The following is a 54,480-nucleotide window of genomic DNA, read 5'->3' as shown; positions in this document are numbered from 1 at the left end:
GACTCCGGCGAGCACCCGGTGAAGCTGCGCGAGGCCGTCACCTCGCCGGCCGGCACCACCATCGCCGCCATCCGCGAGCTGGAGAACCACGGTGTACGGGCGGCCCTGCTGGGCGCCCTGGAGGCGGCCAGGGACCGTTCCCGGGAGCTGGCCTCCGGCGGCAAGTAGGCCCGGACGCAAGGCCCGGCGGGCCCGGAGGCGGGGCCCAGTAGGCTCGACGGCATGTCCTACGACTTGGTGATTTTCGACAACGACGGTGTCCTGGTGGACAGCGAGCCGCTCTCCAACCGGCTGCTGGCCGAGTACCTGACCGAACTCGGCTACCCGACCACCGTCGAGGAGTCGTACCGGGACTTCATGGGCACCGCCGCCCACCGGGTCCACGACGTGATCGCCGAGCGGTTCGACGGGGCGAAGCTGCCGGACGGCTTCGACGACCTGTTCCACGCCCGGGTGTTCGCCGCGTTCGGCGCCGAACTCGCCGCCGTCCGGGGCGCGGAGCGTCTGCTGAAGGAGTTGCAGCAGCGTTCCGTGCCCTACTGCCTGGCCTCCTCGGCGCACCACGAGTGGATCCGGACCGCGCTCGACGTCACCGGCCTGCGCGGGAACTTCGTCGAGGAGCGGATCTTCAGCGCCCAGGACGTCGGCGTCGGCAAGCCCGCGCCCGACCTCTTCCTGCACGCCGCCCGCACCCTCGGCGTCGAGCCGGGCCGCTGCCTGGTCCTGGAGGACAGCGTCAACGGCGTGCTGGCCGCCCGGGCCGCCGGTATGGACGTGTACGGGTACACCGCGCTCACCGACCCGGCGAAGCTGACCGCCGCCGGTGCCACCGGGCTGATCGCCGATCTGGCGGAGGTCCCGGCGCTGCTCTGAGCCCGCCCGGCCGGGGAGGGCCGCCGCGGAACAGCCGCACGGAACGGCTGTTCGCAGAACTGCTGCGCGACCCCTCCCGCGATCGCGCGCCACCGCCTACGCTCTCGCCAACATCGTTGTACCGGCCAGTAGCGAGGTTGGCATGAGTACCGTGATCCCTCCTCGGCTGCGCGCGGGCAGAGCCGCGCTCGCCGCGAGTTTCCTGCTCCAGGGCGTCACCTTCGCCCTGCTGGTCACCTGTATCCCCGAGATCCAGGACCGGTACGGGCTGAGCGACGCCCTGCTGCCGGTCTTCCTGGCGGCCGTGCCGATCCTGGCCGGGGTGGGCTCGATCGGCTCCGAATGGCTGGTGCGGCGTACCGGGGCCCGGGCTGTGCTGCGGGTCGTCCAGCCCGCCGTCTGCCTCAGCCTGGCGGGCGCCGGGCTCGGCGGCACGCTCTGGCAACTCGCCCTGGCCCTCGGCGCGTTCGGGCTTCTGGTCGGTGCGCTGGACGCCAGTATGAACATGCTCGGGGTGGGCCTCCAGCGCCGTTACGGGCGCTCGGTCATGCTCGGCTTCCACGCCGCGTTCAGCCTCGGCGGCATCCTCGGCGCCGCCGTCGCGGGCCTCGGCTCACGCTACGACCTCGGCCTGCCGGTGCTGTTCGGCTCGGCCGCCGCGGTGATCGCCCCGCTCGCCGTCCTCGCCGGCACCCGCTTCGCCGGGCCCGCCGAACTGGGCGACGCCGTCCGGGAGGCCGCCGAGGCCGCCGCCCGGTCCGTACCGTGGCGGCCACTGCTGCCGCTCTGCCTGGCGATGGCCTTCGCGTACATCGCGGACGCCTCGGTCTCCAACTACAGCGTCAAGTACCTCACCGACGGCCTCGGCAGCCCGAAGGACGTCGCCAAGCTCTCCTACCTCGGCTACATGGTGGCGATGCTGCTCGGCCGGGCCCTGGGTGACCGCGCGGTGCAGCGCTGGGGCGCCGTCCCCGTGGTCCGCGGCGGCGCCGCGCTGGCCGCGCTCGGCTTCGCGGTGGCCGCCGCGGCGCCCGGTGCCGGGGCGGGCATCGCCGGCTTCACCGTGCTCGGCTTCGGAATCTGCGCGATCATCCCCCAGGTCTTCGCGGCCGGCGGACGGCTCTTCCCGGCCGACTCGGACGCCGCCGTGGCCCGGCTCAACCTCTTCAACTACGTGGGTTTCCTGGTCGGTTCACCACTGGTCGGGGCGATCGCGGGCGCGAGCTCCTACCGCTGGGCACTGCTCGCCCCGATGCTGCTGGTGCTCGCCGTCCTCCCGCTCGCCGGCCGCTTCGCCCCCGCCCCGGTCGCCCGGCCCGCGGTGGCCTGAGCGCGAACCGCCCGAGCGAACCGCCCGAGCGGACGGCCGGCACCCACGGCCGGGGCGGACGGCCGGAGCGGCCCGGAACCGGCGCGCCCTGGCGGCCGCCGGAGCGGAGCCACCCGCTACGGTGGAGGCCATGCCCGAAGCCGAGCGTGACACCCCCTGCGGCCTGCACCTCTTCTGGGACGAGGCCGTCACCGCCTACGACTTCGGCCCCGGCCACCCGATGGACCCGACCCGGCTGGCGCTCACCATGCGCCTCGTGGAGTCCCTCGGGCTGAGCAGCGGCCCCGGGGTGACGGTCCGGGCCGCGCCGCCGGCCGGCGAGTCCACCCTGCGCCTGGTGCACACCCGCGAGTACGTCGCGGCGGTCAAGCACGCCGCCGCCCACCCCGAGGAGCAGGACGCCCGGCACGGGCTCGGCACCGACGACAACTGGGCCTTCCCCGCCGTGCACTCCGCCTCCGCGCTGATCGCCGGCCAGTCCGTGGCCGCCGCCGAGGCCGTCTGGCGCGGCGAGACCCCGCACGCCGTCAACTTCGCCGGCGGGCTGCACCACGCCATGCCCGGCCGGGCCTCCGGTTTCTGCATCTACAACGACCCGGCGCTCGCCATCGCCCGGCTGCTCGAACTCGGCGCCGAGCGGGTCGCCTACGTCGACGTGGACGTCCACCACGGTGACGGCGTCCAGCAGGCGTTCTGGAACGACCCGCGGGTGCTCACCGTCTCGCTGCACGAGCACCCCGCCACGCTCTTCCCGCAGACCGGCTGGGCCACCGAGACCGGAGGCCCCGACGCCCCCGGCTCCGCCGCGAACCTGCCGCTGCCGGCCGGCACCGGCGACACCGGCTGGCTGCGCGCCTTCCACGCCCTGGTGCCCGAACTGCTGGCCGCGTTCCGCCCGCAGGTCCTGGTCACCCAGCACGGCGCGGACACCCACCTGGAGGACCCGCTCGCCCACTTCGCCGTCACCGTGGACGCCCAGCGGCTGATCGCCGAGGAACTGCACGACCTGGCCCACCGGCACGCCGGCGGCCGCTGGATCGCCACCGGCGGAGGCGGCTACGCCGTGGTGGACGTCGTCCCGCGGACCTGGACCCACCTGGTCGCCACCGCCGCCGGACGGCCCGTCGACCCGGCCACCGAGACCCCGGAGGCCTGGCGCGCCGAGGTCTACCGGCGCACCCGCCGCCCGGCCCCGCTGCGGATGACCGACGGGGCCAGGCCCGTCTGGCGGGACTTCGACACCGGCTACGATCCGGCCGACCGGCTGGACCAGGCGATCCTCGCCACCCGCCGGGCCGTCCTGCCCTACCACGGCCTGCTGCCCTGAGCCCGGAGGCCCCGGACCGGCAGCCCCGTGTCCGGGGGCGTGCGCATGCCCACTGCTACAGACCGCTGAGCGACTACGTACTGCAACAGGCCTATCTCTCACCGTACGAGGACTGGGCTTCCCCCTCTTCCCACTGGTACCACCCATAACTACTCTGGGGATACACGTGTGCCGGTGGAGTCACCGGAGGGGAAGCCGGTGCCTTGCACACGGGTAAGGGTCGGGTGATGGTCATGAGTTCCGGCGAACGCCCCCTGCAGGAAGTTGTCTTCCTGACCGTGGCGGAGGTGGCCGCGGTCATGCGGGTGTCCAAGATGACGGTGTACCGGTTGGTGCACAGCGGAGAACTGCCGGCCATCCGGGTCGGACGGTCCTTCCGGGTGCCCCAGCAGGCGGTGCACGAGTACCTCAAGGAGTCCTACGTGCGGCTCGAGAGCGCGTAGGGCCGGGCGGCGGGGCGGGGTCCGCAGCCTGCGGACCCCGGGCCCGTTCGCCGGGGATTCTCCGGGTGTTTCCCGGTTCCGGGGAGCACGATTACGACCCAGGGCGCGCGGAAGGTAGGCTAGGCCGTCCGTCAGTCGTATGGACTCCGTCTCTCACGGGCGCGAGTCTCAGTGAGCGAGGGTTGTTCCGTGGGCTCTGTCATCAAGAAGCGTCGCAAGCGTATGGCCAAGAAGAAGCACCGCAAGCTTCTGAAGCGGACCCGCGTGCAGCGTCGCAACAAGAAGTAAGCGCCCCCGGCCGCGCCCTGCGCGCCCGGCGCTTCCACCGCCCGTCCAGACCCTTGTGGCCTGGGCGGGCGGTGTCATTTCACGGCCCGACACGGCGGCGCGGTACGGTGCACGCAAGTCGCTCAGGGCGAGGAATGGGGTGCAGCACCGTGGGCATGGTCGTGCTCGTCACCGGCGTGGCACGCCATCTCGGCGCCCGCTTCGCCGCCGAGATCCGCCGCCGGCCCGGGGTGGACCTGGTGGTCGGCGTGGACGTGCAGCCGCCCCGGCACGCCGTCGCGGAACCGGACGGGCCCGCCGCCCCGTACCGCTTCCACCAGCTCGACCTGCGCCGGCCGGCGGTGGCCCGGGTGATCGCCGAGCACCGGGTCGACACCGTCGTCCACCTCAGCGTCAGCGCCACCGGTCTGGGCTCGACCAACCGCTCCTCGGTCAAGGAGTCCAACGTCATCGGCACCATGCAGCTGCTCGGTGCCTGCCAGAAGGCGTCCGGCGTGCGCCGCCTGGTGGTGAAGTCCACCACCGGCGTGTACGGCTCCACCCCGCGCGACCCGGCGGTGTTCACCGAGCGGACGCAGCCCAAGAACCTGCCCGGCGGCGGCTTCGCCAAGGACGCGGCGGAGGTCGAGGGCTACGTCCGCGGCTTCGCCCGGCGCCGCCCGGACGTCGCGGTGACCGTGCTGCGGTTCGCCAACATCGTCGGCCCCGGCGCGGACACCCCGCTCAGCGAGTACTTCGCCCTGCCGGTGCTGCCCATCGTCCTCGGCTACGACCCCCGGCTGCAGTTCGTCCACGAGGACGACGCGGTCGAGGTGCTCTGCCGGGCGGCCGTCGCCGCCGAGCCCGGCACCGTCAACACCGGGACCTTCAACGTGGCGGGGGAGGGCGTGCTGCTGCTCTCCCAGTGCGCCCGCAGGCTCGGCCGGCCGACCCTGCCGCTGCTGCTGCCCGCGATCAGCTGGGTGGCGGCGGTGGCCCGGCAGACCAGGATGGTCGACTTCTCGCCCGAGCAGCTGCGGCTGCTGACCCACGGCCGGGTGGTGGACACCACCCGGTTGCGCGAGACCTTCGGCTACCGGCCCGGCTTCACCACCCCGGAGGCCTTCGCCGACTTCGCCGCCGCGCAGTCCGCCGGCCTGCTGCCACCCGAACGGCTCACCGCCGTCACCGACCGGCTGGCCGCCCTGCTCGGGTCGGAGCGCCGCCCGGCCGTTCCTCCCCACCGACCCAGGAGCTGAACCCGCGATGAGTGCCGCAGCCGAGAACGCGAGGGACGGGGCCAAGGTCATCCCGATCGAGTCCGCGCCCAGCTGGAGCGACCCCGGCCACCCGGGCCTGGCCGACCAGCTCGCCGACGCCGTCGGCGGGGCGCTGGCCGGGCGGCTCGGCCCGGCCGCCACCCGCCTGTTCGGCAAGGGCTGGGAGGGCCGGGCCGCCGACCGCCTGGCGTTCCTGCGCCGCCGGATCACCGGCGACTACGAGGTGGACGAGTTCGGCTTCGACCGGGAGCTCACCGAGGAGGTGCTGCTCTCGCTGCTGCGCCCGCTCGCCGAGAAGTACTTCCGGGTCGAGGTGCGCGGGATCGAGAACATCCCGGCCGAGGGCGGCGCGCTGATCGTCGCCAACCACTCCGGGACGATCCCGCTGGACGCGCTGATGACCCAGGTGGCCATCCACGACCACCACCCGCACCACCGGCACCTGCGGATGCTCGCCGCCGACCTGGTCTTCGTCCTGCCCGGCGTCAACGAGCTGGCCCGCAAGGCCGGTCACACGCTGGCCTGCAACGAGGACGCCCAGGCGCTGCTGGAGCGCGGCGAGGTGGTCGGAGTCTGGCCGGAGGGCTTCAAGGGCATCGGCAAGCCGTTCTCCGAGCGGTACAAGCTGCAGCGGTTCGGGCGCGGCGGGTTCGTCGCCTCGGCGCTGCGGGCGGGGGTGCCGATCGTGCCGTGCGCGATCGTCGGGGCGGAGGAGACCTACCCGATGATCGGCAACCTCAAGACGCTGGCCCGGCTGCTGGGCCTGCCGTACGTGCCGGTCACGCCGACCTTCCCGTGGCTGGGGCCGCTCGGCGCGGTGCCGCTGCCGACCAAGTGGACGATCGAGTTCGGTGAGCCGATCGCCACCGACGGGCACCCGGCGGAGGCGGCGGACGACCCGATGCTGGTCTTCGACCTGGCCGACGAGGTACGGGAGACCATCCAGCACACGCTCTACAAGCTGCTGGTGCAGCGGCGGTCGGTCTTCTTCTGAGCCACGGCCGGCCACGGCTTCCGAACCACGGCTTCCGAACCACAGGGCGCCCCGCCGGCCTTCCGGAACGGTGCCCGGGTGAGGGCCCGGCGAACCCGCTGGGCCCTCACCCGGGTCCGTACGGCCGGGTCAGCCGCCGAGGATCCGCAGCCCGGGCAGCAGGCCGGGGACCAGCGGCGGCACCTCGACGCCCTGCGGCGTGGCACCGGCACCGGCGCTGGGCGGGCCGGACGGCCGCGGGGCCTGGTCGGGCACCGGGTCGGCGCTCGGCGAGGGCTTGACGCCGGTGAGCCCGCTGGTGAGGTTGTCGACCAGCCCGCCGACGGCGTCCGCGGCGCTGCTCGGCACGCCGCTCGGCACCGCGCCGCCGTTGCCGATGCCGGGCAGGCCCGACCCGGTGGACGGGGCCCGCTCGGTACTGCCGGGCCTGCCGCCACCGTTGGCGGCGGCCGCGCCGCCCTGGGCCGGCCCGGCACCGGGTGCGGCGTTGCCGCCGCCCGCCGGGGTGTCGGCGGAGGTGGTGCCGGAGGCCGCGCCGCTCGCGCCGCCCGCCCCGGTGCCCGCCGGGCCGCTGCCGCTCTTGGCGGGCGGCTGGGTCAGACGCAGGGGCGCGACGTCCTCGCTTATGTCGTCGAAGAGCTGGTCCACCAGGTGTGCCTGCGGGGTCAGCTGCACCGGCAGCCTGCTCTGCAGCTCCGCCCAGCGGCCGTCCTCGCCCTGGGCGAACCCGGCCAGGGCGCGCATCGGGTCCAGCGAGCCGTTGCTGCGGTAGACCGAACGCAGCAGCTCGCGGCCCTTGAGGGCGTCGGCGTGCATGTCGTCCAGCGCGCGCCGGACCTGCTCGACCGTGCCCGGGCTGAGCGCGCCCGCCGGGTCGGTGTGGCCGACCAGGCTCTTGGCCTCGCCGAGCCGGGTGGCGGCGTGGTCGAGCAGCAGCTCGCCGCGCTCGCTGTCGGAGCCCGCGAAGTTCAGCCGGAGCCCTTCGAGGCCGCGCTTCATGCCGTACAGCGTGTCGCCGGGGAGGGCGTTGGTACTGGCGGTGGCGGCGCCCGCGAGGCTGCCGACGGCGAGCCCGGCGACCAGTCCGCCGATCGCGAACCGGCGGCTCCAGCGGCCGCGCGGAGCGGTCCGGAGCGACCGGTGCCTGCGCTGCCGGGGCACGGTGGCGCCCGGGCCGCCCGCGAAGGCCTGCTCGAACGCGGCCATCAGCTGGGCGCGTTGGACCGTCCTGACCTGCCGGTCCAGCTCCGGTCCGGGTAGCGCGCCGAGTGCGTCGGTCATGCCGACCAGCTCGGCCATCGCGGCCGTCGTGGCCGTCATGGCCGAACCGGCACCGGTGGAAGCGGTGTTGGCCGATTCGGTACCGGCGGCGCCGCGTTGCTCTGCCCGGTGGGCCTCCAGCGCCTCGGCGAAGGCCTTCGCCCGCCGGTGCTCCAGCACGTTTGCCGTCACGAGCCACACCTCCCTTCGTCGTTGTCGACACTCCGGCCTGCCGGGCGGTTGTCCCGGCGGGCCAAAGCCACTCCATCGGGTGAGAGGTCGCAATTCGACTTGACCGTACGCCTGGTGGAGGCTTGCACGCTGGCCAACGAGCGGTGCGGGCGGTCGGTTACGCGCCGCCGATCACCGGCCGGGGCGTTCACCCGCACGTGTCGGAGCGGCGTCGGCGGTGACGGTGGCGGTCCGGCGGGTATCTCCCCGGTCACCGGCCCGCTCACCGCGCGTCGGGCGGCAGCAGGCGGGCGAGCGTCCGCACCGCGCGGTACTGGAGGGTCTTGATGGCGCCCTCGTTCTTGCCCATGATCCGGGCCGTCTCCGCCACCGAGAGCCCTTGCAGGAACCGGAGCGTGACGCACTCCTGCTGCTGCGGGTTGAGCCGGTGCACCGCGTCCAGCAGGGCCGCGTTGGAGAGCGACTCCAGTACCGAGTCCTCCGGGCTGCGTTCGCACTCGTTGGAGTCGAGCATCTCCCCGGTGGTGACCTCCAGCCGGAACCGGCTGGACTTGAAGTGGTCGGCCACCAGGTTGCGGGCGATGGTCACCAGCCAGGCGCCGAAGTCCCGGCCCTGCCAGGTGAAGGTGCCGATCCGGCGCAGCGCGCGCAGGAAGGTCTCGCTGGTGAGGTCCTCGGCGGTGGCCCGGCTGCCGACCCGGTAGTAGATGTAGCGGTAGACGGTGTCCGCGTAGTGGTCGTAGAGGCGGCCGAAGGCATCGCTCTCGCCGGCCTGGGCCCGTTCGACCAGCTCCATGATCGGGTTGTGCTCGGTCTCGTAGCCGGGGCTCGGGGCGGTCCTGGCCCGGCTGCGGCCGCCGGTGCCGGTGGCGCCGGTCCGTCCGCGTGAGCCGGCGCCGGCGGAACCGGCGGCGGTGGTGCGCAGCGCGAGGCCGCCGGGGTGCGGCCGGCCGGGGCCGAACGAGGCTCCGGCGGTCACGAGTTGGGCCGGGGCGGGGAGCCGGCTGCGGAGCAGGCTGCGCAGCAGCTCCAGGCCGGTGGAGATCTGCCGGGCGGAGGCCGGGCGGCCGCGGAGGCCGGTGCGGGAGCGCAGGGGCGCGGGCGACGGGCGGGAGGGTGCAGGCGCGTCGTTCCGGACGGGTGGGTACACGGGACTCCCAGAGGCAGAACTGTGGACGGATCACCTCCGCCTGCGCGGAGAGCACGCCCGCGCCGCCCGGCAAAAGGGGCGCGTGGGTGACGTGCATCCAGGAGAGAATAACGCTTTGTGCAATGACAGCTACACCGTGTGGTCGAAGTGGTCGTTTGAGATCCGCGCAGTGTGCATATCTGACTGACATCGACCGAACGTGTCATCGTTCATCCGGCTCAACGTGACCGAACGGATGCGCTGGGTGACAAGTTTGGGGGCCGGGAAGGCGGTTTCCCTGCCTCGGGCCTCGGCAACCCTCGACTTTCCCCGTCTGGTGAACGATCGAAAGTGATCGGTGGCGATCAGATGTGCGCAGGAGATCCGGGCGGAGCGGTGGCACGGGGGAGTTCGCCCGTACGAGGGGCCTGGTCAGGGGGCTGGTTGACGTCCGGTCACCCGCCCGGGGACGCCTCGTCCCGGCCGCGCTGCCGGAAGGCTCGGCAGCGGCGCCGGAAGGTCCGGCCGCGGCGCCGGCGGTTCAGACGCGGTGCCGGCGGTGCAGTGCGACCCCGGCGGCGGCCGCGCCCGCGATCACGCCGAGCGCGGCCGCCGCCGGCAGGCTGATCCGGGCGGCCTTGCGCCCGGTCCGGAAGTCCCGCACCCGCCAGCCCTGCGCCCGGGCGTGCCGGCGCAGCGCGCCGTCCGGGTTCACCACGTACGGGTGGCCGACCAGCGAGAGCATCGGGATGTCGTTGGCGGAGTCGCTGTACGCGGCGCAGCGGCCGAGGTCGAGCCGCTCCCGGCGGGCCAGCGCGCGGACGGCGGCCGCCTTGGCGGGCCCGTGCAGCAGATCCCCGACCAGACGTCCGGTGTAGAGGCCGTCCCTGGCCTCGGCGACGGTGCCGAGCGCGCCCGTCATGCCGAGCCGGCGGGCGATGACCCGGGCCACCTCCAGCGGGGCGGCGGTGACCAGCCAGACCCGCTGGCCGGCGTCCAGGTGCATCTGGACCAGGGCGCGGGTGCCCGGCCAGATCTTGTCGGCGATGACCTCCTCGAAGACCTCCTCGCAGATGGCTTCGAGGTCGGCCGTCCGCTTTCCGGCCACCAGGCCGAGTGCGGTGTGCTGGGCGTCGGCCATGTGGTCCGGGTCCTCGGTGCCGTGCAGCCGGAACCAGGCCTGCTGCCAGGCGAACCGGGCGATGTCGCGCCGGGTGAGGAAGCCGCGCCGGTAGAGGCCGACGCCGAGGTAGAAGATCGCCGCGCCGCGCAGGATGGTGTTGTCGCAGTCGAAGAAGGCGGCGGCGCGCGGGTCGTCCCGCTCGGGGGTGTGGTTCTCGGCGGGCGCCTTGGGGGCCCTGGCCGGCCTGTCGGCCGCGGGCGCGGTCCCGGCGGCCCCGGCGGACTCGGTGGTCCCGATGTCCTTGACGGCCCCGATGGGCTCGGCGGTCCCGGTGTCACCGGCGGACTCGGCGGCCGGGGCTCCGGAGGTCGGCCCCGGGCCCGGTTCGGCGCGCAGCGCGGCCTCCGCCGCCTCGGCCGCGGCCTCGCCCGCCAGGGCGGTCCGCGCGCTGGTGGGACGCCTTGTCTGGAGGAGCCTTCGGAGCACGGCCATGGCATCGAGCATAGCCAGCCGGGTCGGGAGCGGCCGTGACGGCGGCGTGCCCGCGCGGTGAACGGCGGGCGGCCCCGGCCCGGCCGGACGTCCGGCCCGGCCGGGTGTAAGGCGGGCGCACAATGGCCTGGTGAGCCCACTGCTGCGACGTGACAAGACCCCGAGCCCGAAGCCGGCCGACCGTACCGTGACCCTGGTCGGCAAGCCGGGCTGCCATCTCTGCGACGACGCCCGGGAGGTGATCGTCCGGGTGACGGGCGAGCTGGGCGCGACGTTCGAGGAGAAGGACATCACGCAGGACGAGGAGCTGTACCGCCGCTACTGGGAGCAGATCCCGGTGACCCTGATCGACGGCCGCCAGCACGACTTCTGGCGGGTCGACGAGCGCCGGCTGCGCGCCGCGCTGGGCGCCTGAGCCCCGGGGGTCCCGCCCCGCGCCGCCCCCGCCGACCGGCGGGGGCGGTTCGCCGAATCGTTGTGAAGAAACCCGCGACCGGCCGGGGAACGGCCCCGTTCGTCGGCTTACGATCGAACGCGTCCGCGGCCATGGGGGGCTGAGCACACCAGGAGTGCCGTCATGCTTCCCGGCCCGACCCCAGGGATGCCCGTCCGCCCGGAGGCGGCCGGGGCGGCCGGCGGGTTCGCGGTGGTGGACGTGGAGGCGACCGGCCGCAGCCCGTGGCGGCACCGGGTGGTCGAGGTCGCGGTGGTGCTGCTGGACGCGGCGCTGCGCCCGGAGACCGAGTTCTGCACCCTGCTCGATCCGCTCGGCCCGGTCGGCCCGACCCATGTGCACCGGATAGCCCAGGCCGACGTCGAGGGCGCCCCCCGGTTCCGGGAGATCGCGCCGAGGCTGCTGGAGCTGCTGGCCGGCCGGGTGCTGGTCGGCCATCACGTCACCTGCGACCACGCCTTCCTGGGTCGCGAGTTCGCCCGGATCGGGGTGCCGCTGCCGCCCGTCCCGCTGCTCTGCACCATGCGGCTGGCCCGCGCCCACCTGCCCCAGGCCCGCGGTTTCGGCCTGGCCGCCTGCGCCGAGGCGGCGGGCCTCGGCGGGTTCGCGGCGCACACCGCGCTGGGCGACGCCCGGGCCACCGCCGAACTGCTGCGGCACTGCGCGGGCGTTCCGTCCTGCCCGCCCGAGGAGTGGGCCGCGCCGCTGGGCGAGGCGGCCCGGGTGCCGTGGCCGAGGCTGGGCCGGGCGCGTTCGCGGCAGTCCGGGGCCCCCGTCCCGCTGGTCCGCAGGGAGGCTCCGTACGGCCTGCGGACACCGGGCGCACGGCCCCCGGCGGTGGTGCCGACAGAGAGCGGTGCTATGGGGTCGACGGCGTGATGCGCATCACTGTGCGGGGACAAAACGGACACCATCTTTGTGCACACGTTCACAAACGCATAGCCTGGCTGCCAAAGCCCAGCTTCACCCACAGGAGCACCGTGGCAATCGGCCGATCACCACAGAGCAGTTCGCAGACGCCCGACCAGGGCGCCGCGCGCCGACCCTCGCGTGCCCGGGGCATCCCGGAGGCGACCGTCGCGCGCCTGCCCCTCTATCTGCGGGCGCTCACCGCGCTCTCCGAGCGCTCCGTGCCGACCGTCTCCTCCGAGGAGCTGGCGGCCGCCGCGGGCGTCAACTCCGCGAAGCTGCGCAAGGACTTCTCCTACCTCGGCTCGTACGGGACCCGTGGGGTCGGCTACGACGTCGAGTACCTCGTCTACCAGATCTCCCGCGAGCTGGGCCTGACGCAGGACTGGCCGGTCGTCATCGTCGGCATCGGGAACCTCGGCCACGCGCTCGCCAACTACGGCGGCTTCGCCTCCCGCGGCTTCCGGGTGGCGGCCCTGCTGGACGCCGACCCGGCCGTGGTCGGCAGCAGCGCGGCCGGTCTGCCGGTGCGCCACATGGACGAGCTGGAGGAGATCGTGGAGAGCCAGCACGTCTCCATCGGTGTCATCACCACCCCGCCCGGCGCCGCCCAGCAGGTCTGCGACCGCCTGGTCGAGGCCGGCGTCACCAGCATCCTGAACTTCGCCCCGACCGTGCTGACCGTGCCGGACGGCGTGGACGTGCGCAAGGTGGACCTCTCCATCGAGCTGCAGATCCTGGCCTTCCACGAGCAGCGCAAGGCCGGCGAGGAGCCGGACCGCGCCGAGTCCGTGCTCGACCGCGCCCCCGGACCGGTCCGGGCGGCCGCCGCCAAGCTGCGCCGCGCCGCGGGCGGCAGCGGCAAGGGCCGGGTGGCCGTCGAGCCGGCCAAGGACGGGACCGAGCCGGCCAAGGGCAAGCCCGGCGAGGGCGATCTCTCCGCGGTGATGCCGGCGTGAGCACCGAGAACCATGGCACCAGGGGGCGGGCATGAGTCTTCTTGTCGTAGGACTGAGCCATCGCACCGCCCCGGTCGGCGTGCTGGAGCGCGCCGCCCTGACCGGTGACGTCCCGACCCGGCTGCTGCACGACGCGGCGGCCACCGCGACCGTCGCCGAGGCCGCGCTGCTGAACACCTGCAACCGGATCGAGCTCTACGCCGACGTGGACAAGTTCCACGCCGGTGTCGCCGAGCTGTCGCTGCTGCTCGCCCACCACAGCGGGGTGGACCTGGAGGAGCTGACCTCCCACCTCTACGTCCACTACGAGGACCGCGCCGTCCACCACCTCTTCGCGGTGGCCTGCGGCCTGGACTCGATGGTGGTCGGCGAGGGCCAGATCCTCGGCCAGCTGCGCGACGCCCTGGCCAAGGCCCAGGACGAGCACACCGCCGGGCGCGGCCTGAACGAGCTGTTCCAGCAGGCCCTGCGGGTCGGCAAGCGGGCGCACAGCGAGACCGGCATCGACAAGGCCGGCCAGTCGCTGGTGACCTTCGGCCTGGAGCAGGTCGCGGCCGGCGCGGGCGAGATCGCGGGCAAGCGGGCCCTGGTGGTCGGCGCCGGCTCGATGAGCTCGCTGGCCGCCGCCACCCTGGTCCGCTCCGGCGTCACCGATCTGCTGATCGCCAACCGGACGCCCGAGCGCGCCGAGCGGCTGGTCGAGATCCTCGGCGCCGACGTGGCCCGCACCATCGAGCTGGCCAAGGTGCCCGAGGCGCTGGCCGACGTCGACCTGGTGATCTCCTGCACCGGCGCGGCCGGCGTGGTGATCAGTGCCGAGGACGTCGCCACCGCCGTCGCCGCCCGGGGCGGCGACGCCCCGCTGGCCTTCCTCGACCTCGCCATGCCCCGCGACGTCCACCACGGCGTGCACGAGCTGCCCGGCGCCCTGCTGGTCGACCTGGAGAGCCTCTCGCACGCCCACGCCGCCACCCCCGGCGCCGGGGACGTGGACGCCGTCTCCGGCATCGTGGCCGACGAGGTCACCGCCTTCGGCGCGGCTCAGCGGGCCGCCCGGATCGCGCCGACCGTGGTCGCGCTGCGGGCGATGGCCTCCGAGGTGGTCGCCGCCGAGCTGGGCCGCCTGGACTCCCGGCTGCCCGGTCTCGACGAGCGCTCCCGCGCCGAGATCACCCAGACCGTTCGCCGCGTCGTCGACAAGCTGCTGCACGCCCCGACCGTTCGGGTGAAGCAGCTTGCCGCCGAGCCCGGCGGCGCCTCCTACGCGGACGCGCTGCGCGAGCTGTTCGACCTCGACCCGGCGGCCGTGCACGCCGTGTCGGGCACGCCCGTCGGCGGTCTGCCCCAGCCTTCCGGCGGGGGCACCAGATGAACCGTCAGCCATCCCACGAGTACCACCGGGACGATCACCTCATGAATGGTCAACCGCTCACCGACCAGGCCCGGCCCGCGACCGCAGCGCTGCGGCTCGGCACCCGGCGCAGCGCGCTCGCCATGGCCCAGTCGGGCATGGTCGCCCGCGAGGTGACCCGGGTCACCGGGCGCCCCGTCGAGCTGGTGGAGATCACCACCTACGGCGACACCTCCCGGGAGGCGCTGGCGCAGATCGGCGGCACCGGCGTGTTCGTCTCCGCGCTGCGCGACGCGCTGCTGGAGGGCCGGATCGACTTCGCCGTGCACTCGCTGAAGGACCTGCCCACCGCCGAGCCCACGGGCCTGGTGCTGGCCGCCGTCCCCGAGCGCGAGGACGTCCGTGACGCCCTGGTGTCGCACGAGGGCCTGGCCCTGGACGAACTGGTGGAGAAGCTGGCCGGCGCCGGGCGCACCGCCCGGATCGGCACCGGCTCGCCGCGCCGGATGGCGCAGCTGAACGCCTGGGCGCGAGCCCGTGGCGCCGCGCTGGAGACGGTCGCGATCCGCGGCAACGTCGACACCCGGATCGGCTTCGTCACCTCCGGCGAGCTGGACGCCGTGGTGCTGGCCACGGCCGGCCTCAACCGGCTCGGCCGCAGCGCCGAGATCAGCGGTCACCTCGACCCCGAACTGATGATCCCGGCCCCCGGCCAGGGCGCGCTCGCCGTCGAGTGCACCACCGCCAACACCGGGCTGACCGCCGCGCTGGCCGCCCTCGACCACACCCCCACCCGGGTCGCGGTGGCCGCCGAGCGCGCCCTGCTGGCCACCCTGGAGGCCGGCTGCTCCGCGCCGGTCGCCGCGCTGGCCACCTGGGGTCACCGATCCGAACTGCGGCTGGAGGGCGTGGTCGGCACCGTCGACGGCACCTCCCTGCTGAAGATGTCCGCCCACGGTCCGATCGTCCTCGACGAGACCGCCGAGCAGCAGGCGGCGGCCCTCGGCCGCGCCCTCGCCGCCCGGCTGCTCGACGCGGGCGCGGCCGCCCTGATGGGGGAGCGAGCCCGATGAGCCCCACCACCGCCACCGACACCCCGTTCCCGGCCGACAGCCCCTTCGCGGGCGGGTCGTCCGCCGCCGGCCGGTGCACCTTCCTGGGCGCGGGCCCCGGGGACCCGGGCCTGCTGACGCTGCGCGCGGTCGAGGTGCTCGCCTCGGCCGACGTCCTGGTCGCCGATCCGCTGACCGCCGCCGCCGTGCGCAGTCACTGTCCGGCCGGTGTGCAGGTGCACACCCCGGGCGCGGAGGGGGCCGGGTTCGACCTGGCCAAGCTGGTCGCCGAGGCCGTCCGCTCCGGCCGGCACGTGGTCCGCACCGTGGACGGCGACCCCGGCCTGGACGGCTGCGCGGCCGAGGAGATGCTCAGCTGCGCGGGCGACGGGATCCCGTTCGAGGTGATCCCGGGCGTCGCCCAGTCGGTCGGCGTGCCGGCCTACGCCGGCGTCCCGCTGCGCGGCGGCAGCGGCACCGACGTCCGGTTCGTGGACGGTCCCGCGCTGCTCGCCGGCAGCCCGGTGGACCTGGGCGCGCCGGAGACCACCCTGGTGGTGCGCACCACCCTGGGGCAGCTGCCGGCCACCGCCAACGCGCTGGTCTCCAACGGCCGCAAGCCGGAGTCCGCGCTCAGCGCGACGCTCTCCGGCACCACCACCCGCCAGCGCACCTTCACCGCGACCCTGGCCACCATCGCGGCCGACCTGAAGGCGGCCCGGGTGCTGCCCTCGCCGGTCTCCGCCCCGGTGGACCCGGCGACCTCGGTGATAGCCGTGGTGGGCGAGCAGGTCGCGCACCGCTCCTCGCACTCCTGGTTCGAGACCAAGCCGCTGTTCGGCTGGAACGTGCTGGTGCCGCGCACCAAGGAGCAGGCCACCGGCCTCTCCGAGCAGCTGCGCTCGTACGGTGCGGTACCGCAGGAGGTGCCGACCATCGCGGTCGAGCCGCCGCGTACCCCGCAGCAGATGGAGCGGGCGATCAAGGGCCTGGTCACCGGCCGCTACGAGTGGATCGCCTTCACCTCGGTGAACGCGGTCCGGGCCGTCCGGGAGAAGTTCGAGGAGTACGGCCTGGACGCCCGGGCGTTCGCCGGGATCAAGGTCGCGGCGGTCGGCGAGACCACCGCGCAGGCCCTGGTGGACTTCGGTGTGAAGCCGGACCTGGTGCCGAGCGGTGAGCAGTCCGCGGCCGGGCTGCTGGAGGACTGGCCGCCGTACGACCCGGTGTTCGACCCGATCGACCGGGTGCTGCTGCCGCGCGCCGACATCGCCACCGAGACCCTGGTGGCCGGCCTGGTCGAGCTGGGCTGGGAGGTCGACGACGTGACGGCGTACCGGACGGTCCGCGCCTCGCCGCCGCCGGCCGAGACCCGTGAGGCGATCAAGGGCGGCGGCTTCGACGCGGTGCTCTTCACCTCGTCCTCGACCGTGCGCAACCTGGTCGGCATCGCCGGCAAGCCGCACAACGTGACGGTCATCGCCTGTATCGGCCCGGCCACCGCCAAGACCGCCGAGGAACACGGCCTGCGGGTCGACGTGATGGCCCCGGCGCCGTCGGCGGCCGCCCTGGCCCAGGCGCTGGCGGACTTCGGGGCCAGGCGCCGCGACACCGCGACCGCCGCCGGTGAGCCGGTCTACCGGCCCAGCGAGCGCCGCCCCGGTTCGCGCCGCAAGGCCCGCTGAGGCCCTGCTGTTCGACATGCTCGTCCCGGGGGCGGCCGACCCGCCGCCCCCGGCGCTGCACAACCGTTCGGAGAGAGAAGCCGTGTCCGCTGAATTCCCGTACGTCCGCCCCCGCCGGCTGCGTTCGACCCCGGCGATGCGCCGGCTGGTCGCCGAGACCCGGCTGCACCCGGCGGAGCTGATCCTGCCGCTGTTCGTCCGTGAGGGCGTCAGCGAGCCGGTCCCGGTGTCGTCGATGCCGGGCGTGGTCCAGCACACCCGCGACACCCTGCGCAAGGCCGCCGTCGAAGCGGCCGAGGCGGGCCTGGGCGGCCTCATGCTGTTCGGCGTGCCCGAGGTGCAGGACGCGGTCGGCAGCGAGGGCACCAACCCGGACGGCATCCTGCAGCAGGCGATCCGGGACGTGGTCGCCGAGGTCGGCGACGCCCTCGTGGTCATGTCCGACCTCTGCCTGGACGAGTACACCGACCACGGCCACTGCGGGGTGCTGGCCGCCGACGGCAGCGTGGACAACGACGCGACGCTGGAGCGCTACGCCGAGATGGCCCGGGTGCAGGCGGACGCGGGCGTCCACCTGGTCGGTCCGTCCGGGATGATGGACGGTCAGATCGCGGTGGTCCGCGAGGCGCTGGACGGCGCGGGGCACCAGGACGTGGGCATCCTCGCCTACACCGCCAAGTACGCCTCGGCGTTCTACGGCCCGTTCCGGGAGGCGGTCGGTTCCTCGCTGAAGGGCGACCGCAAGACCTACCAGCAGGACCCGGCGAACGCCCGGGAGTCGCTGCGGGAGCTGGCGCAGGACGTCGCGGAGGGCGCCGACCTGGTGATGGTCAAGCCCGCGATGGCCTACCTGGACGTCCTGCGGCAGGTCGCCGACGCCTCGCCGGTGCCGGTGGCGGCGTACCAGGTCTCCGGCGAGTACGCGATGGTCGAGGCCGCCGCGGCGAACGGCTGGATCGACCGGGAGCGGATGATCATGGAGACGCTGACCTCGATCCGCCGCGCCGGGGCCGAGCAGATCCTCACCTACTGGGCGGTCGAGGCCGCCGCGCTGCTCAAGTAGCCCACCACCGTACGAGCCAGTACGACGAAGGCCGGGCCCCTCACCGGGCCCGGCCTTCGTCGTACACCCGTACGTCAGCCGACGTGGGCGAAGCCCTCCACGCCGCCGAGCGCGTCGGTGGAGGTGGCGGCGCCCCAGCCCTGGGCGCCGGTGTGGATGTGGGTGGTGTGCGCGAGGCCCCACCACTCACCGGCGGCGAACACGGGGTGCGCCGAGGCGACGAACTCGCCGCCGCCCGCGAGGCCGACGTGCGCGAACGCCGGGGTGGCGACACCCGCGAGCGCCAGCGCGCCGAAGGCGGTCAGCGCGGCCTTGCCCAGCTTGCTCTTCATGGATCTGCCCTCTCTGTCGGAACGCTCTCCCGGAGCGCCCTGTCACTGACACGTGATCACCCGCTCCCGTCGGCCCGGCGCCCCACGCGCCGGGCCGACGGCCTGTCACCCGCCCGGCCCGCACGCGGGAGCGGCGGCCCGTCCGGGTGACCGGTCCGTACAGCCCGGAGGGCCCGGGGAGACCTCCCCGGGCCCTCCGGCCGCGCCATGCCCCGAATCAGCCGATCAGGTGCGAGACACCAGAGTCGCCCGAGGACTGGGTGTTCTGGCCGACGTTGCAGATCTGCTTCGGGGTGCTGTTCAGGATCGGCACCTCGACCGGCACCGCGACGCCGATGACGGCGACCGCGATGTTGTGGACCTCCGGCAGGCAGACGTTCGGGTTGTCCAGGGTGTGGAAGTTCGGGCTGTTGTTGCCGGCGGTGCCGGTGTGGTTGGTGCCGCCGTTGCCCTGGACCGAGACGGCCGAGCCGTCCGCGTCCGCGATGGCGGAAGCCGAGCCGGCGGACATCGCGATGGCGGCGGCGGCCAGGCCGGCGGCGGCGAGGGACTTCTTGATCATTTCCGGTTTCCTCTCGAGGGTGAATCGGGGAGCGATTCGAAGGGTGGTTCAGGGGTGGTGCGGGTGGGCGGCAGGTCAGCCGATCAGGTGGGAGATGCCACCGTCACCCTTGCTCTGGGTGCCCTGACCCTGGGTGCAGTACTGCTTGCCGCCGCTGTTGGCGATCGGGACCTCGACCGGGACGGCCACCCCGAGAACGCCGACCGCGATGTTGTGGATCTCGGGGAGGCAGACGTTCGCGTTGTCCAGGAAGTGGAAGTTCGGGCTGTTGTCGCCGACGGTGCCGGTGAAGTTGGTACCACCGTTGCCCTGGAAGGACCCGGCGGCGCCGTCCGCGTCGCCGATGGCCGAGGCCGGCGCCGCGGTCACGGCCAGCGCGGCCGCGGCGAGCCCGGCGGCGGCGAAGGACTTCTGGATCATGGGGAGATCCCTCTCTGAAATGCTTTTTGGATTCCGTGCGTACAACGCGTACAACGCTCAGGCCCGGTCTGCGGTCACTGACATTCAGATCAAAGAACGACGGCACGGAAGGTTACGGGGATTTTGGAAAAGAGTCCGGGAGGCGCGACGGGCGAGGGTTTCCGGTCTGATTATTAAGCCGAACAGGCTAATCGCCGCAATCCGTACTCCGGTTGTCTCGTTGAGACAGATTGCTTTCGGCTGCGCCCGCGCAGCCGTGCCACAGAGATCTCCAGTACGGACAGGCAGAACGGTGAAAAGCATGAAGTTCTCCAAGCGGGCCGGCGCGATGCTGCTGGCGGTCGGTGCGGGCGTGCTCGCCTCGCAGGGGGCGGCGTCCGCCGCTGCGGTCAACCCCGACCAGGTCGGAGCCCTGGAGGACCAGCTGGCCACCCAGCAGGTCCCGCTCGACCTGCCGCTCACCCCGCTGGGCAGCCGGATCTCCGGCGGTATCCCGGCCTCCCTGGTGATGCCGCCGGTGCCCGGGCACACCACCGGCGACGCGCTGGTCCCGGAGCGGATCCTGCCCGCGCTCGGCACCGGCAAGGTCGGCCCCACCGCCAAGGCCGATCTGCCGCTGCCGCTGGTCGACCGGGGCGCCGCGCTCGGCGAGCTGCTGCTGGAGGCCCCGGCCGCGCCGCTGCACGCCGACACCCCCGGCGTCGGGCTGGGCCGGCCGCTCGCCCTCGTCCAGGACGGCACCGGCCAGCTCGCCGACGGCCGGCTCAAGGTGGGCGAGATCGACCCGCGGCTGATCACCGGCACGGTGCAGGCCGTCCCCGGCGCCAAGGCCAGCCTCGGCAACGAGGACGAGCGGATCTCGGTCACCGACTCGGTGGGGAACCTGGCCGAGACCACGACCGCCACCACCACCGGCGTCGTGCAGCAGTCCGGCGTCACCGGCCTCACCCAGCTCTGAGGCCTCACCCGGCCCCGGGCCGACGAGAGCCCGGTGCCCCCTCCGGACGGACGGGGCACCGGGCTCTCGGCTGTGTGCGGGCGGCCGGGAGCCCGGGGCGCGGGATCAGCCCGGCAGCAGCCCGAGCAGCGCGCCGACGGCCGGCAGGTCCCGCGGTCCGCCGCCGGCGCTCAGCGGGCCGGTCAGCGTGGTGGTGCTGACCGGCGCCAGGCCGGAGTTCTCCGGCTGGACGGTCGCGCCGTTGTTCAGCACGTCGGCCGAGGACTGCGCCCACGGGTCCACCCGCAGGTCCTTGAGCGGTGCGACGCCGTAGCCGAGGCCGGTGGTCGCACCGCCGAGCGCCTGGCCGATGTCGGTGCGCTGGAGGTTGGCACCGCCTTCGGGCGCCGCGTGCGCGGTGCCCGCGCCGAGCAGCATGGCGGCGCCCAGGGCGGCGGCGAGGCCGGCCCCGCTCTTCTTCGAGATCGAGATCATGCGGAATCACCCTTCGGGGGATCGGGTTCCCGGGCAGCCGGGGTGCGCCCGGGGATGCCGAACTGCCCCCCGGCCGGCTGGTCGGGGGGCAGGACGGCGGAACGCGTGCCGATCGGAGATCAGCAGTCGTCCTCGTGCACCGGGGGCGCCTCGACGTTGGCGCAGTGGTTGCCGAACGCCGGGTTCAGCAGGCCGATGATGTTGATGGAGTTGCCGCACAGGTTGACCGGCACGTGCACCGGCACCTGGATCTGGTTGCCGGAGACGACGCCGGGGGAGCCGGCGGCGACGCCCTCGGCACCGGAGCTGGCGACGGCGGAGCCCGCCGCGCCCAGCGCCAGGCCGGCAGCGGCGGCGGTCAGGACGGCGGCCTTCTTCACGTTCTGCATGGGGGTAGATCTCCTCGATCACACACGGGTGGAGCGGGCCGCACCCCGCAGGTCGCGGGGTGCGGCCCGGGCTCGGTGAACCGGCGGTCGCCGCTACGGCGACCGCGGGGTTCAGCCGACGTTGGCGCAGTGGTTGCCGAACGCCGGGTTCAGCAGGCCGATGATGTCGATGCTGTTGCCGCACAGGTTGATCGGGACGTGCACCGGGATCTGGATCTGGTTGCCGGAGAGCACACCGGGGGAGCCGGCGGCGACGCCCTCGGCACCGGAGCTGGCGAACGCGCCGCCGGCCGCGCCGACGACCAGGCCGGCGGTGGCGAGGGACAGGACGGCGGCCTTCTTGATGTTGCGCATGTCTTTCCTCCGTTTTCTGCCCGACGGGTTGGGAATGTCGGGATCCGGGCGAAAGTGAAATCATCGCCCGATGGCTTCTGGATTTTCCGTGATTGTCACTCCGGCGGCGCAGAGCGGCGTGTTCCGTCCGTGGCTCGGACGTTCCGCGGCCGCCTCGTTTCCGTGTCTCGCGAACAATTCCCGCACGGCCGGGATTGTTTCGCGCGAAGGCGCGACCAGGAGGAATTCCGGAGCGTCCGCCGCCCCGCGCGGAACGCGGGCGGCGGACGGCCGCGGATCTCCCGGGAGTCGTCGGGCCTCGCGACGGTGGAGCCGGGCGGCGTCCCCCGGACGGGTCAGGCGTTGGCGCAGTGGTTGCCGAACGCCGGGTTGAGCAGGCCGATGATGTCGATGCTGTTGCCGCACAGGTTGATCGGGACGTGTACCGGCACCTGGATCTGGTTGCCCGAGATCACCCCGGGCGAGCCGGCCGCGACACCCTCGGCGGAGGCGCCGTGGAGGTGGTGGGCCGAGGCGGCGCCGGCGCCGGCGGCCAGCAGGGCGGCGGTGGCCGCGGTGCCGAGGACGCCGTGGGCGAGCTTGCGCATGTGCGGTATCTCGATTCGTGAGAGGGGCCTGGGTGGAGTGTGTTCCGCCAGGGAGAACGAGGCAGCGCCCGGCGGGAAACGGTCGGCTCCGGTGATCACCCAAATGCCTGGCCGCCCCGGCCCGTTGAGCCGGTCGGGTGACAGTGGGCGCGTCGTAGCAACCGGGCCGGGCGGGTGTCGTTGGAGATGTCGCACTCCCCGTGCATATCTGTCGAATAGTCAGGAGGCTCCTATGAGCATCAAGAAGACGGCCGCCGTCGGTGCCGCCGTGGTAGGCATCGTGGCGGCCGGTGCCGGCTCCGCGGTGGCCAGCTCCGGCGCCGAGGGTGTCGCCGCCGGCTCCCCCGGCGTCATCTCCGGCAACCAGATCCAGGTCCCGGTGCACATCCCGATCAACGCGTGCGGCAACACCATCGACATCGTCGGTCTGCTGAACCCCGCGTTCGGCAACCACTGCGTCAACGCTGGCTGATCCACGCCCGGTTCGGCCGGCGTGAGCCGTCGCCGCGCGCTTCCCTCCTGGGGCGCGGGGCGGCGGCTCTCCGCTTTTCCGGGCCCCGGATGTCGGTCCTCCTGGTCCGCCCGGGCCCGCGGTGGCGTCAACTCCCGGCGCTGTCCGAAGCCTTGTTGCGTTACTTGCCAGTACCTAGAATGTGAGACCTGCTCACCTTCCTTTGCTCCGAACCGTCCGGCGCCCCCGGCCGGGCGGCCCCACCCCGCAAGGAGTCGCGTGTGATCAGGTCACGATCGGCAGGTGCGCGGCGAGGTCGGACGGCCGCGCGCCGCTCCCCGTACGGCGCGCTGCTCGCGGCGGGCGCCCTCATCGCCACCCTCGGCCTGGCCGGAGCCCCCGCCGCCCTCGCCGACCCCGGCCCGGCCGCCCCGGCGGCCGGCCCCGCCCGCCCGGCCGCGATCGTCGCCCTCGGCGACAGCGCCATCTCCGGGGAGGGCGCCGGTACCGACACCGGCGACGGCTACTTCCCGGAGACCGACACCCCCACCAACTACTGCCACCGGCACCCCAGGTCGGAGATCTTCGTCACCGGCATCCCCGGCGTCACCCCCGTCGACCTCGCCTGTTCCGGCGCCCAGACCGGCGACCTGGTCAGCGACCCCGAGCTGGCGAAGATCACCGGGCCGGGCAGCGGCGACTTCGGCGAGCGCAAGCAGGACGTCCAACTCGCCGAGGTGGCGGGCCGGTACGACGTCAAAATGGTCGTCGTCACGATCGGCGCCAACGACGACTTCGACTTCAGCGGGATCATGATGCACTGCCTCGCGCAGTACTTCCCGATCCCCAAGGACCAGGGCTGCCGCGACACCATCGGCAGCGACGAGATCGCCCAGCGGGCCGGGAAGGTCCAGCCCAAGGTGGTCGCCGCGCTGCGGAACATCCGGCAGACCATGCGGACGGCCGGCTACGCCGACTCCTCCTACCAGCTGGTCTACCAGTCGTACTTCAACCCGATCACCCCCGACATCCGCCGCAACGACTACCTCGGCAAGGTCGCCGACGGCTGCCCGGCCTTCCCCGAGGACCTCGCCTGGGGGCACAACTGGGTGGTCCCGGTCTTCAGTGACACCCTGCGCGGCGCGGCCGAACAGGTGCCCGGCGTCCGGTACCTGGACCAGCGGCGGGTCGCCTTCGGCCACGAGGTCTGCGCGGAGTGGACCAGTTCCCCGTACGAGTACACCAACGGGGACGTCATCAACCTGTCCGAGTGGGTCCGCAACGGCTGCGACCAGCAGATCGGCATCCCCGGTCTCTGCATGAACATGGTTCGCCAGTCGTACCACCTGAGGGTGGCCGGTTACCGCGGCGAGGGCGGCTGCCTCGGCCAGTTCTACGCCCGGCCGGGCCAGCAGCAGGCCTACTGCACCCTCAACCAGCAGAACACCACGTCGATCGAACCGCTCACCCCCGGCAGGCCGTTCGGCGACGGGCCCGAGGACGGCGCCTGGTACCAGCTGACCAGCCCCGCCACGGGCCGGGTGCTCGACCTCTCCGGTGGCGGCACCTACGGCGACGCCACCAACGGCCGGAACGCGATCACCTATCCGGCCACCGGCGGCCTCAACCAGTCCTTCGTCCTGGAGGCCGAGCAGGGCGGCGGCTACGAACTCGACTTCAGCGGCAACCGGGACATGTGCCTGGACGCCACCGGTGGTTCCACCGCCCCCGGCACCCGGCTGGAACAGTGGCGCTGCAACGGCGGCGGCAACCAGCACTGGATCTTCGAGCCGGCCGGCGACGGCCTCTACAAGCTGGCCGACTCGCAGGACCGGAGCAAGGTCGTCACCGCGAGCGGCGACCTCGACGCCAAGGGCAACCCGCTGGTCGAGCTCGCCGCCGACACCGGTGCGGCCGGCCAGCTCTGGCAGCTCACCAAGCTCGGCATCGTCTACCTGCACGGCTGACCGGCGCTACCCCGCCGCCGCCCCCAACCGGGCGGCGGCGGAGGCGTCCAGCGGGTACGGAAGCTCCACCGGCAGCAACCCGCTGTCCCCGGTTCGCCGTACCTCTTCGGCCAGCGCCGTGACATCCGTGATCCGGCTGATCCACTCGTCCGCGTACCGCCGCACCGCCTCACCGCGCAGCCCGATCTGGACCGCCCGCCAGGCCAGCGGCCGCAGTCGCACGTCCCGCTCCGGATCCCACTGCACCCGGACCGGACTGCGTCGCAGCTCCCGCTTCCAGTCGTCCTTCGACGCGTGCACCCGGCCGGTGTACGCGCTCAACACCCCCTGTTCGAGCGCCCAGTCGAAGCCGGCCCGGCTGATCTCCAGTGCCAGCACCCGTTCCTGGCCGGCACCGCGGGCCCAGTCGCTGCGGTGCATCAGCCAGAGGAACGACGGCTTGACCCAGGTCATCCGGTCCCGCTTGAACGCGGCCGGGAAGCGCCCGTCCGCGGCGGCCGGGACGGCGATCTCCGGGCCGAAGGCCTGGTACACGGTGACGGTTTCGGCGGTGTGGGCCGCGCGGATCTGACGGACGGGAGGGATTTCGTCGGGCATACCCTGGATCGTCCGCGTACCGCCGCAGCGCGCGCCACCGGTTTTCGCCGTGGACCGGCCGCTCGGGGGCGGCTGCCGCCGGCGTCCCTGGCGTGGTGCCGTAGGCTCGGCCGGCGTCGCTGTGTTCGTAGCAGCGTCGGTCACGAGCGGGGGCGGGGAGTCCAGAGCTGATGAGCACGGCATCGAGCACCGAATCGTCGAGCACCGAGTCCGGCACGTCGTCGCGCCCGCTCGCGGGGGAGAACGAGGCGGTGGAGCCCGGCCGGGGCGGGTTCGCCGCCCTGGTGGACCGCTTCGCGCCCGCGCTCGGCGCGTACGCGGTGGTGAAGGCCACCGGGCTGACCGTCTTCATGCTGCTGCTGTCGCACACCGGGGACTACCTCAAGAAGGACCCGGGCCGCGGCGGCGGTGCCCAGCCCTGGGACGTGCTCGGTACCTGGGACGGCGTCTGGTACCAGCGGATCGCCGAGTTCGGCTACGACCCGCAGCTGATCCGGCTGGAGGGCTATCCGCTCGCCACCTACTACGAGAACTCGGCGGCCTTCTTCCCGCTCTACCCGTGGCTGATGAACCTGGTGGGGGCGGTCACCGGCCTCGGCCCGTACGGCTCCGGCATCGTGGTGTCGGTGCTGGCCTCCTTCTTCGCGGCGGCCGGGATCTTCGCGATCGCCGAGCGGCTGGGCGGCTTCAGGGCGGGCGTGATCGCGGCGGTGGTCTGGGGGCTGTTCCCCGGTTCGGGCGTCGAGTGGGCGGTCTACTCGGACTCGTTGTTCGTCGCGCTCTCCGCCTGGGCCTGCTACTGCGTGATGACGCGGCGCTGGCTGACCGCGGGCCTGCTCGCCCTGGTGGCCGGCCTCAACCGGCCGACCGCCGCCGCCCTGATCGCGGCCGTCTCGATCGCGGCGCTGGTGGCACTCATCCGGCGCACCGACGGCATCGCGCGCCCCCTGACCGCGATGCTGATCACCCCCTGGGGCCTGCTCTGGTACGTGGCCTGGGTCGGCTACCGGATGGACGACTGGGGCGGCTACTTCAAGCTCCAGCGCGGCGCCTGGAACCGCTACTTCGACTGGGGCGCCTCCACTTTCCGGAGCGCGCTGGACGTGATCACCGGGCACTGGACCTTCTGGCAGTCCAATCCGGCCCCCGACCTGATCGCGATCGCCCTGCTGATGGCCCTGCCCGGGCTGCTGGTGCTGCTGCTGCGCACCCGGCCGCCGCTGGTGCTGGTGGTCTACACGGCGCTGACCGTCTTCACCGCGCTGAGCAGCAACCAGATCTTCGGCAACATCTCGCGGTATCTGCTGCCGGCCTTCCCGCTCTTCATCGGCCTGGCGATCGCGCTGCGCCGGCTGCGGCTGTCCACGCTGGTGGGCCTGTTCGCGATGCCGGTGATCGCGGCCGGCTGGTACGCCGGGTACGCGCTGTTCGAGCTCGGCATCCCGTAGGCCCGACAGCCCCGCCCGTGTCGGCGCCCCGCGTTTAGTTGGTCAACGGGATCATCCGCCAGCAGACGGCCTTGCTACGCTCGGACGTATGACGACGATCCCGCCCGTGCGCCAGATCCGCGACATCTCCGGACTGCTGGATCACGCCAGCCACGTCCTGGCGACCCGGATGGCGGCGGCCTTCACCGAGCTCGGGATCACCCCGCGCGCCTACTGCGTGCTCTTCCACGCGCAGGAGGCCGAGCGCACCCAGATCCAGCTGGCCGAACTGGCCGACCTCGACAAGACCACCATGGTCGTCACCGTCGACGAACTGGAGAAGGCGGGCCTGGCCGAGCGCCGTCCGTCCGCCACCGACCGCCGGGCCCGGATCATCTCGGTGACCGAGGCGGGCGGGCACGCCGTCGCACAGGGCACCGCGATCGCCGACCGGGTGCACCGGGAGGTGCTGGAGTCGCTGCCCGAGCCCGAGCGGGAGTTCTTCGTCTCGGCCCTGTCTCGGCTGGTGGACGGCCCGCTGGCGGAGCCGGTGGAGAGTGAACGCGTGGTGCGCAGGGCCCGCCGCCCCCGGGGCTGAGGGCGGCGGCCCGGCGGCTCCCACTCGCTCCGGCGGTGCTCTGCACGGGCTTGCTGACGGTCACTCCGGACGCCGCTGTCACCGTGATCGGCCGCAGGAAAGTCTCCGTCGCCGGGCCCCGACCCTGGCCGGCGGTCCCTTCGGGCCCTTGGGGAAACGCTGCTGTCGGTCGATCAGAAAGCAGCCGGCCCCGGGGTCACGGCCAGACCAGGCAGTACAGCTGGTGCCCGGCGTCGTGCAGCCGGTTGGCGAAGTCCTGCCACTCGTGCAGCATGCTGTAGATCACGAAGGCGTCGCGCGGGCCCCGGCGGTCGGGCACGGTGGACCAGATGAAGGCGGCGGCGCCGAGTTCGGTCTCGTCGGCCTTGCGCAGCGGCTCGACGACGTTCTGGGGGAGCTGGACGACCGCGTAGTCGGGGTGCAGCACGACCAGTTCCAGCGGCGGGACCTGGTGCAGCGGCACGCCCTGGATGCCGGTGAGGACCATGGCGCTCATGGTCTCCGGCTTGATCTTGGTGGAGAGGTGGCCGTTGGGGGAGCCGCTGGTCTCCATCAGGTCGCCGAGCCGCCCCAGCGAGCCGAGTTCGCCCGCGTCCAGGCCCAGCCCGCCAGGGCCCAGCGCGGTGGGGACTCTGGCGGCGGTGGCCCGGTCGGGTGCGCCGAAGTACTTGTATGTCACCCCCACGCGTCCCTCACCCCGCCTCTCGCCGCCGCGACCGCCGCGACCCGTACCCGCTCCCGTACCCCCGCGTGCGGCCTCGGCGCGCCTGCGGGAGCCACCCGCCGCCTCGTCGTAGCCGTCCTGCGCCTCGGACACTCGGACCATCCTCACCGGAATTCGCCGGAATCGACAGACCCCCGCACGTCCGGCGTCCCTCCGGACGTGCTCCTTACCCGTCATGCGCCGCCGTACCCAGTCGCGGTACGCGGCAGTCCTGCACTCACCCCTGCACACCCCGGAGTGTCTGCACACTCGGAGTACATAGTCTGACTGGTCCGTGCAGTGGGAGCAGCCAGGGCCCCGTCATACGGATAACCGTACAGACTTCGGCACCCGGATCATCGTTCCAGATGATGAGGTCCGACATGCAGAGGTGAAGGACACGATTTGAGACCATGTCTTCTGTGAGCTACCCCTACGAAGCACCCCAGTCCCAGTCGCTCTTCGACCGCGCCTCGATCGTCACGCCCGGCGGCGTCAACTCGCCGGTGCGCGCCTTCCGCGCGGTCGGCGGTACGCCGCGCTTCATGGTGTCCGGCACCGGCCCCTACCTCACCGACGCCGACGGCCGCGAGTACGTCGACCTGGTGTGCTCGTGGGGCCCGATGATCCTCGGCCACGCGCACCCCGCGGTGATCGACGCCGTCCAGCGGGCCGTCTCGCGCGGCACCTCCTTCGGCACGCCCGGTCAGGGCGAGGTCGAGCTGGCCGAGGAGATCGTCGCCCGGATCGCCCCGGTCGAGCAGGTCCGCCTGGTCTCCTCCGGCACCGAGGCCACCATGTCGGCGATCCGGCTGGCCCGCGGCTTCACCGGCCGGGCCAAGGTCGTGAAGTTCGCCGGCTGCTACCACGGCCATGTGGACGCGCTGCTGGCCGCCGCCGGTTCCGGGGTCGCGACCTTCGGTCTGCCGGACACCCCGGGCGTCACCGGCGCCCAGGCCGGGGACACCATCGTGCTGCCCTACAACGACCTGGCCGCCGTCGAGCAGGCGTTCAAGGCGCACCCGGGCGAGATCGCCTGCGTGATCACCGAGGCCTCGCCCGGCAACATGGGCGTCGTCCCGCCGCTGCCCGGCTTCAACGGCGGTCTGGCCCGGCTCTGCCGGGAGAACGGCGCGCTGTTCATCTCGGACGAGGTGATGACCGGCTTCCGCGTCTCCAGGGCCGGCTGGTACGGCCTGGAGGCGGCGAACGAGGGCTGGGCGCCGGACCTGCTGACCTTCGGCAAGGTGATGGGCGGCGGCTTCCCGGCGGCGGCCTTCGGCGGCCGGGAGGACGTGATGGCGCACCTGGCCCCGGTCGGCCCGGTCTACCAGGCGGGCACCCTCTCCGGGAACCCGGTCGCCACCGCCGCCGGCCTGGCCCAGCTGCGCGGCTGCACCGACGAGGTGTACGCCACGGTGGACCGGGTCGCCGCCGAGGTCTCCGCCCTGGTGTCCGACGCGCTGGCCAAGGAGGGTGTGGCACACCGGCTGCAGACCGCCGGGAACATGTTCTCGGTGTTCTTCACCGAGGCCGCCGTCACCGACTACGACGAGGCGAAGACCCAGCAGGCGTACCGTTTCACCGCCTTCTTCCACGCGATGCTCGCCCAGGGCGTCTACCTGCCGCCGTCCGCCTTCGAATCCTGGTTCGTCTCGGCGGCCCACGACGAGCGGGCGATCGAGCGGATCGCCGCCGCCCTGCCGGCGGCCGCCCGCGCCGCCGCCGAGGCCACGGCCTAGCCCGTACACCCCACGAAGCCCAGGAGAACCCAGAAGTGAGCGCCAAAGAGATCACCGTCGTCCATCTGATGCGGCACGGTGAGGTGCACAACCCGGAGGGCATCCTGTACGGCCGCCTGCCGGGCTACCACCTGTCCGAGCTCGGCCGGCAGATGGCCGACCGGGTCGCCGAGGACCTGGCCGGCCGGGACATCACCCATGTGGTGGCGTCCCCGCTGGAGCGGGCGCAGGAGACCGCCGAGCCGATCGCCAAGTCGCACGGCCTGGACATCGCGGTGGACGAGCGGCTGATCGAGGCGGGCAACATCTTCGAGGGCAAGACCTTCGGGGTGGGCGACGGCTCGCTGCGGAACCCGGCCTACTGGAAGTACCTGACCAACCCGTTCAAGCCGTCCTGGGGCGAGCCCTACCTCGACCAGGTGGTGCGGATGATGGGCGCGCTGGGCGCCGCCCGGGACGCCGCGCGCGGGCACGAGGCGGTCTGCGTCAGCCATCAGCTGCCGGTCTGGATCGTCCGCTCCTTCGTGGAGCGCCGCCGGCTCTGGCACGACCCGCGCCGCCGCCAGTGCTCGCTGGCCTCGCTGACCAGCTTCACCTTCGAGGGCGACAGGATCGTCTCGGTCGGCTACCGCGAGCCGGCCCGCGACCTGCTGCCCGCGCACCTGATCGGCAAGGGCGGCAAGGACAAGCCGGTGGGTAAGAGCTTCGGGGCCTGACCGCCACCGAATGGTCTGGTCCAGGTGCAGGTCAGAGGGGGTTCGACACGGAATGTCGGACCCCCCCGAACCTGCCCGGGCCTCCATGCGAAACTTTTCACATGTCTGGCATGACGCGCCCCCGTCCCCGTCTCGCCGCCGCGGCCTCCGCCACCGCGGCCGCCGCCGCGCTCGTCCTCACCGGCTGTTCCTCGTCGGGTTCGTCGGCCGGCGGTGACGGCCAGGTCGGCTTCGTGACGGCCAAGGGGACCAACATCTCCAAGGCCGCGCTCGGCCACCGCCAGGACGCGCCGGACATCTCCGGCAACACGCTGGAGGGCACCCCGACCAAGCTCTCCGACTACCGCGGCAAGGTCGTCGTCCTCAACGTCTGGGGCTCCTGGTGCGGTCCGTGCCGGAGCGAGGCGGACGACCTGGAACGGGTCTGGCAGAAGTACAAGGACCAGGACGTCCAGTTCCTCGGCATCAACACCCGGGACAGCGATGTCTCCAACGCCATCCGCTTCGAACAGGAGAAGGGCGTCACCTTCCCGAGCATCTACGACCCCGCCGGGGCCCAGTTGCTCAAGTTCCCCAAGGGCAGCCTCAACTCGCAGTCCATTCCGACCACCATCGTGGTCGACCGCGACGGCGGGCTCGCCGCCCGGGCCGTCGGCGGCCAGACCGACGATGCCCTGGAGTCGATGCTGCAGCCGGTGGTCGCGGAGCCGAAGCGGTGAGCGCGTCGCTGCAGCTCGCCGACAACATCGGGACCATCCAGAGCGGAGCGCTGCTGGTGGCCGCGCCGATCGCGCTGCTGGCGGGCCTGGTCTCGTTCTTCTCGCCCTGCGTGCTGCCGCTCGTCCCCGGCTACCTCTCGTACGTGACCGGATTCTCCGCCGCCGACCTCGCGGACGCGCGCGGGACCAGGCGCGGCCGGATGCTGCTCGGGGCCCTGCTGTTCATCCTGGGCTTCACCGCGGTCTTCGTCTCCGGCGGGGCGCTGTTCGGCCAGTTCGGTGACACGCTGAAGGAGCACCAGCAGGTCATCAACAGGGTGCTCGGCGTGGTGACGATCGTCATGGGGCTGGCCTTCATGGGGCTGGTGCCCGGCCTGAGCATGCGCGAGGTGCGCTCGCACCGCCGTCCGGTGATCGGTCTGCTCGGCGCGCCGCTGCTCGGCGTGGTCTTCGGGGTCGGCTGGACGCCGTGCATGGGGCCGACCCTGGGGGCCGTGACGAACCTGGCGCTCAACCAGGCCGACGCCCAGCGCGGCGCCCTGCTGATGTTCTTCTACTGCATGGGCCTCGGCGTACCGTTCATCGTGGCCGCGGTGGCCTTCCGCCGGGCGCTGGGCGCCTTCGGCTGGGTCAAGCGGCACTACCCGCTCGTCATGCGGATCGGCGGCGGCATGCTCGTCGCGGTCGGTCTGCTGCTCGTCACCGGCGTCTGGGACTCGATGGTGAACGACCTGCAGACCCAGTTCGGCGACTTCCAGATCGGAATCTGACCCGTGAGCAAGACCGCGACCGATACCGAGCAGGTGTCCTCGCCCAGTACGGAGGACGCCGCCGAGCGGCTGACCACCGCCCCGGTCGAGTCGGACGGCCCGACCGGAATCGGGGTACTCGGCTGGCTGCGCTGGATGTGGCGCCAGCTGACCTCGATGCGGGTCGCGCTGATCCTGCTCTTCCTGCTCTCGCTGGCCGCCATCCCGGGTTCGCTGATCCCGCAGAACGGCCAGAACCAGTTCAAGGTCGAGGCCTGGAAGGCTCAGCACACCACGGTCGCACCGGTCTACGAGAAGCTCCAGCTGTTCGACGTCTACAGCTCGGTCTGGTTCTCGGCGATCTACATCCTGCTGTTCGTCTCGCTGGCCGGCTGCATCGTCCCGCGCACCTGGCAGTTCGTCGGCGTGCTGCGGGCCCAGCCGCCCGCCGCCCCCCGCGTCCTGACCCGGATGCCGGTCTACGCGGCCTGGCGCACCGAGGCGGACGCCGAGACGGTGAACGCCGCCGCGCACCGGCTGCTCCGCAAGCGCCGCTTCCGCGCCGGCCTGGCGGGTGGCTCGGTGGCCGCCGAGAAGGGGTACCTGCGCGAGGTCGGCAACCTGGTCTTCCACCTGTCGCTCTTCGCGCTGCTGGGCGGTTTCGCCTGGGCGAGCCTGGCCAGCGGCACCGGTGGCAAGCTGATGGTCGCCGGCGAGGGTTACGCCAACACCATCACCCAGCTGGACGACTTCACCGGCTCCCCGTTCTACACCACCGACGACATCGACCCGTTCTACCTCAAGCTGAACGGCTTCACCGCCCGCTTCCAGACGAGCGGCGACCAGATCGGCAGCGCCCGGCAGTTCACCGCGAACGTCGAGTACTACGAGGGCAGCGACGCGTCGAAGCTGACCCAGGGCAAGATCGAGGTCAACCACCCGCTGGAGATCGGCGACAGCAAGGTCTATCTGATCGGCCACGGCTACGCCCCGGTGATCACCGTGAAGAACGCGGCCGGCGAGGTGGTCTACACCGGCGCCACGCCGTTCCTGCCGCAGGACGCCAACCTGACCTCCACCGGTGTCATCAAGGTCTCCGACTACGGCGAGAAGGACGGCGAGAAGACCCAGCTGGGCTTCTCCGGCTTCTTCCTGCCGACCGCCCCGGTGGCCTTCGACAAGAACACCGGTCCGCGCTCGCTCTTCCCGGGCGACGCGGACCCGGCGCTGGTGCTCAACGCCTTCGCGGGCGACCTCGGCACCGACTCCGGTCTGCCGCAGAACGTCTACCAGCTCAACACCAAGAACCTGAAGCAGCTCCAGCAGGAGGGCGAGCCCGCCAAGGCCCGGCTCAAGCCCGGTCAGGGCTGGACCCTGCCGGACGGCTACGGCACCGTCACCTTCGACGGCTACAAGGAGTGGGCCAGCTTCAGCGTCTCGCACCGTCCGGGCAACTCGGTCGCCCTGGCCGGCGGTGTGCTGGCGATCCTCGGCCTGATCGGCTCGCTGTTCGTGCAGCGCCGCCGGATCTGGGTGCGGGCCGTGGCCCTGCCCGGCGGCGGCACCCTGGTCGAGCTGGCCGGGCTGGCCCGCAGCGAGTCGGCGAAGATCGCCGAGGAGCTGGCCGAACTCGCGGTGGACCTCCAGGACGACGCGCCCGCGTCGGACGACCCGGACGACGATCCCACGGACGACGCGCCGGACGACGCCCCCGCGACCGATGACCCCGAGGCGGAGGGGGAGCCCGCAGCCGCCCCGGACGCGCCCTCGGACCCCGCTGTCCCTGCCGACCAGAACTCCAAGGAGTAGACGGTGCACCTCGCCTCGGCGGTCGACCCAAGCCTGGCCGACCTCTCCAACAAGCTGATCTATTCGGCCATGGCCGTCTACCTGATCGCCATGTTCTGCTACATGTTCGAGTGGACCTTCGGCAGCAAGGGTGCCGTCGCCGTCCGCTCGGTCGAGCAGGCGGGCGGCCTGGCCGAGACCGTGGCCGAGGCCAGGGCCAAGGCCGCCAAGAAGGTCACCGTCACGGTCGCCTCGGCCGGCGGCGGTACCACCACGCTGACCCGTACCGCCCTGGCGGGCGAGGGCGCGACGGTGGTCACCAGCGGTCGCGGCGAGGAGGAGCAGGACGGCCCGGGCGCCGCCGGCAACAGCGAGAAGGCGGACCTCTCCGGCCGCATCGCCGTCTCGCTCACGGTCCTCGGCGCGCTGCTGCACGCGGGTGGCGTGCTCACCCGCGGCCTCTCGGTGTCCCGCTGGCCGTGGGGCAACATGTACGAGTTCTCCTGCGCCTTCGCGCTCTCCATGACGGTCGCCTACCTCGGGCTGCTGGCCGCCAGGAAGAAGGCCCGCTGGCTCGGCCTGCCGGTCACCCTGGCCGTCGTGCTCACCCTCGGTATCGCCGTCTCGGTGCTGTACACCGAATCCGAGCAGCTCGTTCCGGCCCTGCACTCGTACTGGCTGGCGATCCACGTCTCGACCGCGATCGTCTGCGGCGGCGCCATGTACGCGGCCTTCATCGGCACCCTGCTGTACCTGGGCAAGGACTCCTTCGACAAGCGCATGGCCGCCGGTCTCACCACCGGCCCGCTCGGCACCTCGGCGTCCATCTGGCGCCGGCTGCCCGCCGCGTCGTCGCTGGACAAGTTCTCGTACCGGATCAACGCGATGGTCTTCCCGCTCTGGACCTTCACCATCATCGCGGGCGCGATCTGGGCCGAGGCGGCCTGGGGCAAGTACTGGGAGTGGGACCCGAAGGAGACCTGGTCGTTCATCACCTGGGTCGCCTACGCGTGCTACCTGCACGCCCGGGCCACCGCCGGGTGGAAGGGGCGCAAGGCCGCCTACCTGGCGGTCCTGGCCTTCGCCTGCTACCTGTTCAACTACTACGGGGTGAACATCTTCGTCACCGGAAAGCACTCGTACGCCGGGATCTGACCAGGAAAGACCACCCACCGGCCCGGCGCTCCGAAGAACGGAAGCCGGGCCGAGGTGCGACGGGGGTAGTTCGTGCCGGCCACCGGTGCCGGCACGGGGAGGAACGAGGAGGAAATCGCGCAATGGAGTGCGACGAGGTCATGCTGACCGTCCGAATCACCGCCGCCGAGCGAATGCTGCTCCGCCGGCTTGCCCAGGGGCACCGCAGCGATGTCTCGGAGGTCGTGGCCGACGGCCTGCTGGACATCATTCCCACGCTCAGCTCGCACACGGACGCCTACCGGCTGCTGGGGGCCCTCACGGCTCCGGCGCCCTGCGCGCTGACGGTCTGGCTGCCGACGCCGCTCGCCGACCTGCTGGTGCCGGGGGCGGCCCGGATCGCGCAGGTGACCGAGGTGCGGATCGGGTCGGCCAGTGCCATGCTGGGCGCCGCGCTGCGGCTCTGGCTGGCCCAGGACCCGAGCCGGCTGGCCGCCAACCTCAGCGTGATGCACGCGGGGCGGCCGTCCGCGCTGGTCGCGGCCTGACCCCGGCCGCGGTCACCGGGTCAGCCGGCGAGCGGCAGGCCCGGGCCGCGGCCGGGCCCGGCGGGGGCGTCCCCGAAGGCGTCGAAGGCGTCCCGCCGGTCCGGCCCGCCGGCCGGTGCGCCGGCCGGCTCGGTGAGCAGCCGGCACTCGGCCGCTGTCCGGCCGTCCTGCACCAGCAGCACCCGCACCGGCACCCGGCGCCCGCCCTGCCCGTCCTGGCCGCCCTGCCCGCGCTCGCGGACGGCCCGGACCAGGCAGGGCCGGTCCAGCTCGATGAAACGACTGAACGACGAGACCAGCTCGACCGGCACCACCGGCTCGGGGTGCCGCAGCCGCTGGGCGGCCTGCCGGGCGGCCTCCAGCACGAGCATGCCGGGCACGTGGTCCAGCGTGTGGTCGAACAGCACCGGGTGGCCGGCGTCGGTGCGCAGCAGCCAGCTGCCGGGCAGCGGGGACGGGCTGAGCACCACGTCGGCGGCCTGCTCGCGGCCTACCAGCCCGGGCGCGGTGGGCGTGCCAGGCCGCACCGGCGTGGCGGTCCGTCGTCCGGACCCGCGGAGCCGGGTGTACGAGGCGGGGGAGATCACCCGCAGCTGGCCGGAGCCGTGGCCGACCGGGCGGCCGTCCCGCTCGATCTCGGCGTGCACCCGCAGCGAGGCCAGCCGGCCGTGCCGCATCCGGACGTCCTGGCAGGCCACCCGGAGCATCAGCGAGGCGGGCCCGGCAGTGACGGCGAGGCCGTCGAGGCCGGCCGGGCCGAGCGCGTAGCAGAGTTCGTCCATCGCGAAGTGGTGGCCGCGCGGGACGCCGAAGCCGGCGTGGCCGATCAGCAGTCCGGCCTGGCGGACGGTCTCGGCCATCAGTACCGGGTCGTGGTGCCGGTCGCCGGGCAGCCGGTAGAAGCCGTGCAGCCGGGGCCACTGGGCGCCGAGCAGGAAGTCGTACGGGCCGGTGGCCTGCCAGCCGGTGATGAACACCTCGGACACCGAGGACCGGTGCACCAGGTGGCGGGAGACGGTCCGCTCGTGGAAGTCGTAGCCGGGGCCGAAGTGCGGATACGGACCATGGGCGCCCGGTTCTTCGATCAATGGCATGACTGGCCCCACTTCCGGGTGTCGGTCGACCGGCCACGGCGGGCGGCCCAGAGAAAACATACAGACCACCCGGTTTGTACTCCGCGTGCGGGGTCGCCCCTGCCGGACGCCCGGCGTGATCACGGTACCCGGCCGCTGGTCTGCGGGAATGTCCGGGCGGGTGGTGGCGGACCTCGGGCGGGGGTCGGCACCCGCTGGACGGTGGGGGCCGCCGAGGCGGTAGATTAGATACCAACCATGCGGTTTCGGGCCGTGCCGTCCGCATGCGAGGCGTCGCACCACCGACGACGGCGCCCTGACAGCAGCCGCGCGAGCCGGGATCTCGCGCGGGCGGAGGCCGGAGGGGCCCAGTGGTCAAGCAGGAACGTGCGGGGCGGACCAGGCAGGCCGTCCTGCTCGCCGCGGCGGACACCTTCGCGGACGCGGGCTTCGAGGCGGCCAGCCTGGTCGACATCAGCCGCCGGGCCGGCGTCAGCAAGGGCGCGCTCTACTTCCACTTCGTCTCCAAGCAGGCGCTCGCCGACGGCGTCCGCGCGGCGGCCGGGCGCGAGATCGGCTCCGCCGCGCTCCGGGCGCTGCGCTGCGGCGGCCCCGCCCTCCAGGGCCTGATCGACTTCTCGCACGAGCTGGCCCGCCTGCTGCGCGAGGACGTGGTGGTGCGGGCCGGTGTCCAGCTCGGCCGGGGCGGCCAGGAGGCCCGCCGGGGCGGTGGGCCGGCCGGCACCGCGGCCACCTGGCGCAGCCTGACCGCCGTGGTCCGGCGGCTGCTGGACCGGGCCGAGGCGACCGGTGAGCTGCGCCCCGGAGTGGACCGTCGGCAGGCCGCCGAGCTGCTCACCACCCTGGCGGCCGGCCTGGTGCTGCTCTCCGCCGAGGACGCGGACCGGCTGGGACCGGAGGCGGTGCGCGGCCTCTGGGCCGCGGCCCTGCCGGCCCTGGTGCCGGGGGAGCGCTGCGCCGCGTACCGCACCTGACCCGGTCCGCCCGGCCGGTGCGGGGGGTGTACGGAACCGCCGACGGGCCGTTCAGGAACCGCTCAAGGCCTGCCCGTGGGCGGCTCAGGAACGCCCCGGCACCCGCTCGGCGACGCTCAGCCGGGCGAGCGCGTGCGGCTGGACCAGCCCCGGCAGGATCAGCGTCCACAGGTCGGCCATCCGCCGGACCAGGTCCTGGCGGCCGGTCAGCACCTGCGAGCTGAGCTGGATTCCGGTGACCGCGCCCGTGATCACCCCGGCCGCGGCCGCCACGTCCAGGCCCGGGTGCAGGTCGCCCGCCTCCCGGGCGCGTTCCAGCAGCCCACGGGTCACGTCCGACCAGCCCTGGTAGGTGTCGGCCTGCGGCTGGGTGAAGCTGCCGTGCTCGATGGTCAGCCGGATGCTGCCGCGCACCATGGGATCGTCCAGCAGGGCGTGGGCGAAGGCGTAGCCGAGGTCGATCAGCGTCTGGACGGGGCTCTCGGAGGTCGGCCGCCAGGTGGAGAGCCAGGCGCCCTGCCCCTCGATGACGGCGAGTGCCAGCTCCTCCTTGGAGCGGAAGTGGAAGTACAGCGCGCCCTTGGTGACGCCGGCCCGCTCCAGGATCTCGGACATGGTGGCGGCGGCGTAGCCGCGTTCGTCGAACACCTCGGCCGCCGCGAGGAGTACCGCCTGGCGGGTCGCCAGCGCACGGGCCTGCCTGGCCATCGCAGCCTCCCTGGATAGTTCTGGTCCTCGGCAGCGGCCGATCCTATGGGGGCCGACGGCGCTGCGGGCCGCATACCGTCCAGTAGGTATTCTACCGAGCCGCCCGGGGCCCGATCGTGCGTGCGCGGCGGCGGGAGGCCGGGCCGGCGCGGGCCGGAACGCCGACGGCCGGCCACCCGGGTGGGGTGGCCGGCCGCCGGAACGGGTCCGGGGTCCGCGGCTCAGGCGGCCTGCTGCCAGCTGACCGGGGAGTAGTACGCCGGGCGGCGCTCCAGGCGCTGCCAGCTGGCGATCGGCTCGACCGGCGCGACGGCGGCCGCGGCCTGCTGGGCGGCGGCACGGGCCATCAGCACGGCGGTCAGGGCGGCGAGTTCCTCGGCGTCGAGCGAGCCGCGGACGATACGGACGAGAGGTTCGGCGGAAGCGGTCATGATCTGGTTTCTCCCCCGGTGGCTGCGTGGTGTGGTGTGGGGTGGCGCCTGGTGTCGCGTCAGCGAGGTGCGCGGTGCTACATCGGCGGGTTGCCGTGCTTGCGGCTGGGCAGATCGGCGTGCTTGGTGCGGAGCATGGCCAGTGCCGAGGCGAGGACCTGACGCGTCTCGGCGGGGTCGATGACGTCGTCCACGAGGCCGCGTTCGGCCGCGTAGTACGGGTGCATCAGCTCGCTCTTGTATTCCTTGATCTTCTGGGCGCGGGTCGCGTCCGGGTCCTCGGCACCGTTGATGTCACGGCGGAAGATGACGTTGGCCGCGCCCTCGGCGCCCATGACGGCGATCTCGTTGGTGGGCCAGGCGTAGGACAGGTCCGCGCCGATGGAGCGGGAGTCCATGACGATGTAGGCGCCGCCGTAGGCCTTGCGCAGGATCAGCTGGATGCGCGGCACGGTGGCGTTGCAGTAGGCGTAGAGCAGCTTGGCGCCGTGGCGGATGATGCCGTCGTGCTCCTGGTCGACGCCGGGCAGGAAGCCGGGGACGTCGAGCATGGTGACCAGCGGGATGTTGAAGGCGTCGCACATCTGCACGAAGCGGGCGGCCTTCTCGCTGGCGTTGATGTCGAGCACGCCGGCCAGCGACTGCGGCTGGTTGGCGATGATGCCGGTGACGTGGCCGTCGATCCGGGTGAGGACGCACAGCACGTTGGTGGCCCAGCGCTCGTGGACCTCCAGGTACTCGCCGTGGTCGACGATCTCCTCGATGACCTTGCGCATGTCGTACGGGCGGTTTCCGTCGGCGGGCACGAGGTCGAGCAGGACGTCGTTGCGGCGGTCCACGGGGTCGTCGCCGGCGACCGGCGGGGGCATCTCGCGGTTGTTCTGGGGGAGCAGCGAGAGGAGGTAACGGACCTCCTCGATGCAGGACTGCTCGTCGTCGTAGGCGAAGTGCGAGACGCCGGAGGTGGAGGAGTGGACGTCGGCGCCGCCGAGGCCGTTCTGGGTGATCTTCTCGCCGGTGACGGCCTGCACGACGTCGGGGCCCGTGATGAACATCTGGGAGGTCTCGCGGACCATGAAGACGAAGTCGGTCAGGGCCGGGGAGTAGGCGGCGCCGCCGGCGCAGGGGCCGAGCATCACGGAGATCTGCGGGATGACGCCGGAGGCCTTGGTGTTGCGCTGGAAGATGCCGCCGTAGCCGGCGAGGGCGGTGACGCCCTCCTGGATACGGGCGCCGGCGCCGTCGTTCAGCGAGACCAGGGGTGCGCCGGCCGCGATGGCCATGTCCATGATCTTGTGGATCTTCTGCGCGTGGGCCTCGCCCAGCGCTCCGCCGAAGATCCGGAAGTCGTGCGCGTAGGTGAAGACCGTCCGGCCGTGCACGGTGCCCCAGCCGACGATGACGCCGTCGGTGTGCGGCTTCTTGGCCTCCAGGCCGAAGCCGGTGGCGCGGTGCCGGCGCAGCTGCTCGACCTCGTGGAAGGAGCCCTCGTCGAGCAGCAGGTCGATGCGCTCGCGGGCGGTCAGCTTGCCCTTGGCGTGCTGGGCCGCGGTGGCCTTCTCGCCCGGGCCCTGGCGGACCTGGTTGCGCAGTTCGTGCAGCTCGGCGACCCGCCCGTGGGCGTCGGCCGGGATCTCGGGGACCTCGTCACCGATCGGCGCCTCATGCACAACCGTCATCTCGAACCACTCCAAGGGTGAGGGAACTGTCCGACAGCCAACGTCTGCTGTGCCCCCGGCTGCGAATCACTTCTTCACTTATGACTGTACGAGGGGCCGCACGCTGGTTTCGGCGTCGATTCCGTACAAGGTCGCGTCCGTTTAGATGTCAGGGCTGGACAGAAACCGAGCCGCTCCGTCCTGTGCGCTCGGTGTCTGTTCGAATACCGGGGGTTGTCGCCAAGATGGTCATCGGATGATCTGAGCATGAAGAAACGTGCAGGTCAGGGCTGTCAATCACTACGGTAGCGGACCGTTTTGGAGGATTGCTCAAGGCCTGATAAAGCCGATCGGGGCATGGTGGCGGGAAGCGATCTGCCGCCCGGCAGTCGTAGGGATGCGCCAAAAACACCGCAGCCCACCCGCATGTTCCCGGGTGGGCTGTTTGAGGGAGTCGCCTCAGCTCTTGCGGCCGTCTTCCGGCTCGTCCCTGCCCCGCAGCTCCTCCTCGCGGCGGCGCAGATCCGCCTCCCACTGCTTGAGCATGTCCTCGTGCTGCTTGTTGTCCTTCTTCAACGACGCCAGGAACTCCGGGTCGTCGTCCGGCGCGAGCGGGCGGCCGCCGCGCGGGCGGTCGTACTCCGGGTAGCCGGCGGTGGACCCGGCCGTCGCCGTCCGTAGTCCGTCGCGCCGCTTTCCGGCCACCAGCCAGGCGATGGAGCCGACCAGCGGGAAGAGCAGCACGATGATGACCCAGACCACCTTGGGCAGGTGTTTCACCTCGTCCTCGGGGGTGGTCAGGCAGTCGATGAAGGCCCACACCCAGAGGGCGAGCGGGAGCACGAAGGTCAGAATCCTCAGCACGGCGGCGATCTCCCCCGGCGACGGCGGTTGGGCGGGACTTCTCAGGGGCCCTTGACCGGGCCAGGCTATCGGGTGGCGGATACTGGCTGGCATGGCATACGACGATCTCCGCTCGTTTCTGCGGGCCCTCGACCGCGAAGGCGACCTCAAGCGCATCAAGGCCGAGGTGGACCCCCACCTGGAGATCGGCGAGATCGTCGACCGGGTGCAGAAGGCCAAGGGCCCCGCGCTGCTGTTCGAAAACGTCAAGGGCTCCTCGATGCCGCTGGCGATGAACGTCTTCGGCACCGAGCGCCGGCTCGCCAAGGCGCTCGGCCTCAAGGGCCCGGAGGACATCTCCGAGAAGATCGCCGGTCTGCTGAAGCCCGAGCTGCCGCACGGTTTCACCGGGTTCCGGGACGCCTTCGGCAAGCTCGCCTCGATGGCCCATGTGCCGCCGCGGAAGGTCAAGCCGGGCGAGGCCGCGGTCCAGGAGGTCGTGCTCACCGGCGACGACGTCAACCTGGACGAGCTGCCCGCGCTGTTCACCTGGCCGCTGGACGGCGGCTCCTTCTTCAACCTGGGCCTGACCCACACCAAGGACCCGGACACCGGCATCCGCAACCTCGGCCTCTACCGGCTCCAGCGGCACGACCGGCGCACCATCGGCATGCACTGGCAGATCCACAAGGACAGCCGCAACCACTACGCGGTGGCCGCCAGGCGCGGTGAGCGGCTGCCGGTCGCGATCGCCTTCGGCTGCCCGCCGGCCGTCACCTATGCGGCCACCGCGCCGCTGCCGGGCGACATCGACGAGTACCTGTTCGCGGGCTTCGTCGCGGGCGAGCGGGTGAAGATGGTCGACTGCAAGACCGTTCCGCTGCAGGTCCCGGCCGACGCCGAGGTGGTGCTGGAGGGCTGGCTGGAGCCCGGCGAGATGCTGCCCGAGGGCCCGTTCGGCGACCACACCGGCTTCTACACCCCGCAGGAGCCGTTCCCGGCCCTGACGATCGACTGTGTGACGATGCGCCGCCGGCCGATCCTGCAGTCCATCGTGGTCGGCCGCCCGCCGACCGAGGACGGGCCGCTGGGCAAGTTCACCGAGCGCTTCTTCCTGCCGCTGCTGAAGATCATCATCCCGGACATCGTCGACTACGACCTGCCCGAGGCAGGCGGCTTCCACAACTGCGTGATCGTCTCGATCGACAAGAAGTACCCCAAGCACGCCCAGAAGACGATGCACGCGATCTGGGGCGCCCACATGATGTCGCTGACCAAGCTGATCATCGTGGTGGACTCCGACTGTGATGTGCACGACTACCAGGAAGTGGCCTGGCGGGCCTTCGGCAACGTCGACTACAGCCGGGACCTCACCGTGGTCGAAGGCCCGGTCGACCACCTCGACCACGCCTCCTACCAGCAGTTCTGGGGCGGCAAGGCGGGCATCGACGCGACCCGCAAGCTGCCGGAGGAGGGCTACACCCGGGACGGCGGCTGGCCGGAGATGGTCAGCTCCGACCCGGCCACCGCCGCCCTGGTCGACCGCCGCTGGAAGGAGTACGGGCTGTGAGCACGGCTGCCGCCCTCCCCGAGGTCCCGCCGGGCAAGGTCAAGGCGTTCCTGCGCCTGGTGATGATCGAGCACTCGGTCTTCGCGCTGCCCTTCGCCTACATCGCCGCGCTGACCGCGATGTTCCTCGCCGACCGGCGGGTGCACTGGGGCGAGCTGTTCGTCGTCACCGTCTGCATGGTCGGCCTGCGGACCTTCGCGATGGCCGCCAACCGGATCATCGACCGCGAGATAGACGCCCGGAACCCGCGCACGGCCGGCCGCGAACTGGTCACCGGCGCGGTGTCGCTGAAGACCGCGTACGTCGGCTCGGCGGTCGCGCTGGTCGTCTTCCTCGGCGCGGCCGCCCTGCTCAACCCGCTCTGCCTGGCGCTCGCCCCGGTCGCGGTCGTCCCGATGGTCGTCTACCCCTACGGCAAGCGGTTCACCGACTTCCCGCAGGCCATCCTCGGCCTCGCCCAGGCGATGGGGCCGGTCGGCGCCTGGCTCGCGGTGACCGGCAGCTGGTCCTGGGACGCGGTGGTGCTCGGCCTCGCCGTCGGCATCTGGATCGGCGGCTTCGACCTGATCTACGCCTGCCAGGACGTCGCCTCCGACCGGGCCGGCAACGTCCGTTCCGTCCCGGCCCGCTTCGGCGTCCCGGCGGCGATCCGGGGCGCGCGGGTCTGCCACGTGATCACGACGGCGCTGCTCGTCTGGTTCGCGGTGCTGACCCACGCGGGCCCGGCGTTCTGGCTCGGCCTGGTGGTCGTCGCGGGAGCGTTCGTCTACGAGCACACCATCGTGAAGCCGAACGACCTGTCGCGGCTGAACCGGGCGTTCTTCCAGACGAACGGCTTCGTCGGCATCTCGCTGTTCTTCTTCGCCCTGGTGGACCTGGTCATCCGCGGCCTGGGCGGGTGACCGCGCCCTGGCCGCCGCTCCCCTCGGCGAGGGTGTGCGCGACCAGGGCGTTGGCATGGCCGTGGCCCAGGCCGTGCACGGCCTTGAGCCAGGAGACCAGCTCCATGTGCCTGGTCAGGGGCGAGGAGTGGATCAGGTCCTTCCACTCCGCGATCGGACGGCCGTACTTCTTCTCGATCGAGGGGAAGTAGCTGGCGGGGCCCTTCACGGCTTCGGTCATGTCGATCGGTGTCCCATCGGTTCGTACGACTGTTGTCAGTTGGACCGGCGGCCGGGCGGGAACTCATCGGTCCGGTGAGGGTGATTCAGGTCACAGGCCGATCCCGGAGTGAGGGGAACGCGCGAATGGGCGGATCCGAGGTGGCCGCCGACTGGCGGGCCGACCGGATCGGCAGCGCGCTGCGGGGCGACGACCCCACCGTCCTGCGGCGGGCCGCCGTCAGTCGAGTGACAGGGCGTCGCCCACGCTGAGGCGGCCGGGGGAGGCGACCTCGGCGAGGGCGTCGAGGCGGTTGTCGTGGGCCTGGGCGATGGCCTTGAGGATCTCCGGGGCGTGCGGGAGGCCGGGCTGGGCGGCGGTGGTCATGACGCAGCGCTCGCTGCTGCGGACGAAGCCGAGCCGGACGCCCGAGCCGCCGCGGCCCTCGCGGCCGAACCAGGCGTCCTCGACGAACGGCGGGGTGCCGGGCGGGGTGCGCAACAGGATGTTGGGGCGGAAGCGCCGTTCGTCGACCACGGCGTACGGGACGGCCTCCCGTACCCAGTCCAGGGTGGCGGTGGTGAGCACGCTGACCGGGAGCTGGTCGAAGTGGGAGACGGCGTCCTCGCGGGCGAGCTCGACGTCCGGGCGTTGCAGGTAGGCGCGGAGGAAGGCGGTGGTGTCGGCGACCGGCCGGCCGAGCGGGTCGAACAGCTCGGGGCCGTCGAGCCGGTGCCCGAGCCGGGAGGAGAGGCGGAGCAGGCCGTCCATCCGGCGGAAGCGCCGGGTGTTCTTGCCGGAGCCGAGTTTGCCGGCGCTGTCGCGCACGGCGTAGAGACGGTCGCCGGCCAGGCCGCGCTCGTCCACCTCGACGGAGTCGAGCCGCTCGCCGCCGGTGGACTTCACGGGGTAGCGCCAGAGCCGCTCGATCACTCCGATGATCTCTGCCATGGCCGGAAAGCGTAGCGGCGCCCGACGGGGATGGTCTAGACCAAGGTGCCCGTTCCGGCCGCGCCCGCTCACCCGAGCCGGGCCACCGCCCGCACCGGCGCGCCGTCGGCGGCCACCAGCCGGAGCGGGAACAGCGAGATCTCCACCGGCCGGCCGGCCTCCTGGGCGTCCAGCAGCGCCCGCAGATCGGTCAGGTTCTCGGCGATCACACCGCCGCCGGGTGCCCCGAGCAGCACCCGGTGGGCGGCCAGGGTCGGCTCCTCGGCGCCCGCCGTCCGGTCGTGCTCGTCGGTGAGGTCGGCGAGCAGGGCGGCCACCGCCGGGTCGCCGGGGCCCGGATCGGGGGTGGGGTCCACGCTGAGCGCGTCCAGGCCGACCGTCCGTACCCCGGCGGCGACGATCGCCTCGGCGGCCGCCGCGGTCAGGTGCGGATGGGCGAGGTAGGCGTCGGTGCCCCAGTGCCGGGCCCAGCCGGTGGCCAGCAGCAGCACGACACCCTCTCCGGCGGCCGCGGCCCGCTCCAGCGCGGGGCCGAGCAGCTCGGGCGTCACCGGTGTCCGGGGCGGCAGGCCGCGCAGGTCGGCGACCACCGCCGGGCCGGTGAACAGCTCCAGCGGCAGGCCGTCCAGGGTGGGCCAGGTGACGTCCACGTGGTACGGCGCGTCCACATGGGTACCGGACTGCGAGCCGAGGTGCAGGGCCAGCACGTTCACCCCGGCGGTGGCGGTGGTGAGGGCGGGCTCCAGGGCGACCGCCGGATCGCCGGGGTAGACCGGCATCGCGGTGGTCACCTGATGGGTGAGGTCGACGAGGGTCGCTGCCATGGCGCCCATCCTCGCAGGGCCGTGTCCGGATGGAGCCGCTCCGGGTGGGGCCGTATAGAAATGGGCCATGGGAACAGCGAAACAGCCGGTACGTCAGCCATGGGTGGTCGGGGTCTCGGGCGCGTCCGGGACGCCGTACGCCGCCTCCGTGATCCGGGCGCTGCTCGCCGCCGGTGAGGCGGTGGACCTGGTGGTCAGCCGCGCGGCCCGGCTCACCATCCTGGACGAGACCGGCATCTCCTTCCGCGACGCGCACTGGCGCGAGGACCTCGCGCGGTGGCTGGGCACGGACGACCTCGACGACGTCCGCTACTGGCCGGCCGGGGACTTCGCGGCCGGTCCGTCCAGCGGCTCGTACCCGGCCAAGGGCATGCTGGTAGTCCCCGCGACCACCGGGGCGGTGGCCGGGATCGCGCTCGGGCTGAGCAAGGACCTGCTGCAGCGGGTCGCCAGCGTCACCCTGAAGGAGCGCCGCCCGCTGGTGGTGTGCGTCCGGGAGGCGCCGCTCAACGGGGTGACGCTGAAGCATCTGGTGGAACTGGACGCGCAGGGCGCCGTCGTGCTCCCCGCCTCGCCGGGCTTCTACGCCGGCGGCTCCACCGTCCGTGAGCTGGTCGACTTCGTCGCCGGCCGGGTGCTGGACGCCGTCGGCGTGCCGCACTCGCTGTACCTCCGCTGGGAGGGCGAGTTGGGCGCGGCGGCCCGCCGGGACGGCCGCGACGCGTGAGGGGGAGTGGGGAGCCCGGTGACGGGAGAGTATGTTCTCTGCGATATCCGGGTTGGTCCGCGCATAGCGCCTTGGAATCCGGATAATGATCTGTGGGTCTGGCGAGGTTCGGAAGGACGCGGACGGTATATGGACACGGTGGACAGACAGCTCATTCAGGCGCTCCGGGAGAACGGCCGTGCGTCCTACGCCGAGCTGGGCCGACTGGTGGGCCTCTCCGGCCCGAGCGTGACGGACCGGATCAACCGGCTGGAACAGGCCGGTGTCATCACCGGCTACCGCGCGACGGTCAACCCGGCCTCGCTCGGTTTCGGCGTCACGGCCCTGATCGGCCTTCAACTCACCGACGCGGCCGACCACGAGGACGTCGCGCACCGGCTGAAGGACCTCGGCGAGGTCGAGGACTGCTGGTTCATCGCCGGGGACGACTCGTACATGCTCAAGGTCCGGGTCCCCGACGTGGAGGGCCTGGAGTCGGTGGTGAAGCGGATCTCCGGGACGAAGGGCGTGGCCCGTACCCGCACCACCGTCGTACTCTCCACCAAGTGGGAGAACCGGGTGAGCGAACTCCCCCTGGTCGAAGGAGAGTAACGGCGATGGCACTGGTCGGCCTGGAGGAGCTGCGCGCGGCCCAGCGGCGGATCGCGGGGGTGGCGGTGCGCACCCCGCTGGTCCCCGCCCCCTGGGCGGGCGACGGCGAGCGCCGGCTCTGGCTCAAGCCGGAGAACCTCCAGCCGACCGGCGCCTTCAAGGCCCGGGGCGCCTACAACCGCCTCGCCGCGCTCACCGGGGACGAACGGGCCCGCGGCGTGGTCGCCCAGTCCAGCGGCAACCACGCGCAGGCGGTGGCGTACGCGGCGGGGCTGCTCGGGATCAAGGCCGTGATCGTCATGCCGGACACCTCGCCCGCCGTCAAGGTCGACGGCACCCGCTCGTTCGGCGCCGAGGTGGTCCTGGTGTCGCCCGAGGAGCGCGACACGGTGCCCGCCGAACTGGCCGAGCGGCACGGCTACGTCTGGGTGCCGCCGTACGACGACCCGTTCATCATCGCGGGCCAGGGCACGGTCGGCCTGGAGATCGCCGAGGACGCCCCGGCCGAGCTGGACACCGTGCTGGTGCCGGTCAGCGGCGGCGGCCTGATCTCCGGGACGGCGGCCGCGCTCAAGCTCACCCGCCCGGGCGTCCGGATCGTCGGGGTCGAGCCGGAGCTGGCCGCCGACGCCCAGGCCAGCTTCCGGGCCGGCCGGCGGCTCAGCTGGCCGGTCGCCGACACCTACCGGACCATCGCGGACGGCCTGCGCACCCCCTCGGTCGGGGAGCTGCCGTTCGAACACCTCACCGCGTACGTGGACGACATCGTCACCGTCACCGAGGACGAGATCCGCGCCACCGTCGCCCTGCTGGCCCGGCGCGGCCGGCTGGTCGCCGAGCCGTCCGGAGCCGTCGCCCCGGCCGCGTACTTCCACCGCGCCGACGCCGTCGGCGGACGAATGGTGGCGGCCGTGGTCAGCGGTGGCAACATCGAACCGGTACTGCTCGCCGAGCTGCTGTCGGCATAGGCGTACGCTCGTTCCGGCAAGGAATCGAAGTCGGAGGAGGCGGGGCACCGCATGGACGCAGGGCTCAAGCGCGAGCTGGAGGCGAAGGTCTACGCGGGTGAGCGGCTGACCCGCGAGGACGGGATCGCGCTCTACGAGAGCGACGACCTGGCCTGGCTGGGCGGGCTGGCCCACCACGTGCGGACGCGGAAGAACGGCGACGTCGTCCACTTCAACGTCAACCGCCACCTCAACATGACCAACGTGTGCAACGCGTCCTGCGCGTACTGCTCGTTCCAGCGCAAGCCGGGCGAGAAGGACGCGTACACGATGCGCATCGAGGAGGCCGTCCGGCTGGCCAAGGCGATGGAGGTCGACTCCCTCACCGAGCTGCACATCGTGAACGGCCTGCACCCGACCCTGCCGTGGCGCTACTACCCGCGCTCGCTGCGGGAGCTGAAGGCGGCCCTGCCGAACGTCTCGCTGAAGGCCTTCACCGCCACCGAGATCCACTGGTTCGAGAAGATCAGCGGCCTGCCCGCCGACGAGATCATGGACGAGCTGATCGACGCCGGTCTGGAGTCGCTGACCGGCGGCGGCGCGGAGATCTTCGACTGGGAGGTCCGCCAGCACATCGTCGACCACGACACCCACTGGGAGGACTGGTCGCGGATCCACCGCCTCGCCCACAGCAAGGGCCTCAAGACGCCCGCCACCATGCTGTACGGGCACATCGAGGAGCCCCGCCACCGGGTGGACCACGTGCTGCGGCTGCGCGAGCTCCAGGACGAGACCGGCGGCTTCCAGGTCTTCATCCCGCTCCGCTACCAGCACGACTTCCACGACTCCAAGGACGGCGTCGTGCGCAACAAGCTGATGGCCCGGACCGAGATGGCGACCGGCGCCGAGGCGCTCAAGACCTTCGCGGTCTCCCGGCTGCTCTTCGACAACGTCCCGCACGTCAAGGTCTTCTGGGTGATGCACGGCGTCACCACCGCCCAGCTGGCGCTCAGCCACGGCGCGGACGACATGGACGGCTCGGTGGTCGAGTACAAGATCACCCACGACGCGGACAACTTCGGCACCCCGAACAAGCTCGGCCGCGACGACCTGCTCGACCTGATCCGGGACGCCGGCTTCCGCCCGGTGGAGCGCAACACCCGCTACGAGATCATCCGCGAGTACGACGGCCCCGACCTGACGCGTCGCGAGACCCCGCAGGCGATGCGCCTCTGACGATCCGCCTCTGACCAGCGGTTCTCCGCCTCCCGAGCCCCGTACCGGGCTCGGGAGGCGTTTTCTTCACCGGGCTCGTACAGCGCCCCGGGTTTCCTATCGGCCCCCTCGTTTGGCAGGATCGGCCGCATGTCCGGTTCTCATCGCGCCACCGCGTACCCCCCGTACGAGCCGATGCCCGAGCCGGCGTACGGGGCGCCGCAGCAGTTCTCCGGGGTGTACCGGCAGCCGGTCCACCCGGACCACGGCACGCCCCGGCCGGCCGGTGAGTACGGTGTCCACACGGCCGGGGCCTACGACGCGTACCCGGCCCACGAGGACTACGAGGCGTACGACCAGCCGTTCGAGCCCGTCCACACCGAGCCCGTCCACACCGAGCCCGTCCACACCGAGGCCGGCACGGTACCCGGACAGGCCGGACCGGTCGCGGACACCGCGCCCGCCGCCGTGCCGGTGGAGCCCAGGGCGGCCCGCGGCCACCGGCGCAAGCCCAAGAAGAAGCGCCACGGCCGGGCCGTGACCGCCGGTACCGCGCTGCTGCTCGCGGCCGCCGCCGGCTGGTACACCGTCGGCCAGGACTCCGCCCAGCCCGGCGTGACCAGCGCCGACGGCCCCGGCCCCGACGGCGTCGCCGCCCCCGACCAGCCCTCCCCGGCCGCCGTCCCCGGCGCCCAGCCCGCCGCCGACCGGCACACCGGGGCACCGGCCGTCACCCGCAGCGAGGCCCGGACGGACGGCTCGGTCGCCGCGATACCCGGCGTCGGTGCCACCTTCACGGCCCGGATACCCGCCGAGACCACCCAGGTCGTGCTCGCCTCCGGCCAGGGCCGGGACGCCAACAAGACCACCGTGACGCTCTGGACCCGCACCCCCGAGGGCCGCTGGCTGGCCGGCGAGAGCTGGCAGGGCCACAACGCCAACAAGGGCTGGACCACCGACCACAACGAGGGCGACCTGCGCAGCCCGATCGGCGTCTTCTCGCTCACCGACGCGGGCGGTCGCAACGCCGACCCGGGCAGCAGGCTCCCGTACGACAAGGACCCCAACTTCGTGGTCTCCGGGCGGGGCTTCGCCGGCGAGCCGCTGGCCGGCTCCTTCGACTACGTCGTCGCGATCAACTACAACCGGGTGCCCGGCAACTCGCCGCTCGACCCGCGCCGTCCCAGCGGCTCCACCAAGGGCGGCGGGATCTGGATCCACGTCGACCACGGCGGCCCCACCCACGGCTGCGTCTCCGTCCCCGAGGACAAGATGGCCGAGCTGCTGCGCACCCTCGATCCGGCGGCCCATCCGGTGATCGTGATGGGTGACGCGGCCTCGCTGGCCGTCTGACCCGCTCCCGGCCGGGGGACGTGGCCCCAGTCCCCCCAACGGTCCTTGTTGGCCTCCTACAGGTTCCGGGGGCGGATCCTGTAGCCGGTCGCGCCCCGCGGACCAGCGGGTAACCCGGTTGAGTGGCAGCATGAGCGGTTCGCGCATTGTGGCACTCGGCCACTACCAGCCCCCGAAGGTCCTCAGCAACGACGACCTGGCGGTGCTGGTCGACACCGATGACGAGTGGATCCGCAGCCGGGTGGGGATCCGGACCCGGCACATCGCCGAGGGCGAGACCCTGGTCGACCTCGCCACCGAGGCGGCCCAGAAGGCGCTGGCCAAGAGCGGCCGGTCGGCCTCCGACGTCGACCTGATCGTGGTCGCCACCTGTACCGCGGTCGAGCGCAGCCCCAACACCGCTGCCGCCGTCGCCGCCCGCCTCGGTGTGCGCGCCCCGGCCGCCTACGACATCAACACGGTCTGCTCGGGCTTCTCGTACGCGCTGGCCACCGCCGACCACGCGATCCGGGCCGGCGCGGCGCGGCTCGCGCTGGTGATCGGTGCCGAGCGGATGTCGGACACCATCGACTGGACCGACCGGACCACCTGTGTGATCTTCGGTGACGGCGCCGGCGCCGCGGTCGTGGAGGCCCAGGAGGAGGGCGCCGAGCCCGGTATCGGCCCGGTGGTGTGGGGTTCGGAGCCGGAGAAGAGCGATGCCGTGGTGATCACCGGCTGGGACCCGGTGATCAGCCAGCAGGGCCAGTCGGTCTTCCGCTGGGCCACCACCCAGATCGCCCCGCTGGCCCGCCGCACCTGCGAGCAGGCCGGTATCGACCCGTCCGAGCTCAAGGGCTTCGTGCCGCACCAGGCCAATCTCCGGATCATCGACGCGATCGCCGCCAAGCTCGGCGCCCCCGACGCGGTGGTCGCCCGGGACGTGGTGGAGTCCGGCAACACCTCGGCCGCGTCCATCCCGCTGGCCTTCTCCAAGCTGGTCGAGCGCGGCGAGCTGTCGCCCGGCGACCCGGTGCTGCTCTTCGGCTTCGGCGGCGGCCTGGCGTACGCCGGGCAGGTCGTGCGCTGCCCCTAGAGAGCCCTGGAGGGCCCTCTACGGCCACGGACGCACACATGCCGGTGGGCGGGCACCCCTTGTGAGGGGCGCCCGCCCACCGGCATGTCTGGCGCGCTGCGGTACGTCGGCGGACCTCCCCCGAGGACACGGCCGCCGTCCGCCGTTCCCCGGACAGGAGGCCGGGGCTGCGCGCGGAGCGGATGGGTGGGTAGGCGGATCGGTCTACTTGGGCGGCTTCTTGCCGGTGACACCCAGGTACACCAGGGGAGCGAGGCTGGGCTTGAGGTCCTTGACCTTGACGCCCCAGGAGGTGAAGGCCTTCTGGTGCTCGGCCGCCGAGGCGAGCAGCGAGACCAGGGATCCGGCGACGGCGGCCGCGTCGAGCGACTTGTCCGCCTGGTTCTTCGCCTGGAGTTCCTTGATGGCCTCCGTGAGCGGCTTGGCGACCGCGTTGAGGACCGTCATGCGGATCTTGAAGAACCGCTTGTCCCCTTCGGCGGCACCGAGCGTGACCACTCGGAGAATGGCGTCGTTCTTGCGCCAGAAGGCGAGGAATCCGTCGACCAGTTCTTCCGAAGTGGCCGAGCCGGACTTCCCTGCCCAGGACTTTCCGGCCACCAGCTCTTTGAGGGTGTCGGCGTCCTTGGCCATTTCCTCGGCGATTTCGAGGACAGCGCCCTCGACATCCGGGAAGTACTGGTAGAAGGTCGCGGGGGAGGTACCCGCCATACGGGCGACGTCGATGACCTTGACGTCCCGATAGGGCGACGTGCTGAGCATCTCGCGGAGGCAGTCGAGCAGCTTCTGCCGCGTCTCCTGTCCGCGTCGCCCGGCGACGCGACCGTCGACGGTGCGAACTTGTCCTGTCATGCCGTCAGCTTACCGTGGCACGATCTTGGCGCGATTCGGTGATGCGACTATTACTCCGCCCGGGGGTTGGTATAGGGGGCGTGAAGCACTTTGGACGGATATTCATCACCCCCCGGAGGCTCTGTTGAAGCCCCCCCGTGTGCTTATGACCCCACAGCGTGACGGCGAGTCCGCTGAGGGGTGATCGAGTGACAGAGCGTGACGATCGCGGGCCGGGTGTGACGTGGCCCGCGAAAAAGTTCCGGGCGTGTCGCACGCAAGCCGCAGCCGGAGCGGGCGTCAGAATCCGGCCGTTCCGGAGGCGCTGACCGGACGGTGAGCGGCCGCCGGCCGACGGCCGCTCCCGGGCCGGATCAGAGCGGGGGAGGTTGGAGATGACCCGGGCGGCATTGGAGAATCGGGTCCGGCACCCCGCGGCGGGTGCGGAAGACGGGGAGGTGGCAGCGAGTGGACCAGCTGACGGCGCACGATCCGAGGCGGATCGGGCCCTTCGAGGTGCTGGGGCGGCTCGGCGCGGGCGGGATGGGGCTGGTCTACCTGGCGCGCTCCGCGTCCGGCCGGCGGGTGGCCATCAAGACCGTCCGGGGCGAGCTGGCCGAGGACGAGCTGTTCCGGGTCCGCTTCGCCCGGGAGATCGCGGCCGCCAAGACCGTCGGCGGCTTCTACACCGCGGCCGTGGTGGACGCCGACGCCGACGCCCGGGTGCCCTGGCTGGCCACCGCGTACGTCCCGGCGCCGTCCCTGGAGGACCTGGTCGGCGAGTGCGGGCCGCTGCCGGTGGGCGCGGTGCGCTGGCTGATCGCGGGCATCGCCGAGGCACTGCAGTCCATCCACGCCGTCGGGCTGATCCACCGCGACCTCAAGCCCTCCAACGTACTGGTGGTCGAGGACGGTCCGCGGGTGATCGACTTCGGCATCGCCGCCGGTGTCTCGCACACCCGGCTCACCATGACCAACGTCGCCGTCGGCACCCCGGCGTACATGTCGCCCGAGCAGGCCCGCGACAGCCGCAGCGTCAGGGGTGCCAGCGACGTCTTCTCGCTCGGTTCGCTGCTGGTGTTCTGCGCCACCGGACACCCTCCCTACCGGGGCGGCAACCCGGTCGAGACGGTCTTCCAGCTGCTGCGCGACCAGCCCGACCTCTCCGGCCTGCCGGCCGAGCTGGTGGACCTGGTGCGCGCCTGCATGCGGCCGTCGCCCGAGCACCGGCCGACCCCGGCGCAGATCCAGGCCGAACTGGCCCCGCACCTGTTCTCCCGGGACGACGCCTCCGGCGAGGCGGGCGACTGGCTGCCTCCCAACGCGCTGGAGCTGATCGAGCGCAAGCGCAGCCGCCGTCAGGTGCCGTCGGCGTCCGCTTCCGCGCCGGCCGTCCCGCCGCAGGGTGTCCCGCCGCAGAGCGCCGTACCGCAGGGCGCCGTACCGCCGGGCACCGCGCCGCTGCGCCCGGCCGAGCCGCCGCAGGCCGTTCCGACGTACGGGTACCCGCCGCAGCGGCCGGTGTCGCTGGAACGCCCCGGCCAGGACGGCCCGGGCACCCGGCATCCCGGCGGGCCGCACGCCCCGCTCGCGGCCGGGCCGGTGCACGCCGCGCCGGTCCACCGGGGGGCGGACGCCGAGGCCGCCACCGAGAAGATCTCCGCCCGCCGCCGCCACCGTGCCCCCGGTGCCGCGGAGGACGTCGCCGAGGTGCGGCTGTCCGGCGCCTCGGTACGGATAGGCCCGGGGCCGCGCGCCGAGCAGGCCGGGCCGGGCGACGCGCCCGCCGAGACCGACTGGGTCCGCCGGATCACCCCGCCGCCGGTGCCGGCCGCCCGCTGGCGGCCCTGGCGGTTCCGGATGTCCAGCGACGTCTGGGGCACCCCGGTGGTCGCCGGCGGCACCCTCTTCGTCTCCAGCCTCGAGGTGCACGCCCTCGACATCGCGTCCGGTCAGCGCCGCTACAAGACCCTGGACGTGGCCTGGGCGCTCGCGGTGGACGCCGGCCGGGTGCACGCGGCCGACGGCCCGCACCTGTACACGGTGGACGTGGCGGACGGCACCGAGCGCTGGCGCAGCTCGCTGGACGGCTGGGTGTACTCGCTGGACGCCGCCGACGGCGTGCTCTGCTGCGGCATCCGGGGCGGCGGGGTGCGGCTGCGCTCGGCGGCCGGCGGCGCCGAGCTGTG

General features: G+C 72.7%; 58 protein-coding genes (2 of these 58 running past the window's edge). 37 read left to right on the top strand and 21 right to left on the bottom strand.

Annotated elements, in window-relative coordinates; all coding sequences use genetic code 11:
• From proC to AB0P06_RS08210, 8 genes are all read left to right on the top strand, one after another.
• Positions 1-168, top strand: the 3' end of a protein-coding gene (proC, locus tag AB0P06_RS08245; RefSeq protein WP_363606003.1) for a pyrroline-5-carboxylate reductase. Its footprint begins 660 nt before the window's first position; the window shows 168 of its 828 coding nt (coding positions 661-828); its start codon lies beyond the left edge, outside the window; the stop codon is at positions 166-168.
• 54 nt (positions 169-222) lie between these two features.
• Positions 223-873, top strand: a complete 651-nt coding sequence (locus AB0P06_RS08240; protein WP_363606001.1) for an HAD family hydrolase — start codon at positions 223-225, stop codon at positions 871-873.
• 142 nt (positions 874-1,015) lie between these two features.
• The gene (locus AB0P06_RS08235) at positions 1,016-2,203 is read left to right on the top strand and encodes an MFS transporter (RefSeq protein ID WP_363605999.1); all 1,188 of its coding nucleotides are present in this window, start codon (positions 1,016-1,018) and stop codon (positions 2,201-2,203) included.
• Positions 2,204-2,333: 130 nt separating this feature from the next.
• Positions 2,334-3,530 (top strand): acetoin utilization protein AcuC, encoded by a 1,197-nt coding sequence (locus AB0P06_RS08230; protein ID WP_363605997.1) that lies wholly within the window; start codon positions 2,334-2,336, stop codon positions 3,528-3,530.
• Positions 3,531-3,763: 233 nt separating this feature from the next.
• A complete protein-coding gene (locus tag AB0P06_RS08225; protein WP_148644250.1) occupies positions 3,764-3,973 on the top strand; it encodes a helix-turn-helix domain-containing protein in 210 nt (69 codons plus the stop codon).
• 189 nt (positions 3,974-4,162) lie between these two features.
• Positions 4,163-4,261 (top strand): AURKAIP1/COX24 domain-containing protein, encoded by a 99-nt coding sequence (locus AB0P06_RS08220; protein WP_003948845.1) that lies wholly within the window; start codon positions 4,163-4,165, stop codon positions 4,259-4,261.
• Positions 4,262-4,410: 149 nt separating this feature from the next.
• Positions 4,411-5,499, top strand: coding sequence for an NAD-dependent epimerase/dehydratase family protein (locus AB0P06_RS08215; RefSeq protein ID WP_363606062.1), 1,089 nt, complete (start codon positions 4,411-4,413; stop codon positions 5,497-5,499).
• 7 nt (positions 5,500-5,506) lie between these two features.
• Positions 5,507-6,514, top strand: coding sequence for a lysophospholipid acyltransferase family protein (locus AB0P06_RS08210; RefSeq protein WP_363605995.1), 1,008 nt, complete (start codon positions 5,507-5,509; stop codon positions 6,512-6,514).
• A 129-nt stretch (positions 6,515-6,643) separates the two neighbouring features.
• Here AB0P06_RS08210 and AB0P06_RS08205 read toward each other — a convergent pair whose 3' ends face one another.
• The 3 genes from AB0P06_RS08205 to AB0P06_RS08195 all read right to left on the bottom strand — a co-directional run bounded on the left by AB0P06_RS08205 (position 6,644) and on the right by AB0P06_RS08195 (position 10,710).
• Positions 6,644-7,966: a DUF5667 domain-containing protein gene (locus AB0P06_RS08205; RefSeq protein WP_363605993.1), complete on the bottom strand. Its 1,323-nt coding sequence runs from the start codon at positions 7,964-7,966 to the stop codon at positions 6,644-6,646.
• Positions 7,967-8,228: 262 nt separating this feature from the next.
• The gene (locus AB0P06_RS08200; protein WP_363606061.1) at positions 8,229-9,011 is read right to left on the bottom strand and encodes an ECF subfamily RNA polymerase sigma factor, BldN family; all 783 of its coding nucleotides are present in this window, start codon (positions 9,009-9,011) and stop codon (positions 8,229-8,231) included.
• A gap of 625 nt (positions 9,012-9,636) precedes the next feature.
• Entirely contained in the window at positions 9,637-10,710 is a 1,074-nt protein-coding gene (locus AB0P06_RS08195) for an HAD-IB family hydrolase (RefSeq protein ID WP_363605992.1), read from the bottom strand.
• A 130-nt stretch (positions 10,711-10,840) separates the two neighbouring features.
• On the opposite strand from AB0P06_RS08195, the gene AB0P06_RS08190 reads away from it, so the two are divergent.
• The 7 genes from AB0P06_RS08190 (at position 10,841) to hemB (ending at position 18,183) form a co-directional block, all read left to right on the top strand.
• Positions 10,841-11,125, top strand: a complete 285-nt coding sequence (locus AB0P06_RS08190) for a glutaredoxin family protein (protein ID WP_363605990.1) — start codon at positions 10,841-10,843, stop codon at positions 11,123-11,125.
• 162 nt (positions 11,126-11,287) lie between these two features.
• Entirely contained in the window at positions 11,288-12,043 is a 756-nt protein-coding gene (locus AB0P06_RS08185) for a 3'-5' exonuclease (protein ID WP_363605988.1), read from the top strand.
• A gap of 101 nt (positions 12,044-12,144) precedes the next feature.
• Positions 12,145-13,032, top strand: coding sequence for a redox-sensing transcriptional repressor Rex (locus AB0P06_RS08180; protein WP_363605987.1), 888 nt, complete (start codon positions 12,145-12,147; stop codon positions 13,030-13,032).
• A 31-nt stretch (positions 13,033-13,063) separates the two neighbouring features.
• Entirely contained in the window at positions 13,064-14,404 is a 1,341-nt protein-coding gene (locus AB0P06_RS08175) for a glutamyl-tRNA reductase (RefSeq protein ID WP_363605985.1), read from the top strand.
• 41 nt (positions 14,405-14,445) lie between these two features.
• Positions 14,446-15,456: a hydroxymethylbilane synthase gene (hemC, locus tag AB0P06_RS08170; protein ID WP_363605983.1), complete on the top strand. Its 1,011-nt coding sequence runs from the start codon at positions 14,446-14,448 to the stop codon at positions 15,454-15,456.
• Positions 15,453-17,120, top strand: a complete 1,668-nt coding sequence (locus AB0P06_RS08165; RefSeq protein WP_363605982.1) for a uroporphyrinogen-III synthase — start codon at positions 15,453-15,455, stop codon at positions 17,118-17,120. The genes hemC and AB0P06_RS08165 overlap by 4 nt, the downstream gene beginning before the upstream one ends.
• Positions 17,121-17,202: 82 nt before the next feature.
• Positions 17,203-18,183, top strand: a complete 981-nt coding sequence (gene hemB / locus AB0P06_RS08160; RefSeq protein WP_363605980.1) for a porphobilinogen synthase — start codon at positions 17,203-17,205, stop codon at positions 18,181-18,183.
• Between the two features lie 74 nt (positions 18,184-18,257).
• Here hemB and AB0P06_RS08155 read toward each other — a convergent pair whose 3' ends face one another.
• The 3 genes from AB0P06_RS08155 to AB0P06_RS08145 all read right to left on the bottom strand — a co-directional run bounded on the left by AB0P06_RS08155 (position 18,258) and on the right by AB0P06_RS08145 (position 19,497).
• A complete protein-coding gene (locus tag AB0P06_RS08155; RefSeq protein ID WP_363605979.1) occupies positions 18,258-18,515 on the bottom strand; it encodes a hypothetical protein in 258 nt (85 codons plus the stop codon).
• 217 nt (positions 18,516-18,732) lie between these two features.
• Positions 18,733-19,077, bottom strand: a complete 345-nt coding sequence (locus tag AB0P06_RS08150; protein ID WP_363605977.1) for a rodlet layer protein — start codon at positions 19,075-19,077, stop codon at positions 18,733-18,735.
• Positions 19,078-19,152: 75 nt separating this feature from the next.
• Positions 19,153-19,497 (bottom strand): rodlet layer protein, encoded by a 345-nt coding sequence (locus AB0P06_RS08145; protein WP_363605976.1) that lies wholly within the window; start codon positions 19,495-19,497, stop codon positions 19,153-19,155.
• Between the two features lie 301 nt (positions 19,498-19,798).
• Between AB0P06_RS08145 and AB0P06_RS08140 the strand changes: the two genes are divergently transcribed.
• Positions 19,799-20,455 carry a hypothetical protein gene (locus tag AB0P06_RS08140; RefSeq protein ID WP_363605975.1) on the top strand — a complete coding sequence of 219 codons (657 nt, stop codon included), beginning with the start codon at positions 19,799-19,801 and terminating at the stop codon, positions 20,453-20,455.
• Between the two features lie 105 nt (positions 20,456-20,560).
• Here AB0P06_RS08140 and AB0P06_RS08135 read toward each other — a convergent pair whose 3' ends face one another.
• From AB0P06_RS08135 to AB0P06_RS08120, 4 genes are all read right to left on the bottom strand, one after another.
• Positions 20,561-20,929 carry a hypothetical protein gene (locus tag AB0P06_RS08135; protein ID WP_363605974.1) on the bottom strand — a complete coding sequence of 123 codons (369 nt, stop codon included), beginning with the start codon at positions 20,927-20,929 and terminating at the stop codon, positions 20,561-20,563.
• Positions 20,930-21,048: 119 nt separating this feature from the next.
• Positions 21,049-21,318 (bottom strand): chaplin, encoded by a 270-nt coding sequence (locus AB0P06_RS08130; protein WP_363605972.1) that lies wholly within the window; start codon positions 21,316-21,318, stop codon positions 21,049-21,051.
• A 111-nt stretch (positions 21,319-21,429) separates the two neighbouring features.
• Positions 21,430-21,672 carry a chaplin gene (locus tag AB0P06_RS08125; RefSeq protein ID WP_363605971.1) on the bottom strand — a complete coding sequence of 81 codons (243 nt, stop codon included), beginning with the start codon at positions 21,670-21,672 and terminating at the stop codon, positions 21,430-21,432.
• Between the two features lie 335 nt (positions 21,673-22,007).
• The gene (locus tag AB0P06_RS08120) at positions 22,008-22,259 is read right to left on the bottom strand and encodes a chaplin (RefSeq protein WP_363605970.1); all 252 of its coding nucleotides are present in this window, start codon (positions 22,257-22,259) and stop codon (positions 22,008-22,010) included.
• Positions 22,260-22,491: 232 nt separating this feature from the next.
• On the opposite strand from AB0P06_RS08120, the gene AB0P06_RS08115 reads away from it, so the two are divergent.
• Positions 22,492-22,731 carry a chaplin gene (locus AB0P06_RS08115; protein WP_363605969.1) on the top strand — a complete coding sequence of 80 codons (240 nt, stop codon included), beginning with the start codon at positions 22,492-22,494 and terminating at the stop codon, positions 22,729-22,731.
• 260 nt (positions 22,732-22,991) lie between these two features.
• Complete coding sequence (locus tag AB0P06_RS08110; RefSeq protein WP_363605968.1) at positions 22,992-24,677, top strand: RICIN domain-containing protein; 1,686 nt, start codon at positions 22,992-22,994, stop codon at positions 24,675-24,677.
• A gap of 6 nt (positions 24,678-24,683) precedes the next feature.
• On the opposite strand, the gene AB0P06_RS08105 is transcribed toward AB0P06_RS08110, so the two are convergent.
• Positions 24,684-25,274 carry a DUF4291 domain-containing protein gene (locus tag AB0P06_RS08105; protein ID WP_363605967.1) on the bottom strand — a complete coding sequence of 197 codons (591 nt, stop codon included), beginning with the start codon at positions 25,272-25,274 and terminating at the stop codon, positions 24,684-24,686.
• Positions 25,275-25,444: 170 nt separating this feature from the next.
• Here AB0P06_RS08105 and AB0P06_RS08100 point away from each other — a divergent pair, with 170 nt between their 5' ends.
• Together AB0P06_RS08100 and AB0P06_RS08095 are read left to right on the top strand one after the other, a co-directional pair.
• Positions 25,445-26,722, top strand: coding sequence for a hypothetical protein (locus tag AB0P06_RS08100; RefSeq protein WP_363605966.1), 1,278 nt, complete (start codon positions 25,445-25,447; stop codon positions 26,720-26,722).
• Positions 26,723-26,810: 88 nt separating this feature from the next.
• Complete coding sequence (locus tag AB0P06_RS08095; protein ID WP_363605964.1) at positions 26,811-27,299, top strand: MarR family transcriptional regulator; 489 nt, start codon at positions 26,811-26,813, stop codon at positions 27,297-27,299.
• Between the two features lie 196 nt (positions 27,300-27,495).
• Here AB0P06_RS08095 and AB0P06_RS08090 read toward each other — a convergent pair whose 3' ends face one another.
• Positions 27,496-28,125, bottom strand: a complete 630-nt coding sequence (locus tag AB0P06_RS08090; RefSeq protein ID WP_363605963.1) for a hypothetical protein — start codon at positions 28,123-28,125, stop codon at positions 27,496-27,498.
• A 290-nt stretch (positions 28,126-28,415) separates the two neighbouring features.
• Between AB0P06_RS08090 and hemL the strand changes: the two genes are divergently transcribed.
• The 7 genes from hemL to AB0P06_RS08055 all read left to right on the top strand — a co-directional run bounded on the left by hemL (position 28,416) and on the right by AB0P06_RS08055 (position 35,398).
• On the top strand, positions 28,416-29,744 hold the full coding sequence (hemL, locus tag AB0P06_RS08085; RefSeq protein ID WP_363605961.1) for a glutamate-1-semialdehyde 2,1-aminomutase: 1,329 nt from the start codon (positions 28,416-28,418) through the stop codon (positions 29,742-29,744).
• A gap of 68 nt (positions 29,745-29,812) precedes the next feature.
• Positions 29,813-30,460 (top strand): histidine phosphatase family protein, encoded by a 648-nt coding sequence (locus AB0P06_RS08080; RefSeq protein WP_363606060.1) that lies wholly within the window; start codon positions 29,813-29,815, stop codon positions 30,458-30,460.
• Between the two features lie 110 nt (positions 30,461-30,570).
• Positions 30,571-31,179: a TlpA disulfide reductase family protein gene (locus AB0P06_RS08075; RefSeq protein ID WP_363605960.1), complete on the top strand. Its 609-nt coding sequence runs from the start codon at positions 30,571-30,573 to the stop codon at positions 31,177-31,179.
• Positions 31,176-31,949, top strand: a complete 774-nt coding sequence (locus AB0P06_RS08070) for a cytochrome c biogenesis protein CcdA (RefSeq protein ID WP_363605959.1) — start codon at positions 31,176-31,178, stop codon at positions 31,947-31,949. Before AB0P06_RS08075 ends, AB0P06_RS08070 begins: the two co-directional genes overlap by 4 nt.
• 3 nt (positions 31,950-31,952) lie before the next feature.
• The gene (locus AB0P06_RS08065) at positions 31,953-33,737 is read left to right on the top strand and encodes a cytochrome c biogenesis protein ResB (protein WP_363605958.1); all 1,785 of its coding nucleotides are present in this window, start codon (positions 31,953-31,955) and stop codon (positions 33,735-33,737) included.
• Between the two features lie 3 nt (positions 33,738-33,740).
• The gene (gene ccsB, locus AB0P06_RS08060; protein WP_363605956.1) at positions 33,741-34,871 is read left to right on the top strand and encodes a c-type cytochrome biogenesis protein CcsB; all 1,131 of its coding nucleotides are present in this window, start codon (positions 33,741-33,743) and stop codon (positions 34,869-34,871) included.
• Positions 34,872-34,993: 122 nt separating this feature from the next.
• The gene (locus tag AB0P06_RS08055) at positions 34,994-35,398 is read left to right on the top strand and encodes a hypothetical protein (RefSeq protein WP_363605955.1); all 405 of its coding nucleotides are present in this window, start codon (positions 34,994-34,996) and stop codon (positions 35,396-35,398) included.
• A 20-nt stretch (positions 35,399-35,418) separates the two neighbouring features.
• Here AB0P06_RS08055 and AB0P06_RS08050 read toward each other — a convergent pair whose 3' ends face one another.
• On the bottom strand, positions 35,419-36,492 hold the full coding sequence (locus tag AB0P06_RS08050) for a ScbA/BarX family gamma-butyrolactone biosynthesis protein (RefSeq protein WP_363605953.1): 1,074 nt from the start codon (positions 36,490-36,492) through the stop codon (positions 35,419-35,421).
• Between the two features lie 350 nt (positions 36,493-36,842).
• Between AB0P06_RS08050 and AB0P06_RS08045 the strand changes: the two genes are divergently transcribed.
• Entirely contained in the window at positions 36,843-37,466 is a 624-nt protein-coding gene (locus AB0P06_RS08045; RefSeq protein WP_363605952.1) for a ScbR family autoregulator-binding transcription factor, read from the top strand.
• Between the two features lie 84 nt (positions 37,467-37,550).
• On the opposite strand, the gene AB0P06_RS08040 is transcribed toward AB0P06_RS08045, so the two are convergent.
• From AB0P06_RS08040 to AB0P06_RS08025, 4 genes are all read right to left on the bottom strand, one after another.
• Positions 37,551-38,174 carry a ScbR family autoregulator-binding transcription factor gene (locus AB0P06_RS08040; RefSeq protein WP_363605951.1) on the bottom strand — a complete coding sequence of 208 codons (624 nt, stop codon included), beginning with the start codon at positions 38,172-38,174 and terminating at the stop codon, positions 37,551-37,553.
• A gap of 221 nt (positions 38,175-38,395) precedes the next feature.
• The gene (locus tag AB0P06_RS08035) at positions 38,396-38,605 is read right to left on the bottom strand and encodes an acyl-CoA carboxylase subunit epsilon (protein ID WP_363605950.1); all 210 of its coding nucleotides are present in this window, start codon (positions 38,603-38,605) and stop codon (positions 38,396-38,398) included.
• 77 nt (positions 38,606-38,682) lie between these two features.
• The gene (locus tag AB0P06_RS08030; protein WP_363605948.1) at positions 38,683-40,284 is read right to left on the bottom strand and encodes an acyl-CoA carboxylase subunit beta; all 1,602 of its coding nucleotides are present in this window, start codon (positions 40,282-40,284) and stop codon (positions 38,683-38,685) included.
• 438 nt (positions 40,285-40,722) lie between these two features.
• Positions 40,723-41,127 carry a PLD nuclease N-terminal domain-containing protein gene (locus AB0P06_RS08025; RefSeq protein WP_363605947.1) on the bottom strand — a complete coding sequence of 135 codons (405 nt, stop codon included), beginning with the start codon at positions 41,125-41,127 and terminating at the stop codon, positions 40,723-40,725.
• 91 nt (positions 41,128-41,218) lie between these two features.
• Here AB0P06_RS08025 and AB0P06_RS08020 point away from each other — a divergent pair, with 91 nt between their 5' ends.
• On the top strand, positions 41,219-42,676 hold the full coding sequence (locus AB0P06_RS08020; protein WP_363605945.1) for a menaquinone biosynthesis decarboxylase: 1,458 nt from the start codon (positions 41,219-41,221) through the stop codon (positions 42,674-42,676).
• Positions 42,673-43,578: a menaquinone biosynthesis prenyltransferase MqnP gene (gene mqnP, locus AB0P06_RS08015; protein ID WP_363605944.1), complete on the top strand. Its 906-nt coding sequence runs from the start codon at positions 42,673-42,675 to the stop codon at positions 43,576-43,578. Before AB0P06_RS08020 ends, mqnP begins: the two co-directional genes overlap by 4 nt.
• On the opposite strand, the gene AB0P06_RS08010 is transcribed toward mqnP, so the two are convergent.
• From AB0P06_RS08010 to AB0P06_RS08000, 3 genes are all read right to left on the bottom strand, one after another.
• Positions 43,556-43,798: a DUF4287 domain-containing protein gene (locus tag AB0P06_RS08010; RefSeq protein WP_363605943.1), complete on the bottom strand. Its 243-nt coding sequence runs from the start codon at positions 43,796-43,798 to the stop codon at positions 43,556-43,558. The genes mqnP and AB0P06_RS08010 overlap by 23 nt on opposite strands.
• Positions 43,799-44,017: 219 nt before the next feature.
• Positions 44,018-44,728: an MOSC N-terminal beta barrel domain-containing protein gene (locus tag AB0P06_RS08005; protein ID WP_363605942.1), complete on the bottom strand. Its 711-nt coding sequence runs from the start codon at positions 44,726-44,728 to the stop codon at positions 44,018-44,020.
• 68 nt (positions 44,729-44,796) lie between these two features.
• Positions 44,797-45,552 (bottom strand): cyclase family protein, encoded by a 756-nt coding sequence (locus tag AB0P06_RS08000; protein ID WP_363605941.1) that lies wholly within the window; start codon positions 45,550-45,552, stop codon positions 44,797-44,799.
• 67 nt (positions 45,553-45,619) lie between these two features.
• Between AB0P06_RS08000 and AB0P06_RS07995 the strand changes: the two genes are divergently transcribed.
• From AB0P06_RS07995 to AB0P06_RS07970, 6 genes are all read left to right on the top strand, one after another.
• Positions 45,620-46,279 carry a UbiX family flavin prenyltransferase gene (locus AB0P06_RS07995; protein WP_363605939.1) on the top strand — a complete coding sequence of 220 codons (660 nt, stop codon included), beginning with the start codon at positions 45,620-45,622 and terminating at the stop codon, positions 46,277-46,279.
• A 129-nt stretch (positions 46,280-46,408) separates the two neighbouring features.
• Entirely contained in the window at positions 46,409-46,870 is a 462-nt protein-coding gene (locus AB0P06_RS07990; RefSeq protein ID WP_363605937.1) for an Lrp/AsnC family transcriptional regulator, read from the top strand.
• Positions 46,871-46,875: 5 nt separating this feature from the next.
• A complete protein-coding gene (locus AB0P06_RS07985) occupies positions 46,876-47,838 on the top strand; it encodes a threonine/serine dehydratase (RefSeq protein ID WP_363605935.1) in 963 nt (320 codons plus the stop codon).
• Positions 47,839-47,889: 51 nt separating this feature from the next.
• Complete coding sequence (gene mqnE / locus AB0P06_RS07980) at positions 47,890-49,053, top strand: aminofutalosine synthase MqnE (RefSeq protein ID WP_363605933.1); 1,164 nt, start codon at positions 47,890-47,892, stop codon at positions 49,051-49,053.
• A gap of 594 nt (positions 49,054-49,647) precedes the next feature.
• A complete protein-coding gene (locus tag AB0P06_RS07975) occupies positions 49,648-50,385 on the top strand; it encodes a L,D-transpeptidase family protein (RefSeq protein WP_363606059.1) in 738 nt (245 codons plus the stop codon).
• Positions 50,386-50,515: 130 nt separating this feature from the next.
• Positions 50,516-51,460: a beta-ketoacyl-ACP synthase III gene (locus AB0P06_RS07970; RefSeq protein WP_363605932.1), complete on the top strand. Its 945-nt coding sequence runs from the start codon at positions 50,516-50,518 to the stop codon at positions 51,458-51,460.
• A 204-nt stretch (positions 51,461-51,664) separates the two neighbouring features.
• Here the strand turns inward: AB0P06_RS07970 and AB0P06_RS07965 are convergent, their stop codons facing one another.
• A complete protein-coding gene (locus AB0P06_RS07965; RefSeq protein ID WP_363605931.1) occupies positions 51,665-52,312 on the bottom strand; it encodes a TetR family transcriptional regulator in 648 nt (215 codons plus the stop codon).
• Positions 52,313-52,759: 447 nt separating this feature from the next.
• Here AB0P06_RS07965 and AB0P06_RS07960 point away from each other — a divergent pair, with 447 nt between their 5' ends.
• Positions 52,760-54,480, top strand: partial view of a PQQ-binding-like beta-propeller repeat protein gene (locus AB0P06_RS07960; protein ID WP_363605930.1) — the 5' portion only. The gene runs 736 nt beyond the window's last position; 1,721 of the gene's 2,457 nt are visible here — the first part of the coding sequence; the start codon lies at positions 52,760-52,762; its stop codon lies beyond the right edge, outside the window.

The sequence above is a fragment of the Kitasatospora sp. NPDC088351 genome (genome assembly GCF_040685575.1).
GTDB lineage: Bacteria > Actinomycetota > Actinomycetes > Streptomycetales > Streptomycetaceae > Kitasatospora.
The sequence above is the reverse complement of the archived record's forward strand: the minus strand, read 5'-3'. Positions and strand labels throughout refer to the sequence as shown.

Excerpts from the sequence above, each read along its gene's own strand:
- AB0P06_RS08240 (WP_363606001.1), top strand. The coding sequence starts at position 223 with ATGTCCTACGACTTGGTGATTTTCGACAACGACGGTGTCCTGGTGGAC.
- AB0P06_RS08235 (WP_363605999.1), top strand. The coding sequence starts at position 1,016 with ATGAGTACCGTGATCCCTCCTCGGCTGCGCGCGGGCAGAGCCGCGCTC.
- AB0P06_RS08230 (WP_363605997.1), top strand. The coding sequence starts at position 2,334 with ATGCCCGAAGCCGAGCGTGACACCCCCTGCGGCCTGCACCTCTTCTGG.
- AB0P06_RS08225 (WP_148644250.1), top strand. The coding sequence starts at position 3,764 with ATGAGTTCCGGCGAACGCCCCCTGCAGGAAGTTGTCTTCCTGACCGTG.
- AB0P06_RS08210 (WP_363605995.1), top strand. The coding sequence starts at position 5,507 with ATGAGTGCCGCAGCCGAGAACGCGAGGGACGGGGCCAAGGTCATCCCG.
- AB0P06_RS08195 (WP_363605992.1), bottom strand. The coding sequence starts at position 10,710 with ATGGCCGTGCTCCGAAGGCTCCTCCAGACAAGGCGTCCCACCAGCGCG.
- AB0P06_RS08185 (WP_363605988.1), top strand. The coding sequence starts at position 11,288 with ATGCTTCCCGGCCCGACCCCAGGGATGCCCGTCCGCCCGGAGGCGGCC.
- AB0P06_RS08175 (WP_363605985.1), top strand. The coding sequence starts at position 13,064 with ATGAGTCTTCTTGTCGTAGGACTGAGCCATCGCACCGCCCCGGTCGGC.
- hemC (WP_363605983.1), top strand. The coding sequence starts at position 14,446 with ATGAATGGTCAACCGCTCACCGACCAGGCCCGGCCCGCGACCGCAGCG.
- AB0P06_RS08165 (WP_363605982.1), top strand. The coding sequence starts at position 15,453 with ATGAGCCCCACCACCGCCACCGACACCCCGTTCCCGGCCGACAGCCCC.
- AB0P06_RS08155 (WP_363605979.1), bottom strand. The coding sequence starts at position 18,515 with ATGAAGAGCAAGCTGGGCAAGGCCGCGCTGACCGCCTTCGGCGCGCTG.
- AB0P06_RS08150 (WP_363605977.1), bottom strand. The coding sequence starts at position 19,077 with ATGATCAAGAAGTCCCTCGCCGCCGCCGGCCTGGCCGCCGCCGCCATC.
- AB0P06_RS08145 (WP_363605976.1), bottom strand. The coding sequence starts at position 19,497 with ATGATCCAGAAGTCCTTCGCCGCCGCCGGGCTCGCCGCGGCCGCGCTG.
- AB0P06_RS08140 (WP_363605975.1), top strand. The coding sequence starts at position 19,799 with ATGAAGTTCTCCAAGCGGGCCGGCGCGATGCTGCTGGCGGTCGGTGCG.
- AB0P06_RS08135 (WP_363605974.1), bottom strand. The coding sequence starts at position 20,929 with ATGATCTCGATCTCGAAGAAGAGCGGGGCCGGCCTCGCCGCCGCCCTG.
- AB0P06_RS08130 (WP_363605972.1), bottom strand. The coding sequence starts at position 21,318 with ATGCAGAACGTGAAGAAGGCCGCCGTCCTGACCGCCGCCGCTGCCGGC.
- AB0P06_RS08125 (WP_363605971.1), bottom strand. The coding sequence starts at position 21,672 with ATGCGCAACATCAAGAAGGCCGCCGTCCTGTCCCTCGCCACCGCCGGC.
- AB0P06_RS08120 (WP_363605970.1), bottom strand. The coding sequence starts at position 22,259 with ATGCGCAAGCTCGCCCACGGCGTCCTCGGCACCGCGGCCACCGCCGCC.
- AB0P06_RS08115 (WP_363605969.1), top strand. The coding sequence starts at position 22,492 with ATGAGCATCAAGAAGACGGCCGCCGTCGGTGCCGCCGTGGTAGGCATC.
- AB0P06_RS08105 (WP_363605967.1), bottom strand. The coding sequence starts at position 25,274 with ATGCCCGACGAAATCCCTCCCGTCCGTCAGATCCGCGCGGCCCACACC.
- AB0P06_RS08100 (WP_363605966.1), top strand. The coding sequence starts at position 25,445 with ATGAGCACGGCATCGAGCACCGAATCGTCGAGCACCGAGTCCGGCACG.
- AB0P06_RS08095 (WP_363605964.1), top strand. The coding sequence starts at position 26,811 with ATGACGACGATCCCGCCCGTGCGCCAGATCCGCGACATCTCCGGACTG.
- AB0P06_RS08090 (WP_363605963.1), bottom strand. The coding sequence starts at position 28,125 with ATGGTCCGAGTGTCCGAGGCGCAGGACGGCTACGACGAGGCGGCGGGT.
- hemL (WP_363605961.1), top strand. The coding sequence starts at position 28,416 with ATGTCTTCTGTGAGCTACCCCTACGAAGCACCCCAGTCCCAGTCGCTC.
- AB0P06_RS08080 (WP_363606060.1), top strand. The coding sequence starts at position 29,813 with ATGCGGCACGGTGAGGTGCACAACCCGGAGGGCATCCTGTACGGCCGC.
- AB0P06_RS08075 (WP_363605960.1), top strand. The coding sequence starts at position 30,571 with ATGACGCGCCCCCGTCCCCGTCTCGCCGCCGCGGCCTCCGCCACCGCG.
- AB0P06_RS08055 (WP_363605955.1), top strand. The coding sequence starts at position 34,994 with ATGGAGTGCGACGAGGTCATGCTGACCGTCCGAATCACCGCCGCCGAG.
- AB0P06_RS08050 (WP_363605953.1), bottom strand. The coding sequence starts at position 36,492 with ATGCCATTGATCGAAGAACCGGGCGCCCATGGTCCGTATCCGCACTTC.
- AB0P06_RS08040 (WP_363605951.1), bottom strand. The coding sequence starts at position 38,174 with ATGGCCAGGCAGGCCCGTGCGCTGGCGACCCGCCAGGCGGTACTCCTC.
- AB0P06_RS08035 (WP_363605950.1), bottom strand. The coding sequence starts at position 38,605 with ATGACCGCTTCCGCCGAACCTCTCGTCCGTATCGTCCGCGGCTCGCTC.
- AB0P06_RS08030 (WP_363605948.1), bottom strand. The coding sequence starts at position 40,284 with ATGACGGTTGTGCATGAGGCGCCGATCGGTGACGAGGTCCCCGAGATC.
- AB0P06_RS08020 (WP_363605945.1), top strand. The coding sequence starts at position 41,219 with ATGGCATACGACGATCTCCGCTCGTTTCTGCGGGCCCTCGACCGCGAA.
- AB0P06_RS08010 (WP_363605943.1), bottom strand. The coding sequence starts at position 43,798 with ATGACCGAAGCCGTGAAGGGCCCCGCCAGCTACTTCCCCTCGATCGAG.
- AB0P06_RS08005 (WP_363605942.1), bottom strand. The coding sequence starts at position 44,728 with ATGGCAGAGATCATCGGAGTGATCGAGCGGCTCTGGCGCTACCCCGTG.
- AB0P06_RS08000 (WP_363605941.1), bottom strand. The coding sequence starts at position 45,552 with ATGGCAGCGACCCTCGTCGACCTCACCCATCAGGTGACCACCGCGATG.
- AB0P06_RS07995 (WP_363605939.1), top strand. The coding sequence starts at position 45,620 with ATGGGAACAGCGAAACAGCCGGTACGTCAGCCATGGGTGGTCGGGGTC.
- AB0P06_RS07990 (WP_363605937.1), top strand. The coding sequence starts at position 46,409 with ATGGACACGGTGGACAGACAGCTCATTCAGGCGCTCCGGGAGAACGGC.
- AB0P06_RS07985 (WP_363605935.1), top strand. The coding sequence starts at position 46,876 with ATGGCACTGGTCGGCCTGGAGGAGCTGCGCGCGGCCCAGCGGCGGATC.
- mqnE (WP_363605933.1), top strand. The coding sequence starts at position 47,890 with ATGGACGCAGGGCTCAAGCGCGAGCTGGAGGCGAAGGTCTACGCGGGT.
- AB0P06_RS07970 (WP_363605932.1), top strand. The coding sequence starts at position 50,516 with ATGAGCGGTTCGCGCATTGTGGCACTCGGCCACTACCAGCCCCCGAAG.
- AB0P06_RS07965 (WP_363605931.1), bottom strand. The coding sequence starts at position 52,312 with ATGACAGGACAAGTTCGCACCGTCGACGGTCGCGTCGCCGGGCGACGC.